The sequence below is a fragment of the Bacillus sp. EB106-04-04-XG123 genome (assembly GCF_058791855.1).
In genome coordinates, this window is record NZ_JBYTDZ010000002.1 from 746,851 (window position 1) to 804,521 (window position 57,671).

The 57,671-nt window shown below is 42.0% G+C and carries 55 protein-coding genes, 2 pseudogenes and 2 riboswitches (2 of these 59 only partly in view); of the genes and pseudogenes, 14 read left to right on the top strand and 43 right to left on the bottom strand.

Annotation, left to right across the window (positions count from 1 at the left end):
• The 4 genes from AC3WTB_RS09225 to AC3WTB_RS09240 all read right to left on the bottom strand — a co-directional run.
• Positions 1–14 carry the 5' portion of a PTS sugar transporter subunit IIB gene (locus AC3WTB_RS09225; RefSeq protein WP_212043633.1) on the bottom strand. 310 nt of this gene lie to the left of the window's left edge, so only the first 14 of its 324 coding nucleotides appear in the window; its start codon is at positions 12–14; its stop codon lies beyond the left edge, outside the window.
• Between the two features lie 12 nt (positions 15–26).
• Positions 27–1,460, bottom strand: coding sequence for a glycoside hydrolase family 1 protein (locus AC3WTB_RS09230; protein WP_492333622.1), 1,434 nt, complete (start codon positions 1,458–1,460; stop codon positions 27–29).
• 31 nt (positions 1,461–1,491) lie between these two features.
• Positions 1,492–2,802 carry a PTS sugar transporter subunit IIC gene (locus AC3WTB_RS09235; protein ID WP_039182533.1) on the bottom strand — a complete coding sequence of 437 codons (1,311 nt, stop codon included), beginning with the start codon at positions 2,800–2,802 and terminating at the stop codon, positions 1,492–1,494.
• Between the two features lie 89 nt (positions 2,803–2,891).
• Entirely contained in the window at positions 2,892–4,850 is a 1,959-nt protein-coding gene (locus tag AC3WTB_RS09240) for a BglG family transcription antiterminator (RefSeq protein WP_492333623.1), read from the bottom strand.
• 137 nt (positions 4,851–4,987) lie between these two features.
• Between AC3WTB_RS09240 and AC3WTB_RS09245 the strand changes: the two genes are divergently transcribed.
• Entirely contained in the window at positions 4,988–5,191 is a 204-nt protein-coding gene (locus AC3WTB_RS09245) for a hypothetical protein (protein ID WP_492333624.1), read from the top strand.
• A gap of 48 nt (positions 5,192–5,239) precedes the next feature.
• On the opposite strand, the gene AC3WTB_RS09250 is transcribed toward AC3WTB_RS09245, so the two are convergent.
• The 6 genes from AC3WTB_RS09250 to AC3WTB_RS09275 all read right to left on the bottom strand — a co-directional run bounded on the left by AC3WTB_RS09250 (position 5,240) and on the right by AC3WTB_RS09275 (position 10,962).
• Entirely contained in the window at positions 5,240–5,665 is a 426-nt protein-coding gene (locus tag AC3WTB_RS09250; protein ID WP_039182541.1) for a YwqH-like family protein, read from the bottom strand.
• 286 nt (positions 5,666–5,951) lie between these two features.
• Positions 5,952–6,215, bottom strand: coding sequence for a YwqI/YxiC family protein (locus AC3WTB_RS09255; RefSeq protein ID WP_268473489.1), 264 nt, complete (start codon positions 6,213–6,215; stop codon positions 5,952–5,954).
• Between the two features lie 37 nt (positions 6,216–6,252).
• Entirely contained in the window at positions 6,253–6,678 is a 426-nt protein-coding gene (locus AC3WTB_RS09260; protein ID WP_041118256.1) for a YwqH-like family protein, read from the bottom strand.
• A 293-nt stretch (positions 6,679–6,971) separates the two neighbouring features.
• Positions 6,972–8,378 (bottom strand): Na+/H+ antiporter NhaC, encoded by a 1,407-nt coding sequence (gene nhaC, locus AC3WTB_RS09265; protein WP_058838438.1) that lies wholly within the window; start codon positions 8,376–8,378, stop codon positions 6,972–6,974.
• Positions 8,379–8,522: 144 nt separating this feature from the next.
• Positions 8,523–9,944, bottom strand: a complete 1,422-nt coding sequence (aspA, locus tag AC3WTB_RS09270) for an aspartate ammonia-lyase (protein WP_492333625.1) — start codon at positions 9,942–9,944, stop codon at positions 8,523–8,525.
• Between the two features lie 28 nt (positions 9,945–9,972).
• Positions 9,973–10,962, bottom strand: a complete 990-nt coding sequence (locus AC3WTB_RS09275; RefSeq protein WP_024427527.1) for an asparaginase — start codon at positions 10,960–10,962, stop codon at positions 9,973–9,975.
• A gap of 205 nt (positions 10,963–11,167) precedes the next feature.
• Here AC3WTB_RS09275 and AC3WTB_RS09280 point away from each other — a divergent pair, with 205 nt between their 5' ends.
• On the top strand, positions 11,168–11,515 hold the full coding sequence (locus AC3WTB_RS09280; protein ID WP_039182556.1) for a helix-turn-helix domain-containing protein: 348 nt from the start codon (positions 11,168–11,170) through the stop codon (positions 11,513–11,515).
• 54 nt (positions 11,516–11,569) lie between these two features.
• On the opposite strand, the gene AC3WTB_RS09285 is transcribed toward AC3WTB_RS09280, so the two are convergent.
• The 5 genes and pseudogenes from AC3WTB_RS09285 to AC3WTB_RS09305 all read right to left on the bottom strand — a co-directional run bounded on the left by AC3WTB_RS09285 (position 11,570) and on the right by AC3WTB_RS09305 (position 14,972).
• A complete protein-coding gene (locus AC3WTB_RS09285) occupies positions 11,570–12,034 on the bottom strand; it encodes a helix-turn-helix domain-containing protein (RefSeq protein WP_039182560.1) in 465 nt (154 codons plus the stop codon).
• A 98-nt stretch (positions 12,035–12,132) separates the two neighbouring features.
• Positions 12,133–12,660: a YfjD family protein gene (locus tag AC3WTB_RS09290; RefSeq protein WP_058838437.1), complete on the bottom strand. Its 528-nt coding sequence runs from the start codon at positions 12,658–12,660 to the stop codon at positions 12,133–12,135.
• Positions 12,661–12,681: 21 nt separating this feature from the next.
• Positions 12,682–13,440 carry a YfjC family protein gene (locus AC3WTB_RS09295; protein WP_492333626.1) on the bottom strand — a complete coding sequence of 253 codons (759 nt, stop codon included), beginning with the start codon at positions 13,438–13,440 and terminating at the stop codon, positions 12,682–12,684.
• A gap of 12 nt (positions 13,441–13,452) precedes the next feature.
• Positions 13,453–14,644, bottom strand: a pseudogene (locus AC3WTB_RS09300) (DUF6861 domain-containing protein).
• 4 nt (positions 14,645–14,648) lie between these two features.
• Complete coding sequence (locus AC3WTB_RS09305; RefSeq protein WP_024427532.1) at positions 14,649–14,972, bottom strand: WXG100 family type VII secretion target; 324 nt, start codon at positions 14,970–14,972, stop codon at positions 14,649–14,651.
• 226 nt (positions 14,973–15,198) lie between these two features.
• Between AC3WTB_RS09305 and pepT the strand changes: the two genes are divergently transcribed.
• Together pepT and AC3WTB_RS09315 are read left to right on the top strand one after the other, a co-directional pair.
• Positions 15,199–16,431: a peptidase T gene (gene pepT, locus AC3WTB_RS09310; protein WP_492333627.1), complete on the top strand. Its 1,233-nt coding sequence runs from the start codon at positions 15,199–15,201 to the stop codon at positions 16,429–16,431.
• Between the two features lie 289 nt (positions 16,432–16,720).
• The gene (locus AC3WTB_RS09315; RefSeq protein ID WP_039182574.1) at positions 16,721–16,900 is read left to right on the top strand and encodes a hypothetical protein; all 180 of its coding nucleotides are present in this window, start codon (positions 16,721–16,723) and stop codon (positions 16,898–16,900) included.
• A gap of 84 nt (positions 16,901–16,984) precedes the next feature.
• On the opposite strand, the gene AC3WTB_RS09320 is transcribed toward AC3WTB_RS09315, so the two are convergent.
• Positions 16,985–17,662 (bottom strand): DUF3298 and DUF4163 domain-containing protein, encoded by a 678-nt coding sequence (locus AC3WTB_RS09320; protein WP_039182576.1) that lies wholly within the window; start codon positions 17,660–17,662, stop codon positions 16,985–16,987.
• Between the two features lie 161 nt (positions 17,663–17,823).
• Here AC3WTB_RS09320 and AC3WTB_RS09325 point away from each other — a divergent pair, with 161 nt between their 5' ends.
• The 5 genes from AC3WTB_RS09325 to AC3WTB_RS09345 all read left to right on the top strand — a co-directional run bounded on the left by AC3WTB_RS09325 (position 17,824) and on the right by AC3WTB_RS09345 (position 23,980).
• On the top strand, positions 17,824–18,681 hold the full coding sequence (locus AC3WTB_RS09325; protein ID WP_181286087.1) for a MurR/RpiR family transcriptional regulator: 858 nt from the start codon (positions 17,824–17,826) through the stop codon (positions 18,679–18,681).
• 198 nt (positions 18,682–18,879) lie between these two features.
• Positions 18,880–19,773, top strand: a complete 894-nt coding sequence (garR, locus tag AC3WTB_RS09330; RefSeq protein WP_492333628.1) for a 2-hydroxy-3-oxopropionate reductase — start codon at positions 18,880–18,882, stop codon at positions 19,771–19,773.
• Positions 19,774–19,780: 7 nt separating this feature from the next.
• On the top strand, positions 19,781–21,202 hold the full coding sequence (locus AC3WTB_RS09335; RefSeq protein ID WP_492333629.1) for a four-carbon acid sugar kinase family protein: 1,422 nt from the start codon (positions 19,781–19,783) through the stop codon (positions 21,200–21,202).
• Between the two features lie 50 nt (positions 21,203–21,252).
• The gene (locus AC3WTB_RS09340) at positions 21,253–22,572 is read left to right on the top strand and encodes a gluconate:H+ symporter (RefSeq protein WP_151284927.1); all 1,320 of its coding nucleotides are present in this window, start codon (positions 21,253–21,255) and stop codon (positions 22,570–22,572) included.
• 82 nt (positions 22,573–22,654) lie between these two features.
• Positions 22,655–22,767, top strand: a riboswitch (SAM riboswitch).
• An 88-nt stretch (positions 22,768–22,855) separates the two neighbouring features.
• Positions 22,856–23,980, top strand: coding sequence for a 5-methyltetrahydropteroyltriglutamate--homocysteine S-methyltransferase (locus AC3WTB_RS09345; protein WP_106025437.1), 1,125 nt, complete (start codon positions 22,856–22,858; stop codon positions 23,978–23,980).
• A 53-nt stretch (positions 23,981–24,033) separates the two neighbouring features.
• On the opposite strand, the gene bglH is transcribed toward AC3WTB_RS09345, so the two are convergent.
• The 11 genes from bglH to AC3WTB_RS09400 form a co-directional block, all read right to left on the bottom strand.
• Positions 24,034–25,452 carry an aryl-phospho-beta-d-glucosidase gene (gene bglH, locus AC3WTB_RS09350; RefSeq protein ID WP_341084895.1) on the bottom strand — a complete coding sequence of 473 codons (1,419 nt, stop codon included), beginning with the start codon at positions 25,450–25,452 and terminating at the stop codon, positions 24,034–24,036.
• Positions 25,424–27,331 carry a beta-glucoside-specific PTS transporter subunit IIABC gene (locus AC3WTB_RS09355; RefSeq protein ID WP_492333630.1) on the bottom strand — a complete coding sequence of 636 codons (1,908 nt, stop codon included), beginning with the start codon at positions 27,329–27,331 and terminating at the stop codon, positions 25,424–25,426. The genes bglH and AC3WTB_RS09355 overlap by 29 nt, the downstream gene beginning before the upstream one ends.
• 327 nt (positions 27,332–27,658) lie before the next feature.
• On the bottom strand, positions 27,659–28,492 hold the full coding sequence (licT, locus tag AC3WTB_RS09360; RefSeq protein ID WP_024423922.1) for a BglG family transcription antiterminator LicT: 834 nt from the start codon (positions 28,490–28,492) through the stop codon (positions 27,659–27,661).
• A gap of 235 nt (positions 28,493–28,727) precedes the next feature.
• Entirely contained in the window at positions 28,728–29,543 is an 816-nt protein-coding gene (locus AC3WTB_RS09365) for a YwqG family protein (protein WP_492333631.1), read from the bottom strand.
• 168 nt (positions 29,544–29,711) lie between these two features.
• On the bottom strand, positions 29,712–30,551 hold the full coding sequence (locus AC3WTB_RS09370; protein WP_126682509.1) for a methyl-accepting chemotaxis protein: 840 nt from the start codon (positions 30,549–30,551) through the stop codon (positions 29,712–29,714).
• A 150-nt stretch (positions 30,552–30,701) separates the two neighbouring features.
• Entirely contained in the window at positions 30,702–31,436 is a 735-nt protein-coding gene (locus tag AC3WTB_RS09375) for an energy-coupling factor transporter transmembrane component T family protein (protein WP_144489800.1), read from the bottom strand.
• Entirely contained in the window at positions 31,426–33,024 is a 1,599-nt protein-coding gene (locus AC3WTB_RS09380; protein WP_492333632.1) for an ABC transporter ATP-binding protein, read from the bottom strand. The genes AC3WTB_RS09375 and AC3WTB_RS09380 overlap by 11 nt, the downstream gene beginning before the upstream one ends.
• Positions 32,999–33,598: an ECF transporter S component gene (locus AC3WTB_RS09385; protein WP_059377433.1), complete on the bottom strand. Its 600-nt coding sequence runs from the start codon at positions 33,596–33,598 to the stop codon at positions 32,999–33,001. The genes AC3WTB_RS09380 and AC3WTB_RS09385 overlap by 26 nt, the downstream gene beginning before the upstream one ends.
• Positions 33,595–34,281 (bottom strand): thiaminase II, encoded by a 687-nt coding sequence (gene tenA / locus AC3WTB_RS09390; RefSeq protein WP_390272471.1) that lies wholly within the window; start codon positions 34,279–34,281, stop codon positions 33,595–33,597. Before tenA ends, AC3WTB_RS09385 begins: the two co-directional genes overlap by 4 nt.
• 87 nt (positions 34,282–34,368) lie before the next feature.
• A riboswitch (TPP riboswitch) is annotated at positions 34,369–34,472 on the bottom strand.
• A gap of 56 nt (positions 34,473–34,528) precedes the next feature.
• Positions 34,529–35,656, bottom strand: a complete 1,128-nt coding sequence (locus tag AC3WTB_RS09395) for a hypothetical protein (protein ID WP_059377517.1) — start codon at positions 35,654–35,656, stop codon at positions 34,529–34,531.
• 138 nt (positions 35,657–35,794) lie between these two features.
• Complete coding sequence (locus AC3WTB_RS09400; RefSeq protein WP_492333633.1) at positions 35,795–36,451, bottom strand: type 1 glutamine amidotransferase domain-containing protein; 657 nt, start codon at positions 36,449–36,451, stop codon at positions 35,795–35,797.
• A 257-nt stretch (positions 36,452–36,708) separates the two neighbouring features.
• Here AC3WTB_RS09400 and AC3WTB_RS09405 point away from each other — a divergent pair, with 257 nt between their 5' ends.
• The gene (locus tag AC3WTB_RS09405) at positions 36,709–36,873 is read left to right on the top strand and encodes a hypothetical protein (RefSeq protein WP_003214630.1); all 165 of its coding nucleotides are present in this window, start codon (positions 36,709–36,711) and stop codon (positions 36,871–36,873) included.
• 34 nt (positions 36,874–36,907) lie between these two features.
• On the opposite strand, the gene AC3WTB_RS09410 is transcribed toward AC3WTB_RS09405, so the two are convergent.
• The 11 genes and pseudogenes from AC3WTB_RS09410 to AC3WTB_RS09460 form a co-directional block, all read right to left on the bottom strand.
• Complete coding sequence (locus AC3WTB_RS09410; RefSeq protein ID WP_034281380.1) at positions 36,908–37,279, bottom strand: DUF1304 domain-containing protein; 372 nt, start codon at positions 37,277–37,279, stop codon at positions 36,908–36,910.
• 5 nt (positions 37,280–37,284) lie between these two features.
• Positions 37,285–37,539: an ORF6C domain-containing protein gene (locus AC3WTB_RS09415; RefSeq protein WP_039182618.1), complete on the bottom strand. Its 255-nt coding sequence runs from the start codon at positions 37,537–37,539 to the stop codon at positions 37,285–37,287.
• 205 nt (positions 37,540–37,744) lie between these two features.
• Positions 37,745–40,126, bottom strand: a complete 2,382-nt coding sequence (locus AC3WTB_RS09420; protein WP_492333634.1) for an immune inhibitor A domain-containing protein — start codon at positions 40,124–40,126, stop codon at positions 37,745–37,747.
• 189 nt (positions 40,127–40,315) lie between these two features.
• Positions 40,316–40,609 carry a putative quinol monooxygenase gene (locus AC3WTB_RS09425; protein ID WP_039182626.1) on the bottom strand — a complete coding sequence of 98 codons (294 nt, stop codon included), beginning with the start codon at positions 40,607–40,609 and terminating at the stop codon, positions 40,316–40,318.
• A gap of 25 nt (positions 40,610–40,634) precedes the next feature.
• The gene (locus AC3WTB_RS09430; RefSeq protein WP_039182629.1) at positions 40,635–41,273 is read right to left on the bottom strand and encodes a nitroreductase family protein; all 639 of its coding nucleotides are present in this window, start codon (positions 41,271–41,273) and stop codon (positions 40,635–40,637) included.
• A gap of 13 nt (positions 41,274–41,286) precedes the next feature.
• Positions 41,287–41,771: pseudogene (locus tag AC3WTB_RS09435) on the bottom strand (MarR family winged helix-turn-helix transcriptional regulator).
• A 140-nt stretch (positions 41,772–41,911) separates the two neighbouring features.
• The gene (locus AC3WTB_RS09440) at positions 41,912–43,213 is read right to left on the bottom strand and encodes a pyrimidine-nucleoside phosphorylase (RefSeq protein ID WP_039182634.1); all 1,302 of its coding nucleotides are present in this window, start codon (positions 43,211–43,213) and stop codon (positions 41,912–41,914) included.
• A 26-nt stretch (positions 43,214–43,239) separates the two neighbouring features.
• Positions 43,240–44,421, bottom strand: coding sequence for a NupC/NupG family nucleoside CNT transporter (locus AC3WTB_RS09445; RefSeq protein ID WP_492333635.1), 1,182 nt, complete (start codon positions 44,419–44,421; stop codon positions 43,240–43,242).
• Positions 44,422–44,587: 166 nt separating this feature from the next.
• Positions 44,588–45,259: a deoxyribose-phosphate aldolase gene (gene deoC, locus AC3WTB_RS09450; protein ID WP_492333636.1), complete on the bottom strand. Its 672-nt coding sequence runs from the start codon at positions 45,257–45,259 to the stop codon at positions 44,588–44,590.
• A gap of 84 nt (positions 45,260–45,343) precedes the next feature.
• The gene (gene deoR, locus AC3WTB_RS09455; RefSeq protein ID WP_492333637.1) at positions 45,344–46,288 is read right to left on the bottom strand and encodes a DNA-binding transcriptional repressor DeoR; all 945 of its coding nucleotides are present in this window, start codon (positions 46,286–46,288) and stop codon (positions 45,344–45,346) included.
• Between the two features lie 59 nt (positions 46,289–46,347).
• Positions 46,348–47,223, bottom strand: coding sequence for an aldose 1-epimerase family protein (locus tag AC3WTB_RS09460; protein ID WP_251180911.1), 876 nt, complete (start codon positions 47,221–47,223; stop codon positions 46,348–46,350).
• A 239-nt stretch (positions 47,224–47,462) separates the two neighbouring features.
• Here AC3WTB_RS09460 and AC3WTB_RS09465 point away from each other — a divergent pair, with 239 nt between their 5' ends.
• Positions 47,463–49,286 carry an acyltransferase family protein gene (locus AC3WTB_RS09465; RefSeq protein WP_251180910.1) on the top strand — a complete coding sequence of 608 codons (1,824 nt, stop codon included), beginning with the start codon at positions 47,463–47,465 and terminating at the stop codon, positions 49,284–49,286.
• A gap of 166 nt (positions 49,287–49,452) precedes the next feature.
• Here AC3WTB_RS09465 and AC3WTB_RS09470 read toward each other — a convergent pair whose 3' ends face one another.
• From AC3WTB_RS09470 to AC3WTB_RS09480, 3 genes are all read right to left on the bottom strand, one after another.
• Positions 49,453–50,724 (bottom strand): MFS transporter, encoded by a 1,272-nt coding sequence (locus AC3WTB_RS09470; protein WP_144491644.1) that lies wholly within the window; start codon positions 50,722–50,724, stop codon positions 49,453–49,455.
• 96 nt (positions 50,725–50,820) lie between these two features.
• Positions 50,821–51,918, bottom strand: coding sequence for a saccharopine dehydrogenase family protein (locus AC3WTB_RS09475; RefSeq protein WP_126682519.1), 1,098 nt, complete (start codon positions 51,916–51,918; stop codon positions 50,821–50,823).
• Positions 51,915–52,622 (bottom strand): class I SAM-dependent methyltransferase, encoded by a 708-nt coding sequence (locus AC3WTB_RS09480; protein ID WP_492333638.1) that lies wholly within the window; start codon positions 52,620–52,622, stop codon positions 51,915–51,917. Before AC3WTB_RS09480 ends, AC3WTB_RS09475 begins: the two co-directional genes overlap by 4 nt.
• Before the next feature lie 129 nt (positions 52,623–52,751).
• Here AC3WTB_RS09480 and AC3WTB_RS09485 point away from each other — a divergent pair, with 129 nt between their 5' ends.
• On the top strand, positions 52,752–53,759 hold the full coding sequence (locus AC3WTB_RS09485) for a helix-turn-helix transcriptional regulator (RefSeq protein WP_492333639.1): 1,008 nt from the start codon (positions 52,752–52,754) through the stop codon (positions 53,757–53,759).
• Positions 53,760–53,796: 37 nt separating this feature from the next.
• Here AC3WTB_RS09485 and yidA read toward each other — a convergent pair whose 3' ends face one another.
• A complete protein-coding gene (gene yidA / locus AC3WTB_RS09490) occupies positions 53,797–54,609 on the bottom strand; it encodes a sugar-phosphatase (RefSeq protein WP_039182661.1) in 813 nt (270 codons plus the stop codon).
• A gap of 301 nt (positions 54,610–54,910) precedes the next feature.
• Between yidA and AC3WTB_RS09495 the strand changes: the two genes are divergently transcribed.
• Together AC3WTB_RS09495 and AC3WTB_RS09500 are read left to right on the top strand one after the other, a co-directional pair.
• Entirely contained in the window at positions 54,911–55,270 is a 360-nt protein-coding gene (locus AC3WTB_RS09495; protein ID WP_039182663.1) for a MerR family transcriptional regulator, read from the top strand.
• A 130-nt stretch (positions 55,271–55,400) separates the two neighbouring features.
• On the top strand, positions 55,401–56,384 hold the full coding sequence (locus tag AC3WTB_RS09500; RefSeq protein ID WP_039182665.1) for a Gfo/Idh/MocA family protein: 984 nt from the start codon (positions 55,401–55,403) through the stop codon (positions 56,382–56,384).
• Between the two features lie 39 nt (positions 56,385–56,423).
• Here the strand turns inward: AC3WTB_RS09500 and AC3WTB_RS09505 are convergent, their stop codons facing one another.
• On the bottom strand, positions 56,424–57,671 hold the 3' portion of the coding sequence (locus AC3WTB_RS09505; RefSeq protein WP_492333640.1) for a methyl-accepting chemotaxis protein. 267 nt of this gene lie beyond the right edge of the window; 1,248 of the gene's 1,515 nt are visible here — the last part of the coding sequence; its start codon lies beyond the right edge, outside the window — the gene reads right to left on this strand; its stop codon occupies positions 56,424–56,426.

Sequence of the window (57,671 nt, forward strand, 5' to 3'; positions counted from 1 at the left end):
ATGATTCGTTTCATATCCCATCACTCCTATTGATAAATGACTTCTGTTTCAACTGTCAGTTGCCTAGTTTTGATTAATGTCTGGTACCAATACGCAGATGCTTTCAGCTGTCGATTCCGTTCATTCTCCAGCTGGATTTCGACTAATCCATAGCGGTTTTTAAAGGCATTCATCGGTGAGACATTGTCTGTAAATGCCCAAAGCATATAACCCGTGCAATTTGATCCTTCTGCTTTCGCTTGAAGTGCCCGCTTCAAATGCTGGCTGATAAATGAAATGCGATACTGGTCATCAATGATTCCATCTTCTTTTTTAAACCGTTCTTCCTTTTCTACACCCATGCCATTTTCGGCCACAAACCACTCAATATTTCCGTATTCCTCTTTTATCCTCATCCCCATATCGTAGACAATCTTCGGGTAGATTTCCCATCCTCTAAAAGGATTCATTTTTCTCCCTGGAAGCTCAAACATATCGTAATAATAGGATGGGTGAAAAGGCGTCCCTTCGTTCCAAGCCTTACTCGGCGCCTTGACACGATGCGGATAGTACAAGTTAAGTCCGACGACATCTACCGTATGATTCTTGATGATCTGAAGCTCTTCCTCTGTGGAATCGAAAAGAATATCATGCTTTTTCAACACATCGATCAGTTCCTCTGGATACTCCCCTTTGATGGAAGGATCTAAGAACACTCGATTAAAAAACAAATCATACATACGTGCCGCTTCTTGGTCATGCGGAGCAGACGATCTTGCATACGTCACTTCTGGATTGAGAATCACGCCGATTTTGGCTCCTGTCGATTCCTTCAAACCCATCTCCTGAAACAGCTTCACCACTTTTGCTGTTGCCAGTGCTTTATGATAGTTCCACTGCATCCATTTCTTCGTATTTTGCTCATACGGATATCGGATGGCATCTAGATAAACACGTGTCTGGACAACAATCGGTTCATTAAAACTAAACCAATGCTTGACCCGGTCTCCGTAGCGCTCAAACACTTTTTCTGCATAGAGAACAAACAGATCAACGACATGCTTTGATGACCATCCGCCGTACTTCTCAAGCAAAACGGCAGGAAGCTCATAATGCTCTAAGCAAAACATCGGTTCTACACCTGCTGCGATTAATTCATTGATCAGATCATCAATGTAACGAGCATAGGCCTCATCCACTATCCCATTCTCGTAATCTATGAGAAATCTCGACCAATTGATCGATGTCCTGTAATGTGTCAGCCCAATCTCTTTCATTAAGGCTACATCCTCAGGATAGCGCTCGTAAAAGTTCGTCGCACCAGCTGGCCCATAGCCTTCGTGCCATACGTGATACCCTTCCTTATACCATAAATCGATGTACGAGTCCTGATGCGCCCGCTTTCCCTTCCAGCCCTCCGTCTGCCATGCAGAAGCCGCAGCACCTAGGATAAAATCTCTTGGAATCTCAATGCTGTTCATGTCGCCGCCTCCCTTTTCTTCTTCTGAATGTTTATTCTGAATCTGGTGCTGCTTCTGGCTTGCGATTAGACAAGAGAACAAACGGTAAATAGATGAAAACAGCAACCACAATGCAGATAAGCTGTGTGATGACGGCTCCCATGCTGCCAGCGGTTGACAGCCATGCATTCACAAGCGGCGGTGTCGTCCACGGCACCATCACGACCGCTTTTCCAGCGAATCCTGTAGCCGTCGCAATATAACCAATCGTACCTGTCACAAGCGGTGTGACGATAAATGGGATCGCCATCACAGGGTTTAGCATGACGGGTAATCCAAAAATAACAGGTTCATTGATGTTGAACAGTCCGGGTCCTGATGAGAGCTTGGCAATGCTTCGCATCTCTTCCCTTCTCCCAGCAATGAAAATTGCAATCAAAAGTCCAATGGTCACACCTGAACCACCGATGCTCATATACACATCCCAAAACGGCATCGTGATAATATTCGGGATCTCTTTTCCCTCTTGAAATGCTGTCATATTCACTGCAATCGATCCTAATAAGAGCGGCTCCCGGATCGGCTTAATCATCTGGTTGCCATGGATGCCGATCACCCAGAAAAATTGTGCCACAAACATCAACGTTAAAATCCCAGGCAGCCCCTGTACAACACTTTCTAGCGGACGCTGCACCACGTTATATACTGCTTCATGCAAATAAATGCCTGTCACACGATGAAATGCAAACCCGAATGAACTAATGATCGTAATTGTAATGATAGAAGGAAAAAGTGATGAAAAAGACGTTGCCACATTCGACGGAACCGAATCTGGCATCTTGATTTGCAGCCATTTCACCTCAGTCAGCTTACAAAAGATTTCCACAGATACGATCGCAATGATCATCCCTAAAAATAAGCTTTTTGGATCGGAAAATTGTCTTGCCAACACGTCTACAACCTCACGCATCGATCCATCAACTTCAAGAAGAAGTGTCGTTGGAATAACAGATATGAATGAAATCAACGCCATCAATCCTGGGAACAGCGACTTGTGCCCGTTGATTTTCCCAAGCTCAATCCCAATGAGGAACACAGCCCCAATGGTTAAAAAGTTCAGCGTGGCATAATTGATTGCCTTCATAATAGGCTGAAGCTCTGCTAAAAACCTGAATATCTCAAAATGAGCAAGCCCTGTTTCCGGGCTCATGATCATATTTGCCACCAGTACAGCAAAAGCTCCTGTAATGATGATCGGCATCAATGTGACAAATGCCTGTTTAATCGCCATAATATATTTCTGATTGGTGATGCGATAAGCCACATGCCCCATGACATCTGCCGCTTTCTCCTTGAAGCTCATGATCCGTCTCCCCCTTTGCACAAACTCGTGATCATCCTCCTTTTTGATGTTATTTTAAAAGCGCTTTCATTAACATCTAATCTTTTTCCTCACAGATGCGGAAATGGATGTCGCGTTTTTTCATTTGGCTGCTCCAATACTTGAAGTGCTGCTGTCAGTTCTTCAAATGAAGAGGCTTTGATGAGCTGTTCCACCACTTCCTTCCGTTCTGTCAGCCGCACAAGAAATTGATAAAGCGACTGTAATTCTTTTTGATACGTCTTCTGGATGCTTAACAAGCAAACAACTTGTACTCGATCTTCTCCCCACAGCACCGGCTTTTTTAACGTACAGATTGCACAAAACGTATCGTCTGTTGCCGGCTTAATTGGATGAGGAATCGCAACCAAATGACCGAAAGAGGTGGGTGACACTTGCTCTCTTTCTAGCAATAATTGTTCAAACTCGTCTGAGATTCGATGCTGCTCCTTTAACACGTTCACGAAAAATTGAAGAACCTCTTCCCTTGATTGAAGGTCTTGCTGAAAAAATGTCAGCGCCGGACTCACATACCGTAAAACACCTGTATCCTGTGAATTTTGCACAAATCGTTTTAGCCGGACAATATCATCATCACTTAGAATCGTATGTACATCAATTACTGGCACAGGCAATGTATTCTGAAGCGGAATGGTACTAATAATAAAATCAATGCTTTTCAAATCATACGAAGGAAGTTCCCCCACACTTGCAGTTCCAGCGATCTCCAGTCTTCCGCTAAAAGCCGCCGTGAGCTTATGAAGAAGAAGCTGACTGCTGGCGACACCCGTCGCACACACAATAAGACATGTCTTTCTCACATGCTGTGTTTTTGTCCGCTCGATTGCAGCTCCAATATGAAGTGCCAAATATCCGATTTCATCCTCAGGAATCTCAACACCCTCTTTTTCCTTCAGCCACCTGCCCATATAAACACCCGCCTCAAACGCAATGGGATAGTGCCTTTTAATGTCTGGTAAATAGGGATTTCGAATATTCATATCGTATCTAAAACGATGAATGGCGGAACGCAAATGAAGACTTAAACCAACGATCAGCTCCTTATCAAACTGAATATCAAGTGACATATGCTCCTCCACATAAGCAAGCAATTGGTGAGTGAAACGAAAATGATCTTCGTCCAGCAGATGAAATAGCGTATGGCCAGCCTCTCCATATGCCATCATCTTTGCCCCCATTAAGTGAATTGCGATGTACGCCATTTCAGATAACGGAAAATCAATCGCTAATACGCGGCGAATATCTTCAGTCATTTGTTGAGCTATTTGGAAAACTGGCTGCACTTGAATTTCTCTCAATTCCGCTTCTGGCATCTTAACCAGCTTTTTTTCTTCTATTCGTTTGCATGCGATGGCAATATGGGTCACTAAATTGCTTAAACCGATTTCTGATAAATGAAGTCCGGTGGCTTTTGTACGTGAACGCACGATGTCCTGAATCAGTTGATACGTTTCTTCAGGTAACAGTATAGAGTGCGCTTGATCCTGCTGAAATACATGCTCTGCCATACAATATCTTAATTTCATTTCATCGCCTGTCAGACGCAGTCCATATTTAGGGCGGTGCGATATAGAAAGTCCATGCAATGAAAACAAATGCCTGACAGCTTTTAAATCATTTTTCACTGTGGATTCACTCACAAATAATTCCTCTGCCAATCCCTCTAATTTGATATATTCTTCTGACAGAAGCAGCCTTTTCAATAGATAAGCCACGCGGTCCTCAGGCTGATTGGGAATGGACTGTTCCTTTTTCTCATTTCTTTCTCTCAGTGATTTTTTCAAAAATGTACGAAATGCCCCATAATCTTCAACGCTCAATGTATAGCCTGCCCCGCGTTTAATATGTAGTGCGGCACCATGTTCTTCTAAGATCACTTTAAGCGCTTTCATATCTGTGCGGATGGTTCGTGATGTGACTCCGATCACACGGGCAATTTCTTCACTTGTCAGTTCCTGCTCCGCTTGCATCAATCGTTTCAGAAGCTCCTCCTGACGTAGAGATAGCATGGGCTCTCCTCCCTTGGCATTTACTTTTGCCTATCATCATAAACGAAAATAGAACTCTTTGCCCAGTATTTCTTTCAAATCGGGAACCTAGATATGGCTCATTCGTATGAATATGAAACTAGAGGAGGGATGCTTTTATGTTTGTTGTCATTATCATATTAGCTTTTTTAGGAGCCATCGTTGCCAGCTTGTTCACACCAAAGGATAAACGTGCATCTGCTAAGCGTTCTGCACATCATAATTCAACGACTAGTACATATACTGATTCGTATACCCATCACGCTTCTGATGCCTCCTGCGGGAGTGATTCAGGTGATAGCGGCGGTGGTGGATGTGACTAAACAAAAAAACAGCCGCCCTTTTATGAGACGGCTGTTTCGTTTATGGTTTTAAAGAGCTTTCCAGCCCCGTTCAATCAAATGTTTAACATCCTTTGCAAAATCCTCGCCCTTTTCCATCACGTCCTGAGCTCTTCCTGCAAAATTACTGGCAACGGCCAGCTCCATTTTTTTCAATTCAAAGTGTAAGATTTTTTGGTCAATCTCTGTTATATATTTTTCATATTCATCGTTGACGATGTCGTGCATCACGCTGTAAGCGTCTTTCCGGTGGCGATGAAAGTCGGTTCCTCTCTCGCCTTTCCATGACGAATCTAGAGCAGGCTTCTTGATTTCTTTGATATCTGACTGGGCAAGATCTTGTTCTGTTCGAATATTGCTTTTGGCTGTCTTTAACCGAGAGATCATTTCGTCAAATTCTGCACGTTTGTTCTCAATTCCCATATGCAGATGGTGCAGCATCTCGGATAAACTCATGTCATCCACCTCTATCTGACCTCATACGAAAGCACGGCGTGAGCGCCTTTGGAAACCGTCGACTCACTTGATTTTTCCAATCCTGATATTTCTATCGTTCTGCTTTCATTAAGTATAGTATAAGGTGAAAAGCCTCAGGCTTAAATAGGGAAAAGGTGTCCTTTTAGCGACGCATTTGGAAGAAAAACGGAATAATACAAGGTCTTACACCCCGAATTTTATATGAGTCTTTATAACTAAATTACATCATGTAAATGATATCCATAAATAAAAGCGATTGTGCTGATTATTTTGCAGCAATCGCTTCGTCTTGTTCTTTTAATGTTTTCACGTTAGAACGTGTATCCTGAACGTTTTTGATTAGAGCTTCTTTAAAGCTTGAAACCATTTCGCTTACCTCTGCTTCACGTGCCGTCCACTTGGTTACAAATTCAAGACTGTTTTCACCTGCTTTATCTGCTGCTTTTTTCATCGCTAAAGCTTCGACTGCTTGGGAGACTTCATCTAGTTGATCCATGACTGTTTGGTAGTTTAACTTAATTTGTCCCATTGTGATATCCTCCAGATTTGTTCAGCATGAAGCTCGCTTACAAGCTGCTCCATGCTTTTGAGATCAAGCGTTTTGCGTCCTCTACTGCGTCTTCTCCTTTTTCAGCAAGGCGTGCGGCGTCTCCAGCTAAGGAACTGGCAAAGGATAACGCAGCTTGTTCTGCTTCTAATGTACTGATTTTGAATTCGATACGGCTCACATAACGTGGGTATTTATCGTTCACGATCGTTTGCAGCGCATCATGTGCTTCATTTCGGTCTGTTTTGAAATCCTGGCTTCGCTCACCTTTCCAAGAGGTCCCAAGCTTTGGCTGCTTGATTTGCTTTAAATCTGTTTCTGCCGCATCTTGTTCACGTTCAACCTTGCTTTTCGCCTTTTTGAGCCGAGCGATTTTCTCTTCAATTTCTGCTTTTTTATTTGAAATGCCACCGTTAAGGGCAGACAGCATATCCGATAAGCTCATATGGGTTCCTCCTCCTGTCAAAATAAAAACGCTGCTTAGAGTCCCTCTAAACGAGCGTAAGGTGAATAGCACTTTTTCCAATATTGTTATTATAAGGTTCAAAGACTCATGTTTGAATAGGGATTTGTGCCCTTTTTATGGGATAAATATGCTTTCACTCTGTTTTACACTCCCTCTTTTGACCTCTTTTATAGGAGGTCTAAATTCCTGTTCGTTTGCTATATGTCACATATAGTCTCTCAGTCCTAGGACAAACAAAGCCGCCCCGTGCAGGAGCGGCTTTTGAAAACGGCTTATGAGGCCGATTCTTCTCTTTCTTGTTGATCTTTCACGTACCAAATGAATTTGCCCGTATATCCGTAAATGATCGCAAGACCAATGGCGACAAAGCTCAACCACATAAATGGTAAATAAGAGAATGTCGATACGCCGAGGATTCCTGCCATGTAAATACCGTTATCTGACCATGGAACCATACCAGAAGTAAGCGTACCACCGACCTCAGAGTTTCTGGATAAAACCCGTCTGTCTAACTTTAATTTATCGTAGCTCTTTTCCATAATTTTTGGTGTAAGGATTAACGATACATACATCGCACAGCCAAAGATATTGGCGAAGAACGCAACAACGAGTGTAGACAGCGTTACATTCCCTGCATTATGTAATTTTTTCTCAAATGTCGCAACGATGACTTTTAATACGCCTAAATATTCTAATACTCCACCGAAACCAAGTCCGAGAATAATGACCACTAAAGATCCAAGCATATTCACAATACCGCCACGGTTTAACAGCGTATTTAAGAATTCTACATCTGAATTAATAGAGAAACCATTATAAGCTGTACCAAGTGCATCGGCTGGATTCATTCCTTGGAATGCCATTGCCCAAACTGCGCCAAGAAGCGCACCAATCGCAATAACAGGCATTGAAGGTTTTTTCAAGACAAGTAATAGCACAACAATAAGCGCCGGAATGATCATCCAAATATTAATCGTGAATGTATCTTGCAGTGCTTGTTTCAAAAACTCTACTTTTCCTTGATCAATATTTTTTCCGCCATACATAAACCCGGTAATGGTAAACATAATGGCAGTTATGACAAAGGCAGGTATGGATAAGACCATCATCGCTCGAACATGTGCGAGCACGTCCACTTTTGAAAGTGAGGAAGCAAGGACAGTACTATCAGATAATGGAGATAATTTATCACCAAAATAGGCTCCAGATAAAACAGCACCAGCCACGATAGGTAATGGAATTCCCAAACCTTCACCAATCGCAATCATGGCAATACCTGCGGTTCCAACTGTACCCCATGATGTTCCTGTAGCAACAGACATAATGGAACAGATAATCAGTGTAGCTAGTAAGAATATATTAGGATGAATAAATTCCAGTCCATAGTAAATTAACGTTGGTACAACTCCACCAGCAATCCATGTTCCTACAAGTGCACCTACTGCAATTAAAATTAAAACAGCTTCTAAACCATTCGATATCCCTTTTGTAATGGCGTTTTGAAGATCCTTATAAGAATGCCCCAATCGAATACCCAACGCAATAACCATAAACCATGAGATAAACAATGCGAGTTGAATATCTAATTTGAAGTAAAGAGTAAATGATAAAACAATTGCTAAAAACAAGCCAAGTACAGCTACGACTTCTAAAATAGATGGTAGACGTGGTGTTTTCATTGTGTTTCCTCCCTTTGTGCGTGCGTTAAGCGTTTTCAAAATATTGTGAAAAAAGTGTGTCAATTCGAAAGAAAGTGAATTGCCTGTTTTTTCTCTTTTTCACAGGCAATTCCACATATTAATAAAATAAAATTTTTGATAATATTATCGCTCTAGGAGCTCTGCACCCGCAATGCCAGGCTTTGTCATCTCAAATGGATTTAAGATAATATCAAGTTCTTCTTCCGTTAAAACATCGTTCTGCAAGCAAAGATCTCTGATCGATTGACCTGTTAAAATGGCTTCTCTTGCAATTCTAGCAGCTGCTTCATAGCCTAAGTGAGGGTTCACGGCAGTGATCACGCCTGCACTTTTTTCTACATATTCTTTCAAACGTAGTTCATTTGCTTCAATGTCCACTAAGCAATGATCTGTGAATGAGCGGAATCCGTTATTCATTATACTAATAGACTGAAGCAAGTTAAAGACTAAAACAGGCTCCATCACATTTAACTCAAGCTGGCCTGCTTCAGAAGCAAGACAGATCGTGTGGTCATTCCCAATGACCTGGAATGCGATTTGGTTAATGAGCTCTGCCATGACTGGATTGACTTTCCCAGGCATAATGGATGATCCAGGCTGACGGGCTGGCAATGCAATTTCAGCAAGACCTGCACGTGGACCAGATGCCATTAAGCGAAGGTCATTGGCAATCTTAGACATGTTCATCATACATACTTTTAAAGCGGCGGATACTTCTGTGTAAGCATCTGTATTTTGCGTTGCATCCACGAGATGCTCTGCCCCTACAAGAGGAAGACCAGAAATATCAGCGAGCTTTTTCACCACGATCTCAATATAACGAGGATCTGCGTTTAAGCCCGTCCCAACAGCTGTCGCACCCATATTGACTTCATATAAATGCTGCTTCGATTGGTTGATCCGCTTAATATCACGGCTCAGCACGCGGCTGTAAGCTTCAAATTCCTGTCCCAAACGGATTGGAACAGCATCCTGCAAGTGCGTACGGCCCATTTTGATCACATGATCGAATTCTTTTGCTTTCTTTTTGAAGACGTCCTGCATGGCTTGCATCGTTTCAAGCAGAATGTCTAACTGCTTGAGTACAGCAATATGAATCGCCGTTGGGAATGAGTCATTTGTTGATTGCGACATATTCACATGTGTGTTTGGGCTTAAATGGATGTATTCACCCTTTTGATGTCCCATGATTTCTAGCGCTCTGTTTCCAATCACTTCATTGGCATTCATATTCATGGACGTTCCTGCGCCGCCTTGAATTGGATCGACAATAAAGTACTCGTGCAGTTTGCCTTCAATGACTTCGTCAGACGCTTGAACGATGGCATTTCCAATTCCTTCATATAAACGTCCGACTTCCATATTGGCTTGAGCTGCTGCTTTTTTCACGATGGCAAAGGCTCTGATTAGTTCCTCGTGCATCCGATATCCTGTAATCGGGAAATTCTCTTTCGCACGAAGGGTTTGAACCCCATAATACACGTCTGCTGGAATTTCTTTTTCACCAAGAAAATCCTTCTCATAGCGATAAGTTGCTTGAACCATCTCTTATGACCTGCTTTCTATAGAATAGTTAAATCACTAAATCTTCTGCGATTGGCGTTTCCATAATCTTTTTGACTTCTCTTGGATCTGTTGTTTTGCCTAGTGCCCACATCAGTTTCGGCACGATAGCTTCTGTATTCATATTTCTTGAACGTGCCACCAATTCTTGATTGATCTTGCGTCCTACCTCATACACACTCATGTCTTCGCCTTCTTCAAGACACTGAGTGGTGATGACAACAGAAATGCCTTCTTCCAGCAATTCGTTGATCTTTTCTAAAAGGTTTCTTCCTTCGAAAGGAATTCCGCCGCTGCCGTAGCTTTCAATGACAACGCCTTTGTACATGCTTTTGACTGCATCTAAAAACTCAGGCTTCAGGCCTGGGTGCAATTTTAACAGACACACATCTGTGTTCAAGGATGCATCTAATTTAAGCGGTTTCATTGGTGTTCTTTTTACTTTGCTATTGTATTCAATTTGATGGTTTTCAATTGATGCAATATATGGGTAGTTAATGCTTTCAAATGCATCATAGCTTTTCGTTCTTAGTTTGATCGCACGTGTTCCTTGGATGACTCTGCCATCAAACACGACATATACGCCGCCAACACCGTCACATGCAAAACGAATCGCATCTGTGATGTTTTTCTTCGCATCTGTTTTCTTAAAAGTAATCGGAATTTGTGAACCTGTAATTACGATCGGCTTATCAGGATTTTGCAGCATATAAGACAGCGCTGCTGATGTATAGGCCATTGTATCGGTTCCGTGAGTCACAACAAACCCATCATACTGATCATAATTCTCATAAATGGCTGTTGCGATATCAACCCAGTATTCAGGCTGCATATTTGTACTATCTATACTCATTAGGGACTTTGTGTCCATTGTATATTCTGCATTAATTTCGTTTAAATAGCTCAAAAGATCCTCAGCTTTAACACCTGGAGCTAATCCATTTTCACTCTCTACAGATGCTATCGTCCCACCAGTCGTTAAAAGCAATAATTTCTTCAACAGGTCCACCTCTTTCGTAAAATTACTTCGTTTGTCACACATATTATAAGCTAGCTTGTGCTATTCTATAATATACGCTTTACGCGTACCTTCATTGCCATTATAGTCACATAACGCGAATTAATCAAGAAATTGTTACGCATAACGCGTACATTCTATGCCAAAATATGATATACTGTTGTTGTAAATAAAGGAGCGTTCATGTATGATACTCGATCGTTTAACCACTCTTAGAAAAAAGAAAAAATGGTCTCTCCAGCATACGGCAGATCGCCTAGGTATCGCCAAAAGCACCTATGCCGGTTACGAATCTGGGTACCGACGACCTTCGCTTGAAGCAGTGAAGCTGCTGGCTGATTTGTATGATACGTCCATTGATTTTTTACTTGGTAGAACGGACGAGCCAGAGATACAACGCAAAATCTCTGATATCAAAATTGAACTGACGGAAGCAAAAGAAGGAACCATTCATGTAGACGGCGTTCCCCTAAATGATGAAGAAATCAAACAGCTTGTTGCCTTTATTCGGGCGAAAAACACTCTAAAAGTATAAACACAGAAAAGAGAGGCACCTATCAAACAGGTGCCTCTCTTTCCTTTTCCAATCTCAATATGGAGAAGACAGCTGGCTTAATTCCTCTAGCCGCCGCTTCGCTTCTTCTTTATTAAAAGAACTATAATAGCGATAATTCTCCTCATCTAGGATGCGGTAGTGCTGACTAAGTACATTTTGCTGAAGGCGAAACGTGCCTTTTTTGACAGCCGTCCTCCACCAAACCTTTCCGCCAATCGTACGCTCAACTGATAGATGTAATTCATCATGTGCCACAACTTCCAAAATCTCAAGCGGGTCATCCCCTAGTGTCCCTTTCAGAATGTCACTATCTCTGAATAATGCACATACGGCCGCGGATTGCGTCCAATTGAGACGCAGCCTGTTTTTTTCAACCTGCTGTAAATGCCGTTTCGATAGACCAAGTACCTCCGCCATGCGATCCTGCGTATAATCCTTTTCTTTTCGAATCCGTGCCATTTGTTCTGTGACGAGGTCGATTACCATCTCTTTATCCATATCTCATCACCTCTCCGAGTGTTCAGTCTTTACTGACATCATACACGATTTTTTCGAAAAAGTGGCGCCTCATCCTATACAATTCTGACAAACACAGCTTAGTCGGTCTTCTCTTCTCCCTGGCCATGCTGCTGTCTCCAATTTTCTTGGGCTGCCTGATGTAAATATGGATAGATCTCCTGTTTGACGGTCTGCTCAAATACTTCTTCATCTAAAATGCTGTACGCCGGAATTCTGATCAATTTCCCATCGACTTTCCGAATGAGCACATCCATAAAAAGAAATCCTCTTATACTGTAACGATGCCTGCGCATGTCGATTGATTGAATATCTTGAAAAGGAATTGTTCGCTCCCGGTGCAGCACAGCGCCATTCTCTCCGCGCTGAATGCGAAAAATCACATTTCCCCTCTTCGTAAAAGCAGGCAAAATCATCAAAAAGGAGATCCAGCCATAGACAATACCTAATAGTCCGCCTAAAAATAAAAACAATGTATAGTTCGATTCAAATGTAAGAGCTTCTGAAAATAACCAAATACCGATGATACCGAAGCCGCCCGTTGCTAAGAATGCCCATACTCTTAAAAAAGGTCTGCTCCTTACTTCTATTACTTCACTTGGATTCAAGCGTCATTCTCCTTTTCTCCATTAGAATATAGAACGGAACCCGTCTCGATGAGCCGTCTCAATGCGAAATTGATTTTCTTTTACTCCTGATACAAGCCACGATTGGTTCTCACCTGGAATGACAAATATCATCGACTCCACATCAGGCGTATTATTTTTGTCATAGACGACCTTCATGAGGGAATCCATCTTTCCTTTTCTCGTCTGTACATCAGAAACAAATGCCTTCACGAGCTCTTGATTCTCTGCTTGATTCAGAAAGGATGGCCACTCATTTTTTGCTTCGCTTGCTTGCTCTAACAGCATTTCAAATTCCTCCGCCTGGAGACTGATGACAGGTTCAGGGTGATCATTCATCTGTATGTTGAAAAAGGCTGTCACTTGCTCTTCTGCCTGCTGATCGCCGCTCAGTTTACGAATCTGATGCACTTGTTGATCATAAAGCGTATGATGCGCATATACACCCGCCTGAGTTGTGTGAAAGGAGGTGCTGATTTCTTCATCTAAATCTCCAAATCTAGACGCCTTGACGGTGTAAGAGGCATCATTCATCGCCTGGATGAAATGACGGTATTCCGCTTTATAACGGTATTGTCTGTTTCGAAATTCCAGTACACCTTTTGAGAGCAAAGAACGGCACGCAATTTCAAATAAAAACCCAAGGCGCTCATCCTCAACATCAGGATAATACGCTTCCTTTAAGGACATGCCTTGTTCAAAATAGCCTTCACTGTAAAAACTAAAGATGAGTTCCTCAATACTTAGACTTAGCTGATCCAACTTGATCTCTCCTTATCCAAAAGAAAATGCACCCTTAAAGAAATCGCCTGCACCCTTTATGAGCGAATCTGCGGTTTCTTTTGTTTTCTCTATCCCTTTATGTATCACCTGATTTGCCTGATCAATGGTATCATTGACTGCTTTCACACCTTGACCCGCCAGTTCGAATGCTTTTTTCCCTTTATCCACGACCGCATGAATCGGGTCCTTTAATTTCACTGCCATCTGTTCAGCAAAACCGGATGTCAGCTTGGCGACTTTTTCTCCAATAAATCCCCCTACTGCTGAACCAATGGCTCCGCCAACAACGGTTCCAATCGGACCTGCAAAGCTTCCAAGAGCGCCCCCGACAACGGCACCTGCGACAGAACCGCCAGCGATAAAGACCGTATTGTTCACTGCATTTCCAACAGCCTTTGCATTCTCACGCTTAAGAACTTCTGGCTGATCACCGAATTCTGCATAGTTCTCGGCAATTTTCAATCCACAGCCCACTGTTTCTGTTGCACCAGTGACAACTGTTGCAATGATGGCATTCCCTTTCGCAAACCTTGCACCATTTTTCAGAACAGACTTGATCGCAGCTGTGTCCTTCCAATTAATACTTCCTTTTGTAAAATCACGGACACTGTTTGTGAACGCAACTGTATCGTCAGGATAAAATTTTGTGAATTTCTTATGGACCAAGTCAGCCATCGGCCAGTTCGATCGTTTTAATAATTCTTTTTTACTCAGCCAAATCCTTGCTAACCGGTCAAATCTCGTTCCTTCTACCCGGCTGGTCAGATCAAGCAGCAGCTTCGAATGCTGCGCTGCATATCGGCCATTTTCTTTAATAAAGGTCGTCATTCCAAGCCCATAATGCCTGCATCATCACGATACCTGCTAAGCTCGTGAGTGTACCATATTGATCATAGATGCTGTACAATTTCCGCAATATATCATCTGCTTCGACCATTTTATCTGTTGCATGACGAATGGCAATATCATCGCTGCTCAATTTGCTGATTAACGCTTGTCCTGCTCCCCATGCATCCCCGACACCAGAAAAACAGCTTCTATACTGAGGATCGCAGCCTAAAATCAGCCCGTCCAGTTCACTATGTAAATCGCGGTGCTTCGTTTCAATGGCTGACAGCTCTCCTACAAAATCATTCGCCAGCCCTGTCAGCTGATCTGGATCAACCACAATGTCACGTGCCATCACATCATCTCCCTTCTCTGTTTCTTTCTCTCCGTTCTTCTCGTCTCTTTCGCTCAAGCTCTTCCATTCTGGCAATTTCAGCTTTACGCTCCTCAATTTTGACCGCTGCATCACGCAGTTCCTGACTTGTTTCAAGCAAATCCTTTTCAAATTGATCATAGCGTGCCGTTGTTTCTTCAAAGCTTTGATCAAATTTATCTCTTGCTTCTCCCTGCCAGCCTGATCCTACTGCCTTCAGCCGATTTTCCAGCAGCTGCTTTGACTGCCGAATCTCATCAGCCGCTTCCTGAAACTTTTGAGCGAGTGCCAGCGTTTGACTAGAATCCAACTTTCGCACCCCTTTCTCCCAATTTAACGTACAAATGGATGATTTTATATGTCCTCATTATAAATAAAAAGACACCCAAAAAAATCACCCTAAAGAACCATTCAGCACATCACCTAATGAAAGTAGGCCTTTTTCCTCTCTAATTGCCAGAGAAAGCCTTTCTTGTTATGAAGCGCATTCAAGACGTGATAAAATGGACGTATTCTACAAAAGGAGTGACGTATAGATGAAAGAGGAAATGATTCAGCGTTTCACAAGCTATGTGAAGGTAGATACGCAGTCAGATGCAGAAAAGGAAAGCTGCCCATCTACTGAAGGACAATTGAACCTGGCGAGACAGCTTGTTGAAGAAATGAAATCCATCGGGATTCAAGAAGTGACAATGGATGAAAACGGCTATGTCATGGGAACGATCCCATCTAACACAGACAAAGACGTGCCGACCATTGGCTTTTTGGCTCATATCGACACAGCCACTGATTTCATCGGCAAAAATGTAAAACCGCAGCTTCATGAGAACTATCAAGGCGGCGACATTACCTTAAATGAAGATCTACATATCGTTTTATCTCCACAACAGTTTCCAAATTTACAAAAGTACCAAGGACATACGCTGATCACAACAGATGGCACTACCCTGCTTGGTGCAGATAACAAAGCTGGTATCGCTGAAATTATGACAGCTATGCATTACCTAATCGAACACCCAGACATTAAGCATGGAAAAATCCGCGTCGCTTTTACGCCAGATGAAGAGATTGGCAGAGGGCCGCACAAGTTTGATGTTGATGCATTTGGCGCTTCCTATGCTTACACAATTGACGGCGGACCGCTTGGCGAGCTGCAATATGAAAGCTTCAACGCAGCAGGTGCGAAAGTATCCATTAAAGGAAACAACGTCCACCCAGGAACAGCTAAGGACAAAATGGTCAGCGCTGCGAAAATCGGGATGCTCTTTCACAACAAACTTCCTTCTGACGAATCTCCGGAGTATACAGAAGGCTACGAAGGCTTTTTCCACCTGACGAAATTTGTAGGGGAAGTAGAAGAGGCGGAGCTGCAATATATTATCCGTGATTTTGATAAAGAGAAATTCAACAATCGCAAGGCATTGTTTGAAAAAATAGCAAATGACTTAAAAGCCACCTACGGAGAAAACAGCATCACCCTCAGCATTCAGGATCAATATTATAATATGAGAGAAAAAATTGAGCCGGTGAAACATATTGTGGACATAGCTCATGAAGCTATGGAAAATCGCTCAGTCACACCGGTCATTGAACCAATCCGCGGCGGCACAGATGGCTCCCAGCTTTCATATAAAGGTCTACCAACGCCAAACATCTTTACTGGCGGGGAAAACTTCCACGGTAAATATGAATTTATTTCCGTTGAAAACATGGTGAAAGCAACTGAAGTTATCGTTGAAATTGCCCGTCTATTTGAAGAAAAAGCATAGACATGTTTACAACCGTTCCTGTTCGGGAACGGTTTTTTAATAAAAGTTTACAATTTTCTGAAACTTTTATGACACTTATTCGTACTAATAGAGACAACCCCAGAAAAAATTCTTCTTGACGAGTGAAATAACTGGAAATATAATAGTTAAAAACAACCAGTATTTTAGACCTAAAATAGCAGATCGAATGAACCTTAAGGACTAAACCGATTCTGCTGCTTATTTTCAGTTATAAACATCACTCACCCTGTCTACACTTAAAGAATAGGATGAATTGGAGGAATGTCATATGATGATTTTATTGATTATCGCTTCACTTTGCTGCTACTTACTATTCTCTTTCAAAAAAGATAACCGCACCCAAAAAAGAAAAAGCGCAGAGCTTTCGGAGTTTGAAATCTTTCGTATGCGCCGCCACTACAACGGAAAACGCCGTCACCCACTAAACGAAGCACCTAAACAAGTATAAATCCAAATAAAAGAGCCTCTTGAGGGGCTCTTTTTGTTTGCATAAACAGCAAAAAACGACCAGATTCAGTGGTCGTTTTTCTTTTTATTTATATACCTTCGCAGGAACTTGAATCATAGGAATTCCAACATAATAAGGTGAAATTTCATATGGCTGGAAGACAACAGCAATTCCCTTTTTCGTGAAGTAATACTGTGTGTTGTAGTTGATTTCAATGTCACTTTTTTTCAGGTTCGCATAGAATTTACTTTTATGTTTCTTTGTGTAGTTATAAATATAATCTCTTACTTTCGTACGCTTTTTCTTCGTTTTCACAACGTCAGTCAAGAACAGCTGCTTTGTTTTTTTCTTTGTTAACACATAGTTCATGCTGGAAACCATTGTGTCCCCGTGCATGCTGCCATCATTCATGTAGTCATAGTTTAAGATACTTAGTTTCTTCCCATTGTTAAATTTCGTTTTAAACGATCTCTCGTACGTGATCTTCCCAAAGCCTTCCTTTTTCGCTTCATCCTTTAAGAACAAGTAAGTAGAATAAGAGAAAGCGATATCTTCTTTTAAATCACGATTGATGGTTTTCATATGCGCCTTGCTTAGGTTTTTCACCTGTGCATATTTAAACGTTTTTTTCTTTTTATAATAGTGTGTGCTTACTTTTGCTTTTTTTGCTTGTTTGGCATCCGCAGATCCAACTGGCGCAAACAAGGAAACAATCAGTGAGAAAATAAGCAGGCTGATCGTTAGGCCTTTTTTCATTGTCATAGTAAAAACCCCCATTTTTGTCTATTTCCAAATGAGTATACCATGACAAAAGAACCAAAAGAAGTATTTTTTCCATATTATTCTTCATTTTTCCACATCTGGTTTGTTTACCGTTTTCATAAGTTCCTGTATGCTTAATATAGAATGCTAGATGAAGTGTGGTGTTTATCATAGAAGAGAATATTTTTAGTCACATTCGGACGACGTTTCATAGTTTGTCCCCAACCCAGAAAAAGATTGCCAATTACATCTTACAAAACCCTCAGAAAGTTGTGCTTCATTCTATCAGTGCACTCGCTGCTGAATGCAGCACAAGTGAAACGACGATCTTTCGTTTTCTAAGAAAAATTGGCTATGAATCGTATCAAGTGTTTCGTGTCCATGTCGCACAGGATATCGCGACCAATACACCTCAATCCATATACGGTGAGATCGAGGCATCCGATAGTGTAGCTGACATTAAGCATAAGGTCATAGAGTTAACAACAAACTCTATTCAAGATATGAAGCATATTTTAGAGGATCATGCCGTCACACAATTCATTGAACACATGAAACAGGCACATAAAACCGTCTTTTTTGGAGCAGGTGCGTCCAGCTTTATTGCTGGTGATGCTTATCATAAGTTCCTGCAGCTTGGTTTTGAAGTGAGCCTCTGCAGTGATCCGCATATGATGAATATGATTGCAACACACGCCACGGAACACGATTTTATCGTCGCAATCTCCCATTCAGGAGAAAGCAGAGAAATTCTTGACGCCGTACAGTTTGCAAAAGAAAAAGGGGCAAAAATTGCCTCTATCACCAGCTATCCGAAATCAGAGCTCGCAAAACGGTCTGATTTTCATCTGCTTAGCTCTTCCAGAGAGACAACCTATCGATCGGACTCCATGATCTCCCGTATCAACCAGCTTGTGATCATTGATGTACTATACGTCGCCGCTGTTTTAGAGCTAGGATCAAATGCCATTGAAAACGTGAAACGATCTCGATTAGCTGTAGCTAAAAATAAAACATGAACTCTAAAGACCGGAGCTGATTCCGGTCTTTTTTTGTGACTTTTTTCATATTTTCCGTTGACACGTTCCTATCACGTCATGTACATTAAATGAACAATAGTTTATTTCCTACTATTAAATTTAAAAGATAGTATATATACTAACACAAAGAAAAGAAAGCGCTTTTTGTAAGGGTTTTCTATATAGGAGGCGGACAACGTGACAATGAAGATTGGATTTATTGGACTAGGTATTATGGGAAAACCTATGGCACTCAATCTATTAAAAGCCGGTCATACTTTAACGGTTTTTGACCTAAATGAGGATGCGATTCGATCGTTACAGAAAGCCGGAGCTAAAGGTGCTGTTTCAGCAGCTGAGGCAGCTTCTGAAAGCGATATCATCATCACAATGCTTCCTAAAGGAGAGCATGTAGAGGCAGTCGTTTCAGGTGATCAAGGCATTTTAACGACAGCCGCACCTGGCACTGTCCTCGTAGATATGAGCTCAATTTCTCCTGTAACCTCTAGGGCTTTAGCTGCTCTTGCCAAACAGCATCAGGTGGAATTTATCGATGCACCTGTCAGCGGCGGAGAACCGAAAGCAATAGACGGAACACTTGCCATCATGGCTGGCGGCGAAGAATCCATCTTTGAGCAAGTGAAGGATGTCCTGCTTGCGATGGGCACTGAGGTCGTATTAGTTGGGGCAAATGGCAGCGGCACAACAGCGAAGCTAGCCAATCAAATCATCGTCAATTTAAATATTGCCGCCATGTCTGAAGCACTCGTTCTAGCCGCTAAATCAGGCATTGCCATTGATAAGATGTATGAAGCCATCCGCGGCGGACTGGCAGGAAGTGCCGTTCTCGATGCAAAAGTTCCTCTCATCTTAGAACGAAATTTTGAACCTGGCGGACGCATCGACATCAACTTGAAGGATTTAACCAATGTCATGGAAACTGCTCATGATATCGGTGTTCCTCTTCCCCTTTCTAGCCAGCTGCTTGAAATCTTCCACGCCCTCAAAGCGGACGGAAAATCCGGGCTTGATCATGGCGGCATCGTTCAATATTACGAAAAAATGGCTCATGTCGAAGTAAAGAAAGGATGAGATGATCATGAAGCAAACTACTGACATACTGAATGCCATTCCGAAAGCAGATTCAAAGGCCATTCAATCAGCATACGAACAAGCACTGAGCAGCTTTCAGCATAAAGTCATTGTTTTAGATGATGATCCAACAGGGATTCAAACCGTACATGGCGTCTCTGTTTTCACCGATTGGTCAGAGGAAAGCATTGAGGCTGGTTTTCTTGAAGACAGCCGCATGTTCTTTATTTTGACTAATTCTCGCAGTATGACTGAGAAAGAAACTGCCGCTGCGCACGAAACCATTGCTGCAACCATTGTAAAGGTGGCTGAACGGCTTAATCAGGAATTCATCATTGTCAGCCGAGGAGATTCTACTCTTCGCGGACACTTTCCGCTTGAAACTGAGGTGCTCAAAACGACCATTGAACAGCAAAGCTCCCGTCAGTTCGATGGAGAAATCCTTCTTCCTTTTTTCCAAGAAGGCGGACGCTTTACGATCGACAATATTCATTACGTACAGGAAGGACACGAATTAATTCCTGCTGGTGACACAGAATTTGCAAGAGACCGTACATTCGGCTTTCAATCCTCTCATCTTGGAGAATGGATTGAAGAAAAGTCAGACGGATTGTTCACAAAAAAGAACACGACATACATTTCGTTAGATGATCTCCGGGCTTTACGCATTGAGCAAATCAAACATCAGCTCATGGGTGTGAAGGATTTCAAAAAGGTGGTTGTAAACGCTGTAGACTATGACGATGTCAAAGTCTTTGTCACAGCTCTCATTGAAGCCATTCAAGCAGGACAGCAGCTGATGTTCAGAAGTGCGGCGGCGCTCACAAAGGTACTAGGCGGTATAGGGGATCACGCCTTATTAACAAGAGGTGACTTGATACAAGAAGAAAGCCCTCATGGTGGCCTCATTATGGTCGGTTCTCATGTGAAAAAAACAACAGAACAATTAAAAGCGCTTGAGCAAAATAAAGAGATGGCTTTTATTGAATTTAATACACACCTCGTGTTAGAGCCTGATGCCTTTCGCAAAGAAATTGACCGTGTCATTCAGCAAACTGAAGCACTGTTGGCAGCAGGTCAATCTGTGGCTGTTTATACAAGAAGAGAACGGCTTGATCTTGGGGATGATCGCCAAGAGGAAGAATTAAAGCTCTCTGTACAGATTAGTGATGCTGTGACAAGTATTGTCCAGCGCCTCACCATTCGACCTAAGTATCTCATTGCCAAAGGCGGAATTACTTCCAGCGATATTGGGACAAGAGGACTTAGCGTGAGACGTGCGACCGTGGCAGGTCAAATCAAACCAGGGATCCCTGTTTGGCAAACAGGAGAAGAAAGTAAATTCCCTTTCATGTCTTATGTGATTTTCCCGGGAAATGTTGGGTCAAAGGATACGTTAAAAGAAGCTGTAGACATACTTGAAGGATAAGGCATAGGGGGTGTTTGCGCCCCCTTATGCACCACAAAGGAGGAAAGATCATGTCGTTAGTGTTTATTGGACTTGGCGTTTTGTTATTGCTTTTACTCATGGTTGTCTTTAAGTTAAACGCTTTCATTTCTTTGATTATTGTCTCTTTAATTGTTGCTGTGTTAGAAGGGATGACACCGCTAGAAGCGATTGCTTCCGTCGAAAAAGGACTTGGCAGTACGCTCGGACACCTGGCACTCGTTCTCGGTTTTGGAGCGATGCTTGGGAAATTGATGGCTGATTCTGGCGGTGCTCAGCGTATCGCGATGACACTCATTGACCGATTTGGCATCGGAAAAATTCAATGGGCGACAATGCTGACTGGATTTGTGATTGGAATTGCTCTATTTTATGAAACCGGATTCATTATTTTAATTCCATTAGTCTTTACGATCGCTCAGGCTGCAAGACTTCCTGTGCTGTATGTGGGCATGCCGCTTGTCGCTGCTCTCATCACCACACATGGCTTCCTCCCTCCTCACCCAGGGCCGACTGCCATTGCGAATGTCTTTCAAGCAAACATGGGACAAACCTTATTGGTTGGGATTATTTTAGCGATTCCTGCTGTTTTAGTAGGTGGACTTCTGTTTACAAAACTATTTAAAAAAGACCAGTTGCACGCACATATTCCAAAGAACTTATTTAATCCAAAGGAATTCACAGAAGAAGAAATGCCTAGCTTCGGTATTAGCATTTTCACCGCTGTTTTGCCTGTATTGCTTATGACTTTCAGAGCATTTCTAGAAATTTTCTTCCCTTCCTCCCCATTGCTGCCTACCGCTGAGTTTTTAGGCGAACCGGCGATTGCACTATTAATCTCAGTGCTGCTTGCCATCTACACGTTTGGGCTTGGAAGAGGAAAGAGCATGCAGGACGTGATGAAGTCCATCGCGGATTCTATCGGCTCTATTGCCATGATTTTATTAATTATTGCGGGCGGAGGCGCCTTTAAACAGGTGCTCATTGATAGCGGCGTCGATCAATATATTGCAGGGATTATGCAAGGAAGCACACTTTCTCCCCTGCTTCTGACTTGGCTCATTGCTGCTGTCCTTCGTGTCTCTTTAGGATCAGCGACTGTCGCCGGTCTCACGGCGGCTGGCATTTCTGCACCACTGATTGGCCTGACGGGTGTCAGCCCTGAATTAATGGTGATCGCAACAGGTGCCGGCAGTATCACGTTCTCTCATGTGAATGATGCGGGTTTCTGGATTTATAAAGAATACTTTAACCTATCAATGGCTCAAACCTTTAAAACGTGGACATTGATGGTCACCGTGCTTTCACTTGTCGGACTTGCTGGTGTTCTTGTTGCTGATTTGTTCATGTAGGAAATTAAATTGTAAAAACCATTGACTTTTCCCTGAAAAGGTTGAATAATTGTGTTTATTAAGAAAATTGAATCAAAAGGTAACCTTATTAAGAGTGGTGGAGGGACTGGCCCTGTGAAACCCGGCAACCGCTGTTCCTAGGAACAGAATGGTGCTAATTCCTTAAGCAAGCAGATGCTTGTTTGAAGATAAGGCAGAGTTCTCACAGTATATGATGCTCTTCCTTATCCAAGGAAGAGCTTTTTTATTTGATTTTTTAACCTGAAGAAAGAAGGGATTCAGCATGACACAAGTACAAACCATTGGAAAGAAAACAACGAAACCGCCATACCGCGCAGATCAAGTAGGAAGCTTACTACGTTCAGAACGCATCAAGGAAGCACGCAAGCTAAAAGCAGACGGTACGCTGACAGCAGAACAACTCCGACAAATTGAAAACGAAGAAATCACACGTATTGTAGAGAAGCAAAAAGAAATTGGGTTAGAGGTTGTCACAGATGGTGAGTTCAGACGTGCATGGTGGCATTTTGACTTTCTGGAAGGACTCGATGGGGTTGAAGGATTTGAAGCAGATCAGGGCATTCAATTCCATAACACGACGACAAAAGCAAGAGGGATCAAGGTAACAGGCAAGATCGATTTTACAGATCATCCAATGTTGGAGGATTATCGTTTCCTTCACAGCATCGCTGGTGATCATACAGCTAAAATGACGATTCCAAGTCCGAATATGCTCTTTTTCCGTGGAAAGCTTGAAGAAGGAGTGTATGACAGCTTAGAGGAATTCCACCATGATGTGGCACAGGCGTATAAGAAAGCCATCCGTGCTTTTTATGATGCAGGCTGCCGCTACTTGCAGCTGGATGATACGGCATGGGCCGTGTTCTTTTCTGAAAAAGGTCACGAACAAATCAAAGCCTTTGGCCGTGAAGAGGATGAACTTCGTGAGTCGTTTGCGAAGACAATCAATGAAGCTGTTGCTGATCGCCCAGAGGATTTGGTGATTACTATGCACATTTGCCGCGGTAACTTTAAATCAACTTGGGCAGCTGAAGGTGGTTACGAAGCAGCGGCAGAAACAATTTTCGCCGGCTTAGATCTTGATGGTCTCTTTTTAGAATTCGACGACGATCGTTCTGGCGGATTTGAGCCTCTTCGATATGTGAAGAACCCAAACCTTCAAATCGTACTAGGCCTTGTCACTTCAAAATACGGTGAGCTTGAGCCAGTTGAACAGATTAAAAAACGCATTGAGGAAGCGGCTCAATATGTGGACATTAACCAAATTTGTTTGAGTCCACAATGCGGATTCGCCTCAACAGAGGAAGGCAACCTGTTAACAGAAGAACAGCAATGGGAAAAACTGCGTCATGTGATTGAGATTGCTGATCAAGTGTGGACTTCTTAGTCCCTTTGACGAAAAAAAGACAAACCGCCGTATGAGCGGTTTGTCTCTTTTTGTTAAGCGTCTAAATGATCTCCATTCGTCGCAATCACTTGTTTATACCAATCGAAGCTTTTCTTTTTCTTTCTATCTAATGTACCGTTTCCTTCATTATCACGGTCGACATAAATGAAGCCGTAGCGTTTTTTCATTTCAGCCGTTGATGCGCTGACTAGGTCAATTGGGCCCCAGCTTGTATAACCGATCAGGTCGACTCCGTCTGCGATGGCTTCTCTCGCCTCTAGCAAATGGCTTCTGAGGTAATCAATTCGGTAATCGTCTTGAATTGATCCGTCTTCTTCTACTTGATCGACAGCACCCAATCCATTTTCTACGATAAACAATGGCTTTTGGTAGCGGTCATACAGCTGATTCAGTGTTGTACGAAGTCCTTTCGGATCAATTTGCCAGCCCCAATCACTTGCTTCCAGATATGGGTTTTTCACACCTTCAAATAGGTTACCACCAGTAACTTGTTCAAGGACCTTTGGATCTGTACTCGTCACAAAACTCATATAATAACTGAAGCCAATATAGTCAACTGTATGGTTTCTTAAAATGTCTTCGTCCCCGTCTTGGAACTCAATGTTGATGTCATTTTCAAGGAAATAACGTTTCATGTAACCTGGGTAATAGCCTCTTGCCTGTACATCTGAGAAGAACAATGTTTTGCGGTCTTGCTCAATTGCAGCAAACATATCCTCTGGTCTTGAGCTGTACGGATATGTGGTCATCGCTGCAATCATACAGCCAATTTTTGCATCTGGAATGATTTCGTGTCCTGCTTTAACAGCCAGAGCACTTGCCACAAATTGGTGATGCGCTGCTTGATATTGAATGCTTTTCTCATCTTCACCTTCTTCAAATACAAGCCCGCCGCCAGTGAAAGGCGCATGTAACACGACATTAATTTCATTGAAGGTCATCCAATATTTCACTTTATCTTTAAAGCGAGTGAACAATGTTTTAGCGTATGTTTCATAAAGATCCACAAGCTTACGGTTTCTCCATCCGCCGTAGTTTTTCACAAGTGCAAGCGGCATTTCATAGTGAGAGATCGTGACAACTGGCTCAATTCCATGCTTATGCAGTTCATCAAATACTCTTTCATAAAAAGCGAGGCCTGCTTCATTCGGTTCCGCATCGTCGCCATTTGGAAAAATACGCGGCCAAGAAATGGATAGTCTGAAGCACTTGAATCCCATTTCTGCAAATAGTGCAATATCTTCTTTATAGCGATGGTAGAAATCGATGGCATCATGATATAAGTTAAGGTCTTTCATTGATTCATCGAATGGGTGCATAATACCATGCGGTGATACGTCTGCTGTCGATAAGCCTTTTCCATCTTTGTTATTTGCACCTTCAATTTGGTTGGCTGCAACAGCGCCGCCCCATAAGAAACCTTTAGGAAATGTTTTTTCTAACTTGTTCATGTTGAATGCCCTCCTCTTTTTCTTCTACACTGACTGTAAGCAGTGTCTCTTTCACTGTAATTGCTCCATCTGTTTCAGCATCAACTTGAGCATAATCATTTGTGTTGGTAACAATAACAGGTGTAGTCACATCATAGCCTTCTTGCTGAATACCCTTGATATCAAATTCAACAAGCACATCTCCTGCTTTAACAAGATCACCGGACTGCACATGACTTGTGAAATACTTTCCGTCAAGCTTTACCGTGTCAATCCCGACATGAATAAGAAGTTCTGTGCCTTGGTCGCTCTTCAAGCCAATGGCATGTTTTGTGTGAAAAATGGTTTCAACCTTGCCATTGAACGGTGCAACAACGCGTCCAACAGTTGGCACAATGGCTGTACCCTTGCCCATGATTTCATTAGAGAATGTTGCATCATTTACTTGATTGAGCGGCTTTAATTGACCTTCAAGCGGGCTTTGTACCACTTCATTTTGAAGCCCTGCTGTGTCTTTTTTTTCTTCTGGTTTGTCTGCTTTTTTATCATCTTTCACTGGTACATCTTTGAATCCTAGAACAAGTGTCATGATTGATGCTACGACAAAGGCGATGATTAAGCCGATGATAGAGTAGACAAATGTTGGTCCAATGAATGTTGGGAGACCTGGGAGGCCTGCTGATCCAGATACCACATATGATTTTACTTTAAAGATCGACATGAACACGCCGCCTGTTGCTGCACCAATGAGGGCTGCAAAGAACGGTTTTTTCAATCGCATGTTCACACCATACATAGCAGGTTCAGTAATACCCATTAAAGCTGTAATACTTGTAGACATCGCCAATGATTTGAATGTTTTGTTTTTTGATCTTAAGAAGACACCGAATGCTGCGCCTGCTTGTGCCATATTCGCTACAAACATCATTGGAAGAATAAAGTCAAAACCGTTTAATGTAATGTTGTTAATCATGATTGGAAGCAGTGCATAGTGCATGCCCGTAATGATCAATGGTGACATGAATCCGCCAATCAAGAGTCCGGCCAGAATACCTGCATGTTTAAACAATAAATCAATTCCACCTGAAAGGCCATTACCGATAATTCCACCAAGTGGTCCAACCGCGATGAGCATAACCGGTACAACGACAAGAAGTGTAACTGTTGGAACAAGGATGATCTTTAATGATTTTGGACTATATTTTTCTGCGAATCTTTCAACATATGAGCCGAGCCAAATGGTAAGAAGAATTGGAATCACCGATGAAGAGTACACAACGGCAACCACTGGCAAGCCGAGGAATTCTGTATTTCCCGCACCCAGTAAAGCGGTTAACTGCGGGTGCAGTGCTGCTGCTGCAATGGCAGCTGCGATATACTGATTTGTACCAATTTTTTTGGCTACGCTTACAGCAAGCAGAATCGGCAAGAAGTAAAAGGCTCCATCTCCGATAGCTGTTAAAATCGCATACGTGCTGCTTTTATCTGATATCCACTGAAATGTGAGCATCAGTGCCAAAATTCCTTTGATCATACCGGCTCCAGCGATGGCTGGAAGAATCGGTGTGAAGACACCAGAGATAAAATCGAATAACTTTGATATCACATTCTGTTTTGACGCTTCGTCTGTACCGCCTGATTTTACATCTGTTGATAGTCCAGAGTCAGCAATCATCGCTTGATAGACATTTGAGACATCATTGCCGATAATGACATGATATTGACCTCCGCTTTGATTCACGCCCATGACGCCGTCTGTTGATTGCAGCTTTTCTTTATCTGCCTTGCTTTCATCGTATAAGTTGAAGCGAAGTCTTGTCATACAATGTGTGACTTGCTTAACATTTTTTTCACCGCCGACAAGTTCTAGCACTTCTTTTGCTGTTTGTTTGTGGTTCATTGTGTTACCCTCCAATCGTTGATTTCATCTTGATATAGAAAAAACCTAAACATCCATTAATGTCCGAGAAATAGCGATTCAGACATTAATCGATATTTAGGTTTTGCCTGCTTAACCAGTAACAATCCTTCATAGCGATTGATCGTTATTTAATTTTTATAAGTCTTTAGATATAAAAAAACCTAAATCATGCCTTATCAAAGATAGGGACAATGATTTAGGTTTTGCCTGCTTGACCAGTAACAATCCTAAAAGATTGTGGGTTATTTAGTTTATAGTTATAAATTATCATGTTAATTTTGTGATGTCAACGCTTTCTTTTTGAATTTATTTTCTTTTTATTACTCTGTCTATATGCAAAGTTAAATATAGCATTTCATCTTCTATGAGACTTCGGTTGTATTCTTTTTGAACATACTCGTTAATTTTTTCTGCGCATTGAAAAGCTGCAGTGTTTTTCTCTTTTACCACTTCATACAGAAACTCATTTTGATTTTCCATTTGAGTTTCGTTAAACAGACGCTGTCCGAAAAACTTCAAATGCGTCACAAATCGGAAATAATTTAATGATTCCTCGTCTAAATCAATTTGAAAGTGATACTTTACGATGTTTAAAATATCTTGAATGAGCTTGGTGATTTGAATCACGTTTGGCATTTCCTCATTGAGCTCTGCATTGACAATATGCATGGCAATAAAGCCGGCTTCATCCTCAGGAAGATGGATGCTCAGCTTGTCCTCAATGATCCGAATCGCTTCTAAACCACATCTGAACTCATCTTTATACAGCCGTTTGATTTCCCAGAGCAAGGCATTTTTGATGTCCATTCCTTTTTGATGACGTTCTATGGCAAAGGTGATATGATCCGTCAGCGTCACATAGATGCTGTCATTTAGATTTTTGTTAAGGGTTGTTCTCGCATGCTCAATAATCGCCTCGCACACTTGCATATACTCGATTGGAATATCATAAAGCAGGGTTTTGAATTTTTCTGATATATCTTTATTTTGAATAGAAAATACCTTCTCGATTCGTTCTTCGTCAATCGGGTCTCCGCTTTTCTTTTGAAACGCGATCCCTCTGCCCATAATGACCAGCTCATGCTGCTCGTCATCATACGCACTGACAACATTATTATTGATTACTTTCGAAATGATCAATTGATACCCCCCAGTACATTCCGCTTTTTCGAGCATTTTATCGTTGATTGATATGTCATTTTATTATTATTTTCAAAAAAGAGGACTTTAAGATGATTTTACATTTTTTTTTGATCCGGTCAACTAGTAAGAATGACATATTGCCTCTCAGAAATGACGAAATAGGGGCAAAAAAGTCTAAAAACATACACAAAAACACTCTATAAAGAGTGTTTAAAGTGTGTTTTTTACAAAATCAGGAGCAGTCCCAATTATAGACAACATTCTCGAAATTTTTTCGTTTGAGGTCTTCTGGTTTGATAAAGAAGTTGGCAATACCGCAATCTCCCCACATCAAATCTACTTCATCATCTGAGTCAATTTGTAATAACAAAACAGTATGTTCTTGATCTACATAGGTACGCGGGTCTTCTTGTGTAAACCCTGGGTACCCGCCCAATTTGTGACCAAAGCCACTCGCTGTTTCATAAAATTCATCCAGCAGGGCATCTGCTTCATCGCCATTAACACCATCTGCATCTTCGAATAGGTCCCAGCTGTTCTTTCCTGTGACTTTTTCAAAGCGGAAATCTCCTACACTGATCGTTTCGCTTGCTAATTCACCTGTAATTGCGCCTTCCTTCGTTACAGGAAAATAAAAATCGTCTGGAATTTTCACAAAAGAAAAATCAGTCAATAACTCTTCTTCTGCCAAGAAAGGTTCCTCAATAAATTTAATTCGAAAATCTTTTTGCTCTGTTTTATGGTCAATATTCATTCCATAAAGATCATCATGCACAGAAATAAAGACTTGCAAAAGTCCTGTTTCCGGATAATCCTTCAGCTTTGGCAGCTGGCCGAAATTAATTTGTGCCAAAAGTTTCATAGGATGTCCTTCGCCGTCAACTGGATATTCGTTGTTTTTGGGGAAGTAAGGATCACCAGCTATTTTGCTGTCGTATGGTCCTGTTTTTCCTTGTTTCATCTGCAATTGTATCATTGGTTTTTCCGTTTCATCTAACAACGGACGGTAGGGTGCAAGTATTTCTTGCAGCTTTGCTGATTGTGTCACGATGATCTTCCTCCTTATGAATAGGTCTAATGACAAAACTAGTCTCTCTTTTTCTATCATACAGAAGTGTATCCTGCCTGTCAGCGATAAAACGGTCATAATCCTAACAAGTTTCTCACCTTGAAATGATAAAAAACCTCCAATTCAGCTGGAGGTTTTGTCGTTCTTTTATTTCACTTGATAGTTCACTAAGTCGTTTGCTAATGCTTTCATCGTTTCGTTTGTTTCATGAAGGCCTTCAATAATTTTTGTAAAAGTGCCTACAAGTTCTGCCTGATGCTCAGAGGAAGCGACAATTTGCGCAATTTCTTCTTCCATTCCTTTGATTGATCCCTGCACATCTTTTAGGGCTGTTTCAATATCAGTTGTCGCCTGTTTCGCGTGAGTTGACAGCTTTCTCACTTCTGTTGCGACCACTCCAAATCCTGCTCCTGCTTCTCCCACTCTTGCAGCTTCTATTGATGCGTTGAGTCCAAGTAAGTTCGTTTGATCAGAGATACCTTTGATGAGATTGGACACTTGATTGATTTTAGAGGAATTTTCGACAGTGGTTTTCGTATTTTGTAGAATTTGTTCACTTGTCGCTTGTAGTTCCTCTGAATGTGCGGCAACCTGCTGTACCATTGCGACTAGTTTTTCGGAAGCTTCGTTGCTCTCCGTCATGATGTGCTCTAATCGTTGTTGATTGGTTTGGTCATAGGCCACACAGAAGGCAGCAACCACTTGACCTGATTCATCAGTAATTGGAACGGCTACGATATCCATTGGAATCCCGTATACTTCTTTCGGAATTTGGATAAACGATGGTTCTCTCCCATTTTTCAGCATCGCAAAGTTTTGGAATCCAGGATCTACTGTATCACCAGCTTTAAATCCTAAATCAATATTCCCATGTTGCTGATAATAAAGAACCTTCTCTTTCCCTAAAACAGAAAAGGTTAGCTGTTCTCTCATAGCAAGTCCAATGATTGGTAAAGCGTCTATAATGTTATCAATTCTCTGTGACATTCGCTTACGTTCATCCTCTCTTTTTCTCAGTACACCTTCTTTATCGGTTCGTTATATGATCTATTACAGCCTGTAATGTGTACTAATATCAATCAAATGACCTAAGATATATAAAAAGCCCACATTCTATCAAGAGAATGTGGGTGTTTTTTAAACAAGGTAAATGCACATGAAGACACTGATACCGATGAGAAAAAGATACATATAGTCAATCCATGAGGTGCTCATGATATGATAATACGTTCGCTCTCTCGTCCCTGTGAAGCCCCTGGCTTCCATTGCAATCGCTAAGCGTTCTGATTTTCGTACGCCCTGCGTAAAAAGAGGTAATGCATAACGCATAAAGGCCTTCCAGCTGTTTTTTTGCTTGTAGCCTCTGATTTTATGTGCAGCTTTCATTTGTTTTAATTCACTTTGAAATAACGGAATAAACCGGAACCCGGCAAGCATTCCATACGCCCATTTTGGGGACATTCGGCATTGATGAATCAAACTCATCATAAATGCCGTCAAATCTGTGGTGGACGTAAAAAGGAGGCCAAATGTCACAAATCCAAGCATTCTGAAAGCGATGGTGAGACCATTTCTTAAACTCTCCTCCGTGATATGAAACCACGCCCACTTCCAAACAGTATGATCCCCCTTGCCGAATGCCGCCATCATCCAAAAGACGAGAATAAAAAAGAGCAGATAAGGGACAAGCCTTGTGATGAGATACTTCATATTCCATCCACCTAAAACAAGTCCAATGCCAAGAGCAAACAGCCAGATGATAAAGGTTGTTTTAGGATCAGATATCGCCATGAGGCAGCCCATCGCAAGCAAGTGAGCGAGTAATTTCATGACTGGATTCACAGTAGAAAGAAAGGAATGATTACTTTGCAATCGTCAGCACATCCTTTCTTTCTGCCACATAGCGATAATGTAAAGGAGCTCTCAGCTGATAAGCATCGACAAGTTCCTGATTTGAAAATAAATCATAAGGGGTGCCATCATATACATGCTTGCCTTGATGAAAAAGAAGCACTTGATCGGCACATTCATCGACAAGCTCCATATCATGTGTAACCATCACAATGGTCGTGCCATGGCGCTGCCGCTCTTTTAAACGCCTCATTAATTCCTTCGCCGTTTTTTCATCCTGCCCGAAAGTCGGTTCATCTAACAGCAATACATCTTGATCAAAAAGGAGCATCGTGGCAACACTCAATCTTCTTTTTTGCCCTAAACTTAAGGTGAAGGGATGTGCTTTTGCATGCTTCTCTAAACCGAACTCTTTCAGCAGCTGAACCGTTTTTTCTTGTACGACTGATTCTGGCCAGTTTCGCTGTCTGCCGCCAAAGGCGATTTCATCGAATACTGTGTCTTGTATAAATTGAAGCTCCGGATTTTGAAACACAAAGCCTGCTTTTTCATAGAGTAGTCGGTCAGACCATTTTTTAAGGTCTGTTTCTTTTAAGTAAATATGACCTTTTTTAGCTGGCTCTAAGCGGATCAAATGTTTGAGACACGTACTTTTTCCGCTCCCATTTTCTCCAATAATCGCCACCCAATCTCCTGCTTTGATATCAAGCTGAAGGTTACTCATAATCCTTTTTTTCCCGTAGCTTAATTGAAGATTTTCTGTACGAATCATTGTCTCTCGTTCGATTGACGGCACTTTTTCATGCTGCGCTTTTCTTGCTTCATAGGTTTGCATAAAGGTTTGACTCAGTGGATGAAATGGATCTTGAATAATCGTGGACCATTTCTCGGGAAATAATTTTGGCCGCCAAATTCCTGCCTCTTTCATTTCTTCCTCATATGTCACGAGCACATCTTTTGGAGCTCCATCTGCTAAAATGCTGCCTTGATCATCTAATAAAATCACCCGATCCATCCATTCGATGACTCCGTCAAGCACATGCTCTACAAAAATCATGGTTTGCTGCTGATCGGCTGCAAGCTGCTGCAGCAGTTGAAATATGTCCATTCTACCTGCCGGGTCAAGCTGTGCGGTTGGTTCATCAAAGAATAGAACATCCGGCTGTAATGCTAGTAAACAAGCAAGTGCCAATCGCTGCTTCATGCCGCCAGATAAAGTGTGAATCTCTGTATGCGGATCGACATTCAGTTGGACTTTTTGCATGAGCTGCTGAATGATGTCATCCATCTCTTCACGTGGGACGGAACGATTCTCTAAGCTAAAGGCAATTTCTTCATTGACGCGGTGCATACAAAACTGAGAGTCTGGATCTTGAAACATGACGCCTGTATGTCTTTGTAACACCACTTCGCCCTGCATGTCAGCTTCCACATGCTCTGGAATGATTCCAGCCAGAACCGAAATGAGCGTGGATTTCCCGCTTCCGCTCGGTCCTAAAATAAGCACCTTTTCCCCTTTTTGAATCGTAAGAGAGATTTGATGCAAAACTGGCTTAGGCTGTTCATAAAAACGGACAGTCAGATCATTGCACGCGAGAAATGAATTCATGCTGTTCACCTTTATTTCGTTTTTCTTTCATGATGGCATATTGATTGAGTACACCAGTTTTGGATAGTGCCTCCACCACCACTTTCGCAAGGCATCCGCCAAGTATCATTCCACTAATGATTTGAGTCACAAGCGTCATAAGTAAAACTTGAGGCGTATAATATCCGAAGCCATTTGCCACGAGACTGTACGCCATCGCTCCGATAGCGGCAAAGGCACCAGACAGCATCAGTGTCCACATGCGGTATCGTTTATACCCAAAAAGAGCGAAGGCGATTTCTGCCCCAAGCCCTTGGCATACACCAATCAGCAGAGCTGAAAGTCCGAAGTGGCTGCCTGTCAATAATTCCACAGCCGCGGCAGCTGTTTCCGCAATCAGGGCAGCCCCCGGCTTTTGAATGATATACGCAACGATTGGACTGGCAATGACCCATATTCCAAACATGATATTGCCTCCTGCTGGGCCAACAAGTGCTGTAATCGGTAAGTAAAGTGTGGACCATCCTAAATAGATCACACCGCACGCAACGGATAAAATCACGGCAAGGACGACTTCTTTCATCTTCCATGTCATGATGTATGCACCTCCAGTTGAACTGGCCACTCTTCAACAGTAAAGGCCATTTCCCAAAACTTGTACTCGAGCTGGCAGCTTAAGATAAAATGCTGTTTCATTTTTTCCTTTTCCTTCTCACTTGCTGCTTCTGCCAATTGATCGAGCCGTTTGCAAAGCTCACCTGTGACAGAATCGGTTAACCCTCCATAAAACGTGATCCATTCATAAAACGGATGTGACAGGTCTGGCTGCACATCTGTGAGCATTCGTTTCCCTATTTCCCAATATGTCCAAGGACATGGAAGCAGGACAGCGATGATTTCACCAAGCGTACCTTCCTGTGCGACTTGCAGCATGTGATGAATATAGTGATGAGCACTCGGAGCCAAAGAAGCACCTTGGAGCTCATCATACGCTACTCCTGCCACTCGGCAAAGGTTTTGATGAGGGTGCGTTTCACTATCTAGTACAAACGCAATCTGCTGATGAAAAAACGCAATATCCTCTCTGTCTGTACATCTGCTGAGCGCTGCTGCATAAATTTTAATGAATGCTTGTAAGTATTCTGCATCCTGTTTGACATAATGAATGATCTGTTCCTTTTCCAGCTTTCCTGCTGCCAGGCCTCTAACGAACGGATGCTGATAAATGGCTTCAAATAACGGTTCTGCTTCTTTCCTTAATTGCGTAGAAAATGTCATAAAAAAAGCCTCCTCTTCTTCAGTTGAATAAATGAAAAAGCCACCCCAAATGGAGCGGCCTTCTTATCGATTCAATCATGAATAAGACAAGGTCCAGCTCCACTTCCCTCCGCTAGTACGAACTAGATCAGGTTCAAAGGGTCCAAGATTTTCTCTTGTCTCAGTCATACATGACTCCCCTAGTGGACTTTTGTCATTTAATTATCTTTACTCTACACATGTGGCGATTTGATGTCAACCGCCTTTCTTAATTCAACGTTCTGATTGTTGGCAGTTTCTCGATTCCTGCAGCATAGTAGAAATTCAACACACTGAAGAAATCAATTGGCTTTCCTGTTTTTAAATCTACAGCTAAAATATGATCACCGTAATTTGTCATATCATCAATATCTAAGCGTCTTGGTGTTGTCTTCCCAAGTGTATCAACAAAGCTACTATGGTAGTACTGCCCGCTAGCAAACGATGATTCATGATACATAAATAAAGTCTCCACATCTAAGTAGACGAGAATGGCCTCTGAGGAACTTGCGTATGGAGCAGAGTACGACACTGGTGCCGAAATACTTTTCACCTTCACACTGTCAACAGAATGAGTTCTCTGTTCATATTTTCCATCATATGAGAAGTAAAATACACGCTCCCATTTATAATCGGCGGTCTTAGATTGTTTGTTATACACTTTTGTACCATTTGCGAAAACATCCCCATTGGCATACGTAGCGACAAAGTATTGCAATGTTGATGACAGGGATTCAGCACCTGTGAAATTTGGTGGGTTTTTGGCATTTACCTGTAATGTATATGAGTCTCCAAAGTCTCCACCACTGGTAATACCAAACGCATAATCACCCGCTGGTAAATTGCTTAACGCAAGCAGACTGCCTGCCGGTTGAATAAGATCCGTTGGGTAGGCTTGTCCTGTTTCATAATCAACAACAAACAATTGAACGAAATAATCAGGGTTTGAAGAAGTAATCCGGCTGATGAGTGCCTGAGGTGAAGATGTGCTTAAAAACCATAAATCAACTGGGTCTTCCTCTGTTAAGACAGCCGATTGATTTATGGCTAGTCCATCAATGGAGCGAACGGCAGACGTGCGCATTTTGCCATCTTTAGCAGCTTTTCGTTTGATACTGATTCCTTTCTTCTTATTCACTTTAAATGATTTTTTCACTTGCTTCTGTTGGATAGCGGTTCCTTCATCCTGCTTCAAAAACGACTCTTGCACTTGCTGAATCGCTTTTTCTGTCAGGAGTGATTGTTTCCCACTTGATTTTGGTGCTTCTTCTGCTTTTAATGCTGGTGAAAACAAACCTGTTGCGATGAGTAAAACAGACAGTAAAGCTGCAGTGATTTTGACATAAAATGCTCTCACAGGAACATCCCCTTTTCCTCTTTTGGGTTTTTTACCCTGTGATAATTTTACCATTATTCCAATCATTGTTTTGGTCTTTTTTGGGACATTTTTATAACAAAAAAACCAGCCGCATGTAACGGCTGGTTTTTGATCGTTTTATGCAATAGTTTTAACAAACAAACGTGCTGTTTCTGCACTTGATCCTGGGTTTTGTCCAGTAATGATTTGTCCGTCAACGACAGCAAATGGCGCAAAGGCATCTCCTTTTTCAAACGCTGCCCCCTGCTCACGAAGTTTTGTTTCCAATAAAAATGGAACCTTTGGTGTCAGCTGCACGGCTTCCTCTTCTTCGTTGGTGAAGCCTGTGATTTTTTTGCCTTCGATAAATGATTTGCCATTTTCGTCCTTCACATCAACGAATGCTGAAACACCATGACAAACGGCTCCGATCGCACCATTTTTATCTGAAACCGCTAAGATCGCATCCGCTACCAATTGATTAGACGCAAAGTCGATCATAGGGCCGTGTCCCCCAGCAAAGAAAATGCCGTCATAATCAGCTGGATTCACATCTGTAAGCGCCTTTGTGTCTTGAAGTCGTTCATACACATCTTGATATTGCGCTGGAACACCTTCAGGAATTGAATTTTTGTCAATTGGTACAGTGCCACCTTGAATAGAGACAATTTGTACTTCTAGTTCATTTTCTTTAAAAATATGAAATGGCTCTGCTAACTCTTCTAGCCATAAGCCTGTTGGATGTCCATTCATTTCTGGGCTGCTTGTCGATACTAATAACACTTTCTTACTCATCTTGATCATCCTTTCGATTTATCCTGTGGTTATTTTATATTTTGCACAATTAAATATCAAGCAATATGACTTTGGGTCAGTTCTTTATGTTATACCCGATTTTCTAAAAAATATGGTATGACTCAAAATCTAATCAATATGTCACATTCTATTGGTAGGGAATTTCATGTAAAATTGTCATTGAGTGATATAATATGAGGAAAGATTGACAGATCTCTCGTGGCACATGAGGGGATTTTTAAAGGAGTGAAAAAGAGATGAAAACCTATTCGATTGTGATGATCATCATCACGCTCTGTATTATATTGGCCGTCTTTTTGATGAACCTAACAGGGGTCATGTACGGAAAAATCATTTTGGCCGTTGCTGTTGCCCTTTGTCTGACATCCATTATTCGTTTGATGGGACTTCGAAAAAGATAAAAGCCGCCCTTACTAGGGGCGGCTTTATTTAAGATTAGATCGCCAGCATCAGTGCAATTAATGCAAGAAGCGCTGGTACTCCTTGTTTGATGATAATTGATTTATTGGATGTTACACCGCCAAATACTGCTGCGATGATGACACAAAGAATGAAAAATAGCTGAATCATATATCCAACGGTATTCGATCCAAGAATGAGTCCCCAAATGAGTCCTGCTGCTAAAAACCCGTTATAAAGCCCCTGATTAGCAAACATCACTTTGACATTTGGATCTTTTTGCAAGTGTTCTGGCAGCTTAAAAGATCTCTTCGCCATCTTTGATTCCATAAAAAACATTTCTAATAACATGATGACAATGTGTTCTAATGCGACAATTCCTACTAAAATCATTGCTAAAATATTCAATTTAGTTAATTCCTTTCTGATAGACGGTCACGAATTTCTATTTTATCCGTGTATAAATCAAAGTCTTGTATTAATTCTAGCGCTTCTGTAAAGCGACTTTGTGGAATGTCTTTCATTTTTCTCACGCCGAATTCCTTTTTAATAAAAGCCATGATGGTATTGATATGAAGCTTACCATGACCATCATACTCCAAATGGCTGCAAAAAGTCTGCATCGTTCCTCGAATCACCTTTAATTGCTTGGCAGTGACATAACTCATTGGTAACGCTCATCCTTTCCTTTGTTTTAACAGCTAAAAGAATCATGGTTGAAAGAAAAACCTTCCAGGCTCTATTATATAATGGTTTCATTCGGATATCAAAATAAAAAAGAACAGACATTCGATTAAAAACCAAATCGTGTCCTTATTATCCTTTCCTCACATATCAAAAAGCCGGATTCAATAGTAGAATCCGGCTTTCTATTTAGTTACTTTTCGAAATTAACACCTTTCCAACAGAACGATCCTTACTTTGTCCAACGACTTTAAAGGATAATCCATAGTTCGGTACATCGCGTCCTGCATCTGGGTTGTTTGGATTCACATAGTTCTTTTTATCACTAAATGTACGAGTCGGGCGAATGTAGCGATCTTGCAAAGTTAAGCCCGTTGTTGCTGTATAATCGATATTCAGCTTTGTACTTGGATTCAAAGAGAATGCTGCATCATGTACTTGGAAGCCTGTGGCGGCAATGGAACCGTCACTCCATTTTAATACTTGCTGATCTGCATCTACTACGCCAAGGAAGCCGTTCCCCGGATGCTTTCCAACCCAGTTATCACTGTATGATTGATCGACTAACCACACGACCAAACCGTTATTATAGCTCATCAGACTTGCACCGCGTTTAATATGCTTTAAGCCTTTATCGACATCAGCATAAGAGCGCCACTCTAGTAAATAGTATTGTGCTGCATATTGTTTTCCATTAGATTTTGAGAATCCATTAAAGGTAAAAGTAGATGTATCCTCGGCATCATCTGACCATACGTTCGTTCCATCTGCTTTGACGTTCAGATCATCTACAAATAAACCTGGAAGTGAATAGCCTGCATCGGTTGTGTAACGGAATTGCAGGTCGATTTTCTTCCCTGCATAAGCAGACAGGTCAAAGGATGCATCTACCCATCCGTCTGATTTTCCATCGATGCCATTGCCTTCGTTTGCACCTGCTTCATTTCGATCATTCGTGATGTTACCCGCGATGGTCTTCCATTGATCAGTCCCTGTTTCACGCACTTCGACATACGCATAATCATAATCTTCTTCAATATCGTACCATGCTTTAAATGTCAGCTCTGCTTTGCTTCCTTTTGATAAATCAATACCTGTTGTCGTCATGGTTGCATTCAAATTGTCACCCGTTCCGCTGAAGTACGAATATTTTCCTTGAGCAGGTGTCGTGACGACAATCTCTTTATCTGGTAAATCGACTCGAACGGCATCATGGTTCGTTCCTTTTGTTGCTGCTTCATCAATTAAGACGGTTTTGCTTTTCTTTAATGTTTTACCATCGATGGTTTGTCCAGAAAGCCAGTTACCCCCATGCAGATTTTGAAGCATTTCTTTCGCATATGGGCTAAAGCCTGTTGGTTCCGTACCAGGAACTTTACCTGCCCAGCTTCCGCTTGACATGATCGACCAGTAAGAAACGGGCTCTCCGTTGCCTGTGTACTGTGTATCGTACTCGTCAGGAAGACCAAGATCATGTCCGAATTCATGTGTAAACACACCGGCTGCGCCATCTTCAGGCTCAATGGTGTAATCCAATGCGCCTATTTTCCCGCCTTGTCCGACTTCAGATTCAGTATCCGGAATTTCAAATACATCACCAAGTGACCAGCGGTGTGACCAAATCGCATCAGCGCCAAGTTGTCCGCCGCCTGCTTCTTCACCTACACCGGCATGAACGACCATCAGATGGTCAATGATGCCGTCTGGCTCGTTATAAACACCGTCGCCATCAATATCATAGCGGTCCCATTGATCATACTCGCCGAGATCAACATTTGGATCTTTTGCTGCTGCTTCGAGTGCTTCTTTCACCAATTCGCGCGGTCTGCCGTCACTGCCTGAATCGTCAGGTACGTTCCCGCCGTAATAAGCTGCTTCATGCTTCGCTGTATACCATCCTGCAACTGTTCCACTGACTGTGTAACTGCCGCCGGACTGCTTTTCATAATATTGCTTCATGGATACTTTTCGTTTCCCATCTGGACCGATGTAGCCATTTTTTCCGAAAAGCATATCTTGATAATGCTGTTGATCAAACTTGTCATAATACATATCAGTCTCTTCTTTTTTGATACTATTATGCTTATAATCTTTAAAATCTACTAATAAAACCAATACCTTATCATTGCGGACGTCACCTTTATACTTTTCCTTTTTGACCGGTTTTACTTGATTGCCTTCTTTTCCTTTATGCTTCGTTAACTTTTTCTTTTTGGCAAGTTTGTTATGTACCTCTTGTTTGTATTCTTTGAGGAATTCAGGCTCTTCTGTTAAAGTGCTGGCACTTTGTTTCATTGCCGATTCTTCTTTTTTCTTTAGATAGTTCTTTAATGCTTTTTGGGTTTCTGCCTCATTGGCATTCTTTTTGATCTTTCCTTGTTTTTTCAAGGCTTTGACAAGACGGTCTTCATTTACGACACTTGAGTCAAATGGAATACCTGAATAATGACCGCCATCAGAGGATGTTGATTTTTCTGTGGTGTGGGCAGATAGAGGGGTGCTGAAAGCTGTCAATGTTCCTAAACTTAGGACAGCGGTTAGTGCAATTTTCGTCCATTTCCCTTGTTTCATTTTGGTTCCTCCCTATTTTGGTAATAAATAATATCTAATTCTAGCATATTCCAATATAGTTAAGTCGAAAAACATTTTATTTTCAGAAATTTTGTGGAAAATGCACAATACGTGAATGAAATGGGTGAAACCATATGTCGAAAATAAAAGAACCCTAGGCGATAATCGCCTAGGGTGTTTGTTGTTTTTCTATGAAAGCTGCTGGCCTTGAAAGGCAACCACGTCAAGTGGAGCGGCTAAGAATTCTTTTGCCTTCGCTACGAAAGCCTGGAAATGAGCACTTGCATTATGGCTTTGAACCGCAGCGTCATCTTTCCACACTTCTACCATTAAAAAGGTATTTTCCTTATCTGTATCCTTGAACAGCTTGTAGGAAACATTGCCTTCTTCAGCCTGTGAAGCTTTCATTAATTCGTTGATTTCTTCTAAAAATACGTTTTCTTTTTCTGGATGAATGGTCATCCCTGCATGAATAATAATCATTTGATCGTCTCCTTTTGAAAAGATATTATTTCCACTCAGCAATACGATCAACCGGTAAACGGTAAGATGCATAGCCTTCGTCAGCTGCTTTCCCAATTGATAGCAGCATGACTGGTACATAACGTTCTTTATCCCAGCCAAATGTTTCAGCAATGACTTCTTTATCATATCCGCCAATTGGATTTGTATCATAACCGTGTGCACGTGCAGCAAGCATAAGCTGCATAGACACAATCCCACCGTCAATTAAAATTGTTTCGCGGTTCACTTGCTCTGGAAGAACTTCAAAGTGTGCAGTTAATGCAGCAATTTGTCTTTCTTTCACTTCTTGCGGCATGTAGCCATGCTCTACTGCTTTTGAATAAATTTCTTCTAAGTATTCATCGCTTTTCATATCTGCAAAAACTGCAATGACAGCTGCTGATGTTGACACTTGTGTTTGGTTGAATTTTGCAAGTGGTGCAAGCTTTTCTTTTCCTTCTGGGCTGTCAATCACCATGAAGCGCCAAGGCTGTGCATTCACTGATGATGGTGCAGTTGTTGCTTCTTCTAAAATCTCTGTCATTTCTTCTTTGCTGATTTTCACAGATGGATCATAGTTACGAATAGAGCGGCGCCCTTTCATAATTTCCATAAAATCGTTTGTTTTTAATGTTGTAGCCATGTGTAACACTCCTTTAGGTTGTTTGAATCTTTTCGATGTTTTGTTGTATACGGATGAGCACATCAGTGAGAAGCCTTCGTTCTTCTTCACTTACGTTTTCAAGCATTTCTGAGATAAATCGTTCTTTTTCTATTTTAGATGCTTCGATTCTTGTTCTGCCTTCGTCTGTTAAGCGAACAAGTGTGACTCGATTGTCTTCTGGTTTTCTTCTGCGTGTGACCATTCCTTTTGTTTCTAACTGTTTTAAATGACGCGTCACAGCTGCACTATCAATATTTACTTTTTTCTGCAAATCTGATTGGCTGATTTCATCGGCTTGGAATAACAGCGATAACAACTCAAGCCTTGATTGGCTGATGCCCGTGCATGCTTCGAACTTCACGCCCATCATACGGTTCACGCACTGCAAACGATATAATACCTCTGCCTCTTCAGAGCAAAATGCAGTCAATGCCATCCCCTCTTTTCTATTCAGAAATCAATTACTTGATATATCAATCATTGACTCGTCAATTAATATACACCCATTGTTTGATGATTGCAAGAGGTTTGTTTCATAAAGTGAATTTTTTTATTTCAATAGGAAAAGACGAGCATAAAAAAAGACAAAAGCGACGAATCACTTTTGTCCTTTTTCTTTATTCAGTAATGACCGTGTGGATCAAAGTTGGTGCATCGGCATGATCAGCGATGCGGATGTTGTCATAAATTTTCTCCATGACATTTGCAACATCCTCTCGATTCGCATGCAGTGTCACAAGTGAATCTCCTTTTTCAACACGATCGCCCACTTTTTTGTTCAGCATGATGCCGACAGATAGGTCGATATCATCCTCTTTTGTTGCGCGTCCTGCTCCAAGGATCATCGCTGCAACACCGATTTCGTCCGCGACGATTTCAGCTACGACACCTGATTCTTTTGCAGGTACTTCGATTTTGTAAGGTGCTTGCGGCAGTTTTTCAGGCTGATCCACAATGGAGCTGTCTCCACCTTGGTTTTCTAAGAATTCCTTGAATTTCTCAAGTGCTTTGCCGTTTTTCATCACTTCAATCAGCTTTTCTCTTGCTTCATCAAGTGTGTCTGCTTTTTTCGCAAGAACGACCATTTGACTACCTAATGTGAGCACAAGCTCGTTTAAGTCTTCAGGACCTTCGCCTCGAAGCGTATCAATCGCTTCTTTCACTTCAAGAGAATTTCCAATCGCTAATCCTAGCGGCTGAGACATGTCAGAGATGACCGCCATCGTTTGTCTGCCTACGTTGTTTCCGATGCGCACCATAGCCTTTGCAAGCTTCTCTGAGTCTTCTGGTGTTTTCATGAAAGCACCTGCGCCTGTTTTCACATCAAGTACAATCGCATCTGCACCAGCAGCAATTTTCTTACTCATAATGGAGCTTGCAATAAGCGGAATTGAGTTAACAGTTCCTGTCACATCACGAAGAGCATACAGCTTTTTATCAGCTGGTGTCAGGTTGCCTGATTGGCCAATGACCGCTACTTTATGACGGTTCACGAGCTCGATGAATTCGTCTTTTGTAATTTCTACGTGGAAGCCTTTGACCGCTTCAAGCTTGTCCACTGTACCGCCTGTATGCCCAAGGCCGCGCCCAGACATTTTCGCAACAGGTACATCTAGTGCCGCAACAAGAGGAGCGAGTACAAGCGTAGTTGTATCACCTACACCACCTGTTGAGTGCTTGTCTACTTTAATACCCTCAATAGCAGACAGGTCAATTGTATCTCCTGAGTTCGCCATAGCGAGTGTTAAGTCTGCACGTTCTTGATCCGTCATATCTTGGAAGAAAATTGCCATAGCCAAGGCACTTGCTTGGTAGTCAGGAATTGTTCCGTCCGTATAACCTTTGACAAAGAAAGAAATTTCCTCTGAAGATAATTCTTTTCCGTCACGTTTTTTCGCAATGATATCTACCATTCTCATTGTTTTTCACCATTCCTTTTTTTAAATTAGAAAATTAAACCGACAACGCCTGCTGTTAAGAAGCTGACAAGAGTTGCACCGAATAACAGCTTTAATCCAAAGCGTGCGACAACGTTCCCTTGCTTTTCGTTTAAGCCTTTGACTGCTCCAGCAATGATACCGATAGAAGAGAAGTTCGCGAATGATACAAGGAATACAGAAATGATCGCTTCTGTACGAGCAGTGAATTGGAAAGCATCACCGGATAGAATTTGCATTGCCACAAATTCGTTCGATACCATTTTGGTCGCCATAATGCTTCCTGCTTGTACCGCTTCGCTCCAAGGAACACCAACAATGAACGCAAATGGAGCAAAGACATATCCAAGTACATCTTGGAAAGAAACACCGATGGCAGCTGTAAAGATACCGTTAATCATCGCAATTAATGCAACGAATCCAATCAACATTGCAGCAACAACAATCGCTACTTTGAAACCATCCATAATGTATTCGCCAAGCATTTCGAAGAAGGATTGTCTTTCTTCCTCAACGACTTCAAGCATATCTTCGTCCTTAGATACTTCATATGGATTGATGATCGATGCGATAATAAATCCACCAAATAGGTTCAGCACAAGTGCTGTAACCACGTACTCTGGCTTAATCATTTGCATGTACGCACCAACAATCGACATCGATACCGTCGACATTGCAGATGCACATAATGTATAAAGACGCTGCTGAGGTAATAATCCAAGTTGTTTCTTAATAGAAATAAAGACTTCTGATTGACCTAAAATCGCAGACGCTACTGCGTTGTAAGATTCTAGTTTTCCCATACCGTTTACTTTACTAAGCAAATATCCGATTCCACGTACGATAAGCGGAAGAATACGCCAATGCTGCAGGATACCGATTAACGCCGAGATAAAGACGATCGGCAGTAAGACATTGATGAAGAAAGTGGACGCATTATCATTCATTAACCCGCCAAATACAAAATTGATTCCATCACTGGCATAGCCTAGGAGTAATTTAAACCCTTTGGCAAAATTACCAATTAAATAGTTTCCAACACCTGTATTGAGCAGAATATAACCTAAAATAAATTGCAGTACAATCATGACAATTACTGGACGGAATTTCACTCGTTTTTTCCCATTACTAGCCAGCCATGCAATGGCGAGAATCACTAGCAAACCGATGATACCAATCACGTATTTCATGTTTTTCCTCCTTGAATGAATTCGTTTACATTAATGCGCTTGTATGGAACAAACCCTATTTCGTAAACAAAACGCGGAAGAAATTCCCAGAAGAGAGATCCTTCCGCATATGACTTTTTCATCATTTATGAGTCATGAATGTTATCCTACCATAGGATCGTATGAATTAATAGTCTTTCGAAGGAGATGATTGATCCCCTTTGATAATGGAAACGCCTGCACTTGCGCCAATACGGGTAGCACCTGCAACTGTCATTGCCTCAACGTCTTCTTTTGTTCTCACGCCGCCTGATGCTTTCACACCGATATCAGGTCCTACTGTTTTACGCATTAATGCGATGTCCTCAGCTGTTGCACCGCCTGTACTAAATCCAGTCGATGTTTTCACAAAATCAGCGCCCGCTTTCACTGAAAGCTCACAAGCTTTGACTTTTTCCTCATCAGTAAGTAAACATGTTTCAATGATAACTTTCACTAATGCTTTGCCTTTTGCTGCGTCTACAACTGCACGAATATCTTGTTCAACCACATCATATTCGCCGTCTTTCAATGCGGCAACATTGATGACCATGTCCACTTCTGTTGCACCGTTTTCAATCGCATCCTTTGTTTCGAATGCTTTCACCGCTGTTGTGTTAGCGCCTAATGGGAACCCGATGACTGTACATACATCAACACCTGTTCCTGCTAGTTCTTTCGACGCAAGAGATACCCAAGTTGGGTTCACGCAAACAGATGCAAATTGATGAGTCTTTGCTTCTTCAAGTAACTGCATAATTGCAGCTCTAGATGTATCTGGTTTTAGTGCTGTATGATCAATGAGCTTTGCTATCGTCATGCTTCACACTTCCTTTTAATTATGATACTTTCATCATATATGACGGATGAACAATTGTAAATATGGTTATGAAATTTTGTTCATCTATTTTGTGACATTTAAAAGAGCCCTCGCCGTGTGCTGATCGATGATCAATACATTCGCATATTTCCCTCTTAGTGCACCGTGTATAGAAGCCACCTTTCGATGACCGCCAGCGACAAGGATGGATCGTTCTTTTGTCCTTAGATCATCTAGCTCCACGCCAATTGTGCGATTGTTAATGGCTTCACTGCAAATGCGTCCATCTTGATCATAAAAACGCGAGCAAATGTCTCCGACACTGGATGCCTTGAGGAGCGCTTTTTCTTCTTCACGGAAATAACCTAGTCTAAACAAAAGTGCCTCATCTCTTACCGTTCCAACAGTAAACACAGCGATATTCGCCTGCTTGCCCATTTCAATAATTCGCTGAATGTGTCTGTCCTGCTCAACCATTTCCTTGACAGCAGCACTATCAAATACAACAGGAAGCGGCAAATAGCGCGGTGCTGTTTGAAAGGCCTCAGCAAACAACTGAATGGTTTCCGCAGAATATGTATTCACATGAGAATGGCTGATTCCGCCCTTGAGCTGGACAACCTCTACACCTTTTACCTGTTTAGGTTGCATCTTTTGTGCAATTTGATACATAGTCGTTCCCCAGCTCACGCCAACGATATCACCGTCTTTCACCGTCTCTTGCAAGTAATCTGCACCAAATCGGCTCAAATAATCGGTGATGGTTGGATAGTCGTCTTTTGGCGAAAACACCACATGAGCTTCGAGCAGGTCATATTTTTCCTTGAGCAATAAAGAAAGCTCGTTTAAATCCTCAAACGGATCCATCACCGTAATCTGGACGTATCCCTTCTCTTTCGCATATTGAAGCAGCCGAGATACAGTCGGTCTCGACAAGTTGAGCTGCTTGGCAATTTCCTGCTGGCTGTAATCAGACAAATAGTAAAGCCTTGCCGCTTCAATACTCAGCTGTTGTTTCTCTCGATCCATTCATACGCCCCCTTTTTCTTCTATCATAACAAATTGTTCACCTCTTCATGCACAAATGTTCATTTGAAGAAAACGGTATAAGCGGCATGAAAGGTCTCATTCTTTTCTAACGTTTGAATGCCAAACTTCTCTTTATACTGCCCATTCGTCCCTTCCATATCGGCAATGCCATACCACGGCTCAATACAAACAAAAGGAGCCATCGTTCCTTTTTCTTGGTCATAAGGCGACCAAATGCCCACGAACGGAAAACCAGTGAGATCGACCTCAACTCCGTGACCTGCCCTAGAAGTCAAAGACACTCGATTGATATGGCTAAAGATCATCGCATCCTGCTGAAAAAGCTCTGGTCGAAGCTGGATCGGCTCAATCTCAATGCCTTTTCCTTTCTCTCTGACAAGTGAATTCCGCAGTTCATATTGCACAGGGAGATGTTCAGTCGAAGGTGTCAATGTGAGTGAATAATCTGCTGCTTGCTCACCTTCAACAAGAGGAACACGAAATGCTGGGTGCCCTCCAATGGAGAAATACATCGTATCATCTCCGTCATGATCAATTTCCCAGGAAATCTTCAGTCCATTTTCTAATAGTTCATAACGAATACGTGCTGTAAATTCATACGGGTATTGCTTCATGTGTCGGCTTCTTGATTCATATTGAAAGGTCACCGTATGCTCCGTTTCTTCATATAAATCAAAATTGACATCACGCAAAAATCCATGCTGCGTGAGCTCGAAGGTTTGATCGTCCATCTTGTATTGATCATTCATTAATCGCCCAACAATTGGAAACAAGATAGGCGACACCCTGCCCCAATAAGCTGGATCACCAGACCACATATAGTGACGCCCGCTTTTCTTGTCAAGCACCTCCCTGACTTCCGCTCCCTTTTCATGAATCTGAACCAATAACTGATCATTTTCGATCGTTCTCATTCAGCACATCCCCTTTCCTTCTTCTTTTATTATGACAGGGATTTTGGTTTTGAGTATCAAATTCGACATCTCTTCACCCACCAATTCTTTTTTCGTATGAAAAAAATTTAAAAAAAGACAGAAATTCGCCAACAAAATGTAATGCTGATTCGTCTAATTTTATATAAAATAAAAGAATCGTTGCTCTTTTGAATGAACAACAAAAAGAAGCGTTTGACATTGATGGGGGATTCATTTTCATGAACAGCAAGGAAAATCGTTTTCGTTATATTTTAGGATTAGATGGACTAAGAGCCGTTGCTGTATTGGCAGTCATTGCTTATCACTTACATATCGGACCCGTAAGCGGCGGGTTTCTTGGCGTTGATTTATTTTTTGTCATTTCTGGTTACTTGATTACAACGATCTTGTTACATAAGCAGGATTTAGGCTATCAAGAGCTTTTGCCATTTTGGATGGGACGGATCAGGAGGCTTCTTCCAGCTGCTTACATCATGATTTTTATAACCGTCAGCTGGTGCGCGATTGCAGGTTCAAACGCATTATTGTCCATTCGTGGCGATGCCATATCGTCCTTTTTTTATGTCAGTAACTGGTGGTATATTTTTCACGAGCTTTCATATTTTGATAGCTTCAATGCTCTATCTCCACTGAAAAATTTGTGGTCTTTGGCAATTGAAGAGCAATTTTATATCATTTGGCCGGTCCTGTTGATTGCAGGGCTGAAATGGGTAAAAAACAGATCTCATCTGCCTATGATCACCTTTGGCCTAGCACTTGTCTCCGCCCTATGGATGGCGATTCTTTATTCACCAGATACCGATCCAAGCAGGGTTTATTATGGAACAGATACTCGTGCATTTGCGCTCCTGATTGGGTGCAGTCTGGCATTTGTGTGGCCTATGCAAAGACTATCCAGCAAGAAATTACTTCCTGTTGGCAGACGTATTTTACATATTGCCGGGTTCGGTTCGTTTGCGATTTTCCTTCTTTGTGTTTATGCAGTGGACGATTTTGATGCCTTTCTCTATCAGGGCGGCATGCTTTTATTCTGTCTGAATGCGGCCATCTTAATTGCGTGCGTCTGCCACCCTGCAAGTCTTATCGGGAAATGGCTGTCCTTTCAGCCGCTCGTCTGGCTTGGTAAGCGATCTTATGGTATTTATCTGTGGCATTATCCCATTATCGTTCTGACCACACCGGTCATTGAAATTGGACAGCCTTCCATCGCGCGTGTCACATTGCAGCTCATCGCCATTTTACTAGTTGCTGAGGCTTCCTATCGCTTCATTGAACAGCCAATCCGCCAGCATGGCTTTAGACAATATTTTGCCTCTTGGTCTATTTGGAAAAAAGGAATCAAACAATGGTCTACATCTAATAAGGTGTTCCTGGGAATCACTGCAGCTCTTTTGATCTTATTTATCATTGGCATGTCTAGCTCGTCCACTTCCTCCCCACATGTGAAGGAAGTGACGCAAATTAAGACAGCACCGAAAAAAACAGCCGAACCATCGGAATCAAAAGCGAAGAAAAAGAAAGAAAAGCACGAGAAAAAAGCAGCTGATCAAAAACAATTTCACCAAATTCTTGCCATTGGTGATTCTGTCATGTTAGACATTGCGCCGAATCTTGAAAAAGCATATAAACAGATCACCATCGATGGGAAAGTTGGCAGACAGATGAACGAAGCCATCAGCATCGCCCCTCAATACAAATCATTTAATCAATCTGATGCCGCTGTTATCATTGAACTTGGCACAAATGGTTATTTTACTGAGGACACGCTGACAGCATTCATTCAAAACTTTTCAAAGGCACATATTTTCCTAGTGAATACGAGGGTCCCGAGGTCATGGGAAAATGATGTGAATGCGGTAATTCAGCGAGTGGCAGATCAAGATCAAAATGTCACCTTGGTTGATTGGCATTCAGCCGCTACTGGACAACCATCCTATTTCCAGCCCGATGGTGTCCATCTTTCAAAAAAAGGTTCTGACACATTGACACAGCTCATCACAGCGAGCATCAAGAAAAAAGGGGATGTGTCGACATCATCATAAAAAAACAAGCATCCAGCTTGTCAATGTGAAGAAATTTGTGCAGGTGCTCTACTATGAAGCAAAACGTATTTTTATGGAAGATGAAAAAAAGACATGCTCTCCCATGATGGGGCGTCATGTCTTTTTTTGTGATGGATTGCAGGAGCTTATGCAGCACGGAGCTGCATTATGTTTTACTTTTAAAGGACCAAACTATTGCAGGTATGAGAAATAAAGATAAAATTCCTCCGCTTAAAGATAATGTCGCATAACTCGTATTCGCAGCTACCATTCCTGAAAGAGCACCGCCAGCAGCACCTGCTAACGCAATAAAAACATCGAGTGTTCCTTGGATTTTGGCCCGGGTTGATGGTTCTGTAGAATCAACTATTTGAGCAGTACCACTAATTAAACCAAAGTTCCATCCCAATCCAAGTAAAGACAGAGCAATGATTAATAGAATCATTGAATCACTTGGTGCGAATGCTGCTAATAAACCAGCAAGTAACAATGTTATGCCCGACGCTATGCTCATAGTTGTTCGTCCTAATTTATCTACGAGTACACCCGTGATAGGTGAAGGAAGATACATTGCACCTATATGAAAACCAATAACAATTCCCACTTCGGCTAATCCATAACCATGATGCTGCATATGTACCGGTGTCATAGTCATGAGTGCAACCATGACAATTTGAGTTAAGATCATAACCGTGGCACCTACTGTAATCCCTTTTTTATCTATTTTTTTATCAACAGCATCTGGTTGATTTCCATGCTCATGTTTTGCTTTGTAAGCTGCTATTCTTTGAGCAATAACTAACGGATCAGGACGCAGCAGAATAAAAAGGACAAGACCTGCTACAATAAATGCTGCGGCTGATAAAATAAAGGGACCCGCAAGTGATGGAACACCAATTGATACAGCGAATTTACCCATCATTTCAACTAAATTCGGACCTGCTACAGCCCCAAATGTTGTCATGACCATTGTCATACTAATGGCCGTTGCACGTTGTTTAGAGTTCGCTAAGTCAGTCCCAGCATAACGAGCTTGTAAATTTGTGGCTGTTCCCGCACCGTAAATGAAGAGCGATGCAAATAATAAAATGACACTATTTATCATAGCTGCAATCACAACGCCAATTGCTCCGATCCCTCCAACAACAAAACCTGTCGATAAACCGATGCGTCGTCCATAACGTTGTGAAAGTTTTCCTACAATGAAAGCTGCCCAAGCCGACCCCAAAGTAAATAAAGCCATTGGCACTCCTGCATAGGCTTCCGTTTCAAGCATTTGTTGAGCTAAAAGGGCACCTACCGTAATCCCTGCGGCTAGTCCAGCCCCTCCAAATATTTGCGATAAACTAACAACGAACAATACTCGTTTATATAATTTTTTCAATTTTTGGGGTGAATCTATATAATTCTTAATGATATCTTGTTCTGTATTTAACACTTGTAAACACCCGCTTGAAATTTATTTGCAAAACGTAACCTTTTTATCATTCCCGTCTACAACCCTCCATTTGAATTACCCTATGTTCGTATTCTTTTATGCGGTTAAAAGGCTGGCTTTCAGCGCTAACACACGCTTTTCCTTTGTTTTTTGATCCACCAACGCAAATTCTCCATTCTCATACGCTAATGAAAATAATTGTTCGATATGAAACACACCTGTCTGAAACCGCCTGCTCAATAAATGTAGTGCTGCAGCAGAGGCGACTTGAGCTGTGGCTTGAGACTCATCATGCCCTTTTATTCCAAGCGCTGCTTGATGAATCTTGTTCCTCTCCATTCCTGTCGCCTCCACTTTCACTGCATATTGATCTGTTCCCATTTGAGCCGATTGAATCATGGAAATGGCTCTTCCCTTGATTTTCGGAACAGTGAGAAGTGACGTCATTCCAAGACTCCTTGTGAAGGCAAATGCCCGCGTTGCCGCGCGAGAATCAAAACAAAGCCTTGTCGTCACAGAAGGCACGCTGAGTGTCAAAGGCAATGTCTGCTGATCAGAGAAGGGGAACTGATAGGCTTTCCTCTTTCCAAGTTTCACCCCAAAATCTATACGCTTTCCTCCAGTAAAGCTTTTGACTCTTTTACGTTGATGTTGCTCAGTAAGCACATAGTCAGTATGGACATTGTCAAGCGTCCATTCAATGGCGGCTTTTCCATGCTGATCACCCAATCCAAGCATAATCCCTATATCTATTTGATTCACTGATGAGAGCATAGATGATGCTTTTGCTGCCAATAAATTCGTAAGGCCAGGCGCAAGCCCAACACTGAGTAAAGCCGTTGCACCGATGTACTGCTGATCCAGCTTTGCCACCTGTTCCATGTACGCCCCTTTCGCAGAGATATCTATATAATCAATACCTGACTGCAGAACTGTTTCAGCAAATGACGTGTCTTCTTGATCGAGACACATGATCACCAGCTTTGTGTGATCCACCCAGTCCGAAAATAACGGCTCACTGACATCAAGTTGATAGGGAAGAACCTTCCCTTTTGTCTGGCGTGAAAATTTCTCTGCCTTCTCATAGCTTCTGCCTGCTGCAACAACTTGACCGGGATACACTTCACTTAGCTGAAGACATATTTGCTGTCCAACATGTCCATAGCCGCCTATCACCATCACCTGTGTTCTCATTTCTCATCCGCCTCTCTACGATTCCGCTTGCAAACAAGCCCTTTGATCATTCCTGCCTGAAAATAAGGTCTGATGTCTTCAAATCCTGCTTTGATTAATTGCGCTTTTATTTCTTCCTCGGGAACAGGGTGTGTCGTCTGTCCCAGCCTGTTTTTAAAGGACGTAAACACCTCTTTTTCTAGGCCTTGCCGCTGCATGAAAAGAGAGAGCATGTGAAGCTCCTGTAGAAATGCATGGGACTTCATCTCGCCTTGTATAAATGCCAACATAAACGGTGCTTCTGGTTGAAGCCTGCGGGCAACCTCGTCTAAAAAGAGCTGGCGTTTTTCTATAAAATGAATGACAAGCAAGCTCACTGCTGCATCGTAAACAGGTTCAGCTGAAACCTTATCTAATGAGGCCTCAAGCCATGTGACACGCGCCTCCATTTCTAGCTGTGCAACTCGTTGTTTCGCCATGTCCAGCATAGAAGGTGACGGATCGACCCCTGTGATGAGCCAGTCTTCTTTTCTTTGTAACATGTTGATGATCTCTTCGCCCCCACCCGCTCCGACAGTTAGAATGCGGGGAGCTGCTCCCTTTATTTCAGTTTCTAATACATCTACTGTTAACTCATGCAAAAGGTGATAGCCGGGTACTTTATGTGAAATCGTCGCTGCATATGACTCAGCAACAGGATCGTGCCAATGCTGGTTTTCTTTCATGTCCTTCTCCTCCAGTTCCTTTCCGCTTTCCATCGTTTCCTGTACACTAACGATATGACATCTTTATTGTAAAAAGAGACACCAGAAAACACGATCCCTAAAAGTGGGGATTTTTGAGGAGGAGATCATGTGACCAATCCAGCCACTCATTTTCAGCAGCTGAGACAACACATTCGGGACGAACTTGCTGCCGTCCTTGATTTTGATGCCGCCTGTATCACGACCATTGATCCAGCCACTCTCCTCTCGACAGGTTCCTTCACAGATGAACCGATTGAAGAAATTCATGACCAGCTGTTTCAAAATGAGTTTTTAAAAAGGGACGTACATCAGCATGAGTTTCTAGCCAAAGGCCCTGTTCATGCGGCGAGCCTAGTCCAAAGCGGAGAATATCTTAGCAGTGAGCGCTACCAAAATATTTTGTTACCTAAAGGATGGTCTGATGAATTGCGGGCAGCTCTTGTGATTCAAGGGGAATGCTGGGGGATTGCCAGCCTCTATCGTCTACAGGACAAGGAACCTTTTCAAGAAAAAGATATCCAAGCGGTCATCGAACAAACGCCCAGACTCGCAGCCAAGCTAAGAGATGAACTTTTCAAGAAAAGAGATACTGAAGAAGACGCGGCGGCGGAGCAACAAGGCTTCCTTATTCTTTCGCACGATTACCACCTTCTTTATGGAAATGAGACAGGTCTTCATTGGCTTCAGACGTTTCAAGCCTTTGAACAAATCCATGACAGGGCGATCATGCCACGCCCGTTTAGAGCATTAGGGGCAAAACTTTTATACGGCGGTATTGAGCAAACACCGGCAAGCATGACGAGATTGCCTACGGGGTTGTTTCTCTCTCTTCAAGCCTTTCGATTAGCGCAGGCTGACAGGCAGGAGGAGGCTGTCATGATTCACATCAAACGAGCTCAAACAAATGATATCCTTCCTTATGCGGCGAAAACGTACAGACTGACAGAAAGAGAAATGAACGTCCTCGACTGCTTATTAAAGGGCCAGTCGACAAAGGAAATTGCGAGCACGTTATTTATTTCACCCCATACCGTTCATGATCATGTGAAAGCGATGCTGCAAAAGACGAATTTAAGTAGCAGACGTATGCTTGTTTACTTTTTCTCCAATATATAAAAAAGCGGCTACCGCACTGGTAGACCGCTCTCTCTTTTTATTTTCCTAAAACCAGCTCATGCAGCACATGTGCTACTCCGGCTTCATTATTAGATTTTGTTACAACATCTGCTACAGCTTTGACATCATCAATGGCATTTCCCATAGCGACGCCGCAGCCTGCAAACTCTACCATTGATATGTCGTTCCCGTTGTCACCAATGGCCATGACTTCTTCACGAGGAATTCCCAGCTCCTTCGCTAGAAGCTTCACAGCATTTCCCTTACTCACATCAGGATGCAAGATTTCAAGGAAGAAATCTGTACTTTTCACCATCATATACTTTTCCTTCACTTCAGACGGGATGGCTTGTATCGTTTTTTCCAAACGTTCTGGCTGATCAATATACATCATTTTCGGAAGTCTCATCGATGAATCTGCCTCTTCAACAGGCATATATTTCAGCGGCAGCTTTGTTAAATAGGCTTCATGCACTGTGTATTCACTAATATCGCGATTCGGTGTGTATAAATTGGCCGAATCGAAATAATGCATCGGTGTATCCAGCTGACGGCTCAATTCATATAAAGAAGTTAAGTCATCATAGGATAATGTCAGCTCTGACACCACTTCATTTGTATGGCTGTTTTGAACAAGCGCTCCATTATAGGCGATCACATAATCTCCCTCTTGATCAAGCTGAAGATCAGTTAAATAGCGATTTACCCCGCCAATTGGCCGGCCTGTACATAAAACAATTTTAATTCCTTCTGCCTTTGCCTGTTGAATGGCTTCAAACACTTCATCCGGCACCATATGTTGATCATTTAATAACGTACCATCCATATCAATTGCGACTAATTTATACATTCACTGGTCCCCTTTTCTCAGCAAAAACGTGCTGTCACTATTTTGAGCCACCATTCCCATGATGACAGGTTATTTCATTACTATTTACCTATTTTAGCCTATCGTTTTTTCTTCACGCTGTCTACTTGTTCATATCTGTAACAAATATCACATGAGTCTACTCTATTATAACGTATTCTATTCATCGTGCTGATCCCCCATTTACAACAAGTAAAATAGACCAATTGTTTAGCACTATAGAATGTTTTGAAACTAGCAAATCTAATTGTATGATGGATAGCAAAGAAAGGAGGTGCAGGGAATGATTACGTTTACGAGAGGTAAATTGTCAAAGATGTCTGGAGTACATATTGAAACCATTCGTTTTTACGAAAATGAAGGGGTGCTTCCAGAGCCCAAAAGAGCGCATAACGGCTATCGTCTATATGATAAAAAATATGTACTCATGCTATCATTTATCACCGAAGCGAGAAAGCTAGATTTCTCCCTTAAAGAAATTCGTGAAATTATCAAATCACTTTTCGAAAAACAGTCAAAAACAGAAGCTGAACAGCTGCTCGAGCAAAAAGTCGAAGATATTCAACACTCTATTCAAGAGTTAAAAAAAAGGAAGGCAGCTATTCAATTGTTAACAAAGCAAACATTAGCAAACATCAGCTGATTGTAAGGGCTACCAAAGGTGTGCCGGTCTTGGTCACTGGCACACCTTCGCTCAGGTATCTCATTACACGTCCAATGAGAACATCGGTTATACTAGAGACAGCTTAAACGAGTGGAAGGGGTTTTGGAGAATGAACATCGCAACCATTGGATCAGGTATCATTGTGGAAGGCTTCCTGCAAGCCATTGACCAGCTCGAAGGTGCTTCTTGCCACGCTGTCTATTCAAGAAAGGAAGAAACGGCAAAGAAGCTCGCAGACAAATTTGGGGTGCAGACAACTTATACGGATCTTACCGCTATGCTAGAAGATCCTCACGTAGAAGCCGTTTATATCGCGTCACCGAATCGTTTACATAGCGAGCATGCAACGGCTGCATTGAAACACGGAAAACATGTGATATGCGAAAAGCCTTTCACCTCAAATGTTAAAGAGCTGGAAGCCTTAATCGCTCTCGCAAAGGAAAAGCAGCTTCTCCTATTTGAAGCCATTACGACCGTTCATATGCCAAACTATCATTTAATCAAAAAGCATCTTCATCAATTAGGTAAAATCAAACTGGTTCAATGCAATTATAGTCAATATTCAAGCAAATATAATCAGCTGCTAGCCGGCGAAACGCCAAATGTCTTTAACCCTGCGTTCTCTGGAGGAGCGCTGATGGATATTAATATCTATAATGTCCATTTCATCATGAATCTCTTTGGATCACCAGAGCAGGTCCGATATCAGGCAAACCACCATCCAAACGGTATTGACACATCTGGTGTTTTGACGTTCACTTACAATGATTTTATTGCGACAAGTGTGGGCAGTAAGGATACAAGCAGCATGAACTTTGCATTGATTCAAGGAGAAAAAGGCTTCATTCATGTGAAAAATGGGGCGAATGGATGTGAGGAAGTGCTGCTGCATGTTGATGACAGGGTCGTCTCACTCAATGCACAAACGAATCCAAACCGTCTGTTTTATGAGGCTGAAGCTTTCCAGCATATTATTGAAACAGAAAATCACGAACAATGCTATGCATGGCTTGATGAAAGTCTCTCCGTGATGAAAGTCCTTGACGCTGCAAGAAAAGATGCAGGTATTGTTTTCCCAGCAGATCAATTTTAATGAAAAAACCGCCTTCGACGAGAGGGCGGTTTTTGACGATTAAATACTCTTTGAATACGCCACAAGACGCTGAGACATGTGATTCACTTCATCGACTGCAGCGTTCACCTGCTCTGTTAAAGCAGCCTGAGTTTGCGTAAGAGCTGTCATATTCGAGATATTTTCAAGAATTTCATCAATTTGTGTTTTCATATCCGTTAAACTAGATTCGATATTTTCCGTTGCATTGGCACTATGCAGCGCCAGCTTTCGTACTTCATCTGCAACGACAGAGAATCCGCGGCCTTGTTCACCAGCTCTAGCCGCTTCAATCGCAGCATTTAGACCAAGCAGGTTCGTTTGGTTCGCCACTTCTTTAATTAAGTCAGAAATATTTTTCGTCTCATCTGCACTATTTTTTGCTAAGTGGGCGGCAGACGTTGACTGCTCTTGAGCAACAGCAAGCTCCTGTGCTTGATTTGTCACAGAGCTAATGCCCGAGACCATCTCACTAATAGAACTTGAAAGCTGTTCTACTTGTGAAGCCATTTCATCCGCTGTTTTCTCTTTGTTTTTTTCTAACGTGATGTCACGAATGGTTCCTGCCACACGAAGAGGAACACCTTTTTCATCACGAATGGTTTCACCACCCGCATGATACCAGCGGTACTCACCATTTTTACTCTGTAATCTGTAATCAATGTCGAATGGTGTGCGGCCAGAGTGGTCATTTAAATGATCTGCAAAAGCTTGGAGTGCCATTTCTTGATCCTCAGGATGCAGACGATCGCTCCAGCTGCTCAGAACATTCGGGAAATCTTTTTCATCCTTAAAGCCAAGAGTTGATCTGAACTGCGGAGACCACCAGAATTCGTTATTTGGATTGACTGGATCACCGGCCTCTACCACCATGTCCCAAGGAGCTTCAACAAGCGCACGGTTGATTAAGTCATATCTTGTGACGAATGCTTGCAGCTCTTCTTCTTTCAATTTCTGATCATGAATATCAAAAAGAGCTCCCGCCACACGAAGAGGGACACCATTTCGATCACGAACGGTCGTTCCAGTTGCTTTGAACCAGCGATAATCTCCGTTTTTTAACTTTAAGCGATATTCGATATCATACGGCGTACGCCCTGAATGATCCAATAAATGCGAAGCAAATGCGTCTAATGTATATTCTTGTTCATCCGGATGAATTCGAGATGCCCAGCTGTCTAATAGATTTGGAAAATCGTGCTCATTTTGAAATCCGAGCATTTTGCGGAAATCATCCGTCCATGTGAATTCATTCTTTGGATTAACTGG

Coding starts and splice junctions, on each gene's coding strand:
- AC3WTB_RS09230 (WP_492333622.1), bottom strand. CDS start 1,460: ATGAACAGCATTGAGATTCCAAGAGATTTTATCCTAGGTGCTGCGGCT.
- AC3WTB_RS09235 (WP_039182533.1), bottom strand. CDS start 2,802: ATGAGCTTCAAGGAGAAAGCGGCAGATGTCATGGGGCATGTGGCTTAT.
- AC3WTB_RS09240 (WP_492333623.1), bottom strand. CDS start 4,850: ATGCTATCTCTACGTCAGGAGGAGCTTCTGAAACGATTGATGCAAGCG.
- AC3WTB_RS09245 (WP_492333624.1), top strand. CDS start 4,988: ATGTTTGTTGTCATTATCATATTAGCTTTTTTAGGAGCCATCGTTGCC.
- AC3WTB_RS09250 (WP_039182541.1), bottom strand. CDS start 5,665: ATGAGTTTATCCGAGATGCTGCACCATCTGCATATGGGAATTGAGAAC.
- AC3WTB_RS09255 (WP_268473489.1), bottom strand. CDS start 6,215: ATGGGACAAATTAAGTTAAACTACCAAACAGTCATGGATCAACTAGAT.
- AC3WTB_RS09260 (WP_041118256.1), bottom strand. CDS start 6,678: ATGAGCTTATCGGATATGCTGTCTGCCCTTAACGGTGGCATTTCAAAT.
- nhaC (WP_058838438.1), bottom strand. CDS start 8,378: ATGAAAACACCACGTCTACCATCTATTTTAGAAGTCGTAGCTGTACTT.
- aspA (WP_492333625.1), bottom strand. CDS start 9,944: ATGGTTCAAGCAACTTATCGCTATGAGAAGGATTTTCTTGGTGAAAAA.
- AC3WTB_RS09280 (WP_039182556.1), top strand. CDS start 11,168: ATGATACTCGATCGTTTAACCACTCTTAGAAAAAAGAAAAAATGGTCT.
- AC3WTB_RS09285 (WP_039182560.1), bottom strand. CDS start 12,034: ATGGATAAAGAGATGGTAATCGACCTCGTCACAGAACAAATGGCACGG.
- pepT (WP_492333627.1), top strand. CDS start 15,199: ATGAAAGAGGAAATGATTCAGCGTTTCACAAGCTATGTGAAGGTAGAT.
- AC3WTB_RS09315 (WP_039182574.1), top strand. CDS start 16,721: ATGATGATTTTATTGATTATCGCTTCACTTTGCTGCTACTTACTATTC.
- AC3WTB_RS09320 (WP_039182576.1), bottom strand. CDS start 17,662: ATGACAATGAAAAAAGGCCTAACGATCAGCCTGCTTATTTTCTCACTG.
- AC3WTB_RS09335 (WP_492333629.1), top strand. CDS start 19,781: ATGAAGCAAACTACTGACATACTGAATGCCATTCCGAAAGCAGATTCA.
- AC3WTB_RS09340 (WP_151284927.1), top strand. CDS start 21,253: ATGTCGTTAGTGTTTATTGGACTTGGCGTTTTGTTATTGCTTTTACTC.
- AC3WTB_RS09345 (WP_106025437.1), top strand. CDS start 22,856: ATGACACAAGTACAAACCATTGGAAAGAAAACAACGAAACCGCCATAC.
- bglH (WP_341084895.1), bottom strand. CDS start 25,452: ATGAACAAGTTAGAAAAAACATTTCCTAAAGGTTTCTTATGGGGCGGC.
- AC3WTB_RS09355 (WP_492333630.1), bottom strand. CDS start 27,331: ATGAACCACAAACAAACAGCAAAAGAAGTGCTAGAACTTGTCGGCGGT.
- AC3WTB_RS09370 (WP_126682509.1), bottom strand. CDS start 30,551: ATGTCACAGAGAATTGATAACATTATAGACGCTTTACCAATCATTGGA.
- AC3WTB_RS09380 (WP_492333632.1), bottom strand. CDS start 33,024: ATGAATTCATTTCTCGCGTGCAATGATCTGACTGTCCGTTTTTATGAA.
- AC3WTB_RS09385 (WP_059377433.1), bottom strand. CDS start 33,598: ATGACATGGAAGATGAAAGAAGTCGTCCTTGCCGTGATTTTATCCGTT.
- tenA (WP_390272471.1), bottom strand. CDS start 34,281: ATGACATTTTCTACGCAATTAAGGAAAGAAGCAGAACCGTTATTTGAA.
- AC3WTB_RS09400 (WP_492333633.1), bottom strand. CDS start 36,451: ATGAGTAAGAAAGTGTTATTAGTATCGACAAGCAGCCCAGAAATGAAT.
- AC3WTB_RS09405 (WP_003214630.1), top strand. CDS start 36,709: ATGAAAACCTATTCGATTGTGATGATCATCATCACGCTCTGTATTATA.
- AC3WTB_RS09415 (WP_039182618.1), bottom strand. CDS start 37,539: ATGAGTTATGTCACTGCCAAGCAATTAAAGGTGATTCGAGGAACGATG.
- AC3WTB_RS09420 (WP_492333634.1), bottom strand. CDS start 40,126: ATGAAACAAGGGAAATGGACGAAAATTGCACTAACCGCTGTCCTAAGT.
- AC3WTB_RS09425 (WP_039182626.1), bottom strand. CDS start 40,609: ATGATTATTATTCATGCAGGGATGACCATTCATCCAGAAAAAGAAAAC.
- AC3WTB_RS09430 (WP_039182629.1), bottom strand. CDS start 41,273: ATGGCTACAACATTAAAAACAAACGATTTTATGGAAATTATGAAAGGG.
- AC3WTB_RS09440 (WP_039182634.1), bottom strand. CDS start 43,213: ATGAGAATGGTAGATATCATTGCGAAAAAACGTGACGGAAAAGAATTA.
- AC3WTB_RS09445 (WP_492333635.1), bottom strand. CDS start 44,421: ATGAAATACGTGATTGGTATCATCGGTTTGCTAGTGATTCTCGCCATT.
- deoC (WP_492333636.1), bottom strand. CDS start 45,259: ATGACGATAGCAAAGCTCATTGATCATACAGCACTAAAACCAGATACA.
- deoR (WP_492333637.1), bottom strand. CDS start 46,288: ATGGATCGAGAGAAACAACAGCTGAGTATTGAAGCGGCAAGGCTTTAC.
- AC3WTB_RS09460 (WP_251180911.1), bottom strand. CDS start 47,223: ATGAGAACGATCGAAAATGATCAGTTATTGGTTCAGATTCATGAAAAG.
- AC3WTB_RS09465 (WP_251180910.1), top strand. CDS start 47,463: ATGAACAGCAAGGAAAATCGTTTTCGTTATATTTTAGGATTAGATGGA.
- AC3WTB_RS09475 (WP_126682519.1), bottom strand. CDS start 51,918: ATGAGAACACAGGTGATGGTGATAGGCGGCTATGGACATGTTGGACAG.
- AC3WTB_RS09480 (WP_492333638.1), bottom strand. CDS start 52,622: ATGAAAGAAAACCAGCATTGGCACGATCCTGTTGCTGAGTCATATGCA.
- yidA (WP_039182661.1), bottom strand. CDS start 54,609: ATGTATAAATTAGTCGCAATTGATATGGATGGTACGTTATTAAATGAT.
- AC3WTB_RS09495 (WP_039182663.1), top strand. CDS start 54,911: ATGATTACGTTTACGAGAGGTAAATTGTCAAAGATGTCTGGAGTACAT.
- AC3WTB_RS09500 (WP_039182665.1), top strand. CDS start 55,401: ATGAACATCGCAACCATTGGATCAGGTATCATTGTGGAAGGCTTCCTG.